Source organism: Spirosoma sordidisoli (assembly GCF_004138325.1).
Lineage (GTDB): Bacteria > Bacteroidota > Bacteroidia > Cytophagales > Spirosomataceae > Spirosoma > Spirosoma sordidisoli.
In genome coordinates, this window is sequence record NZ_SBLB01000001.1 from 1959123 (window position 1) to 2016793 (window position 57671).

Annotated in this window: 39 protein-coding genes (2 of these 39 cut by a window edge); 24 read left to right on the forward strand and 15 right to left on the reverse strand. The window is 57.5% G+C overall.

Annotated features, from left to right (window positions below; all coding sequences use genetic code 11):
• Together EQG79_RS08355 and EQG79_RS08360 are read left to right on the forward strand one after the other, a co-directional pair.
• Positions 1-403: the 3' portion of a response regulator transcription factor gene (locus tag EQG79_RS08355; protein WP_077923518.1), read on the forward strand. 275 nt of this gene lie to the left of the window's left edge; the window shows 403 of its 678 coding nt (coding positions 276-678); the start codon falls outside the window, past its left edge; its stop codon occupies positions 401-403.
• Positions 400-1773: a sensor histidine kinase gene (locus tag EQG79_RS08360; protein WP_077923517.1), complete on the forward strand. Its 1374-nt coding sequence runs from the start codon at positions 400-402 to the stop codon at positions 1771-1773. Before EQG79_RS08355 ends, EQG79_RS08360 begins: the two co-directional genes overlap by 4 nt.
• A gap of 11 nt (positions 1774-1784) precedes the next feature.
• On the opposite strand, the gene EQG79_RS08365 is transcribed toward EQG79_RS08360, so the two are convergent.
• Together EQG79_RS08365 and EQG79_RS08370 are read right to left on the reverse strand one after the other, a co-directional pair.
• A complete protein-coding gene (locus EQG79_RS08365) occupies positions 1785-2291 on the reverse strand; it encodes a heme-degrading domain-containing protein (protein WP_170315647.1) in 507 nt (168 codons plus the stop codon).
• Between the two features lie 93 nt (positions 2292-2384).
• Positions 2385-3380 (reverse strand): phytanoyl-CoA dioxygenase family protein, encoded by a 996-nt coding sequence (locus tag EQG79_RS08370; RefSeq protein ID WP_129601080.1) that lies wholly within the window; start codon positions 3378-3380, stop codon positions 2385-2387.
• 156 nt (positions 3381-3536) lie between these two features.
• Between EQG79_RS08370 and EQG79_RS08375 the strand changes: the two genes are divergently transcribed.
• Positions 3537-4391, forward strand: coding sequence for an AraC family transcriptional regulator (locus tag EQG79_RS08375; protein ID WP_077923515.1), 855 nt, complete (start codon positions 3537-3539; stop codon positions 4389-4391).
• A gap of 61 nt (positions 4392-4452) precedes the next feature.
• Here the strand turns inward: EQG79_RS08375 and EQG79_RS08380 are convergent, their stop codons facing one another.
• Positions 4453-4755 carry a hypothetical protein gene (locus tag EQG79_RS08380; protein ID WP_129601081.1) on the reverse strand — a complete coding sequence of 101 codons (303 nt, stop codon included), beginning with the start codon at positions 4753-4755 and terminating at the stop codon, positions 4453-4455.
• 462 nt (positions 4756-5217) lie between these two features.
• On the opposite strand from EQG79_RS08380, the gene EQG79_RS08385 reads away from it, so the two are divergent.
• From EQG79_RS08385 to EQG79_RS08405, 5 genes are read left to right on the forward strand one after another with little or no spacing between them, the layout of a single operon-like run.
• On the forward strand, positions 5218-5655 hold the full coding sequence (locus tag EQG79_RS08385; protein WP_077923513.1) for a response regulator transcription factor: 438 nt from the start codon (positions 5218-5220) through the stop codon (positions 5653-5655).
• 16 nt (positions 5656-5671) lie between these two features.
• A complete protein-coding gene (locus EQG79_RS31540) occupies positions 5672-6844 on the forward strand; it encodes a sugar transferase (protein ID WP_077923512.1) in 1173 nt (390 codons plus the stop codon).
• Positions 6841-7800: a glycosyltransferase family 2 protein gene (locus EQG79_RS08395; protein WP_129601082.1), complete on the forward strand. Its 960-nt coding sequence runs from the start codon at positions 6841-6843 to the stop codon at positions 7798-7800. Before EQG79_RS31540 ends, EQG79_RS08395 begins: the two co-directional genes overlap by 4 nt.
• A complete protein-coding gene (locus EQG79_RS08400; RefSeq protein ID WP_077923510.1) occupies positions 7784-8953 on the forward strand; it encodes a glycosyltransferase family 4 protein in 1170 nt (389 codons plus the stop codon). Before EQG79_RS08395 ends, EQG79_RS08400 begins: the two co-directional genes overlap by 17 nt.
• A gap of 6 nt (positions 8954-8959) precedes the next feature.
• Positions 8960-10183 (forward strand): glycosyltransferase family 2 protein, encoded by a 1224-nt coding sequence (locus EQG79_RS08405; RefSeq protein ID WP_129601083.1) that lies wholly within the window; start codon positions 8960-8962, stop codon positions 10181-10183.
• Between the two features lie 516 nt (positions 10184-10699).
• On the opposite strand, the gene EQG79_RS08410 is transcribed toward EQG79_RS08405, so the two are convergent.
• Together EQG79_RS08410 and EQG79_RS08415 are read right to left on the reverse strand one after the other, a co-directional pair.
• Positions 10700-11884, reverse strand: a complete 1185-nt coding sequence (locus EQG79_RS08410) for a glycosyltransferase (protein WP_129601084.1) — start codon at positions 11882-11884, stop codon at positions 10700-10702.
• A gap of 12 nt (positions 11885-11896) precedes the next feature.
• The gene (locus EQG79_RS08415; RefSeq protein WP_129601085.1) at positions 11897-12694 is read right to left on the reverse strand and encodes a glycosyltransferase family 2 protein; all 798 of its coding nucleotides are present in this window, start codon (positions 12692-12694) and stop codon (positions 11897-11899) included.
• A gap of 171 nt (positions 12695-12865) precedes the next feature.
• On the opposite strand from EQG79_RS08415, the gene EQG79_RS08420 reads away from it, so the two are divergent.
• Both EQG79_RS08420 and EQG79_RS08425 read left to right on the forward strand, forming a co-directional pair.
• Entirely contained in the window at positions 12866-13702 is an 837-nt protein-coding gene (locus tag EQG79_RS08420) for a glycosyltransferase family 2 protein (RefSeq protein ID WP_129601086.1), read from the forward strand.
• Positions 13703-13733: 31 nt separating this feature from the next.
• Complete coding sequence (locus EQG79_RS08425; protein WP_077923534.1) at positions 13734-14366, forward strand: acyltransferase; 633 nt, start codon at positions 13734-13736, stop codon at positions 14364-14366.
• A 416-nt stretch (positions 14367-14782) separates the two neighbouring features.
• On the opposite strand, the gene EQG79_RS08430 is transcribed toward EQG79_RS08425, so the two are convergent.
• From EQG79_RS08430 to EQG79_RS08440, 3 genes are all read right to left on the reverse strand, one after another.
• Positions 14783-15217 carry a response regulator gene (locus EQG79_RS08430; RefSeq protein WP_240699305.1) on the reverse strand — a complete coding sequence of 145 codons (435 nt, stop codon included), beginning with the start codon at positions 15215-15217 and terminating at the stop codon, positions 14783-14785.
• A gap of 612 nt (positions 15218-15829) precedes the next feature.
• Positions 15830-18940 (reverse strand): SdrD B-like domain-containing protein, encoded by a 3111-nt coding sequence (locus tag EQG79_RS08435; protein ID WP_129601088.1) that lies wholly within the window; start codon positions 18938-18940, stop codon positions 15830-15832.
• Between the two features lie 81 nt (positions 18941-19021).
• Positions 19022-23197, reverse strand: coding sequence for an SdrD B-like domain-containing protein (locus EQG79_RS08440; protein ID WP_129601089.1), 4176 nt, complete (start codon positions 23195-23197; stop codon positions 19022-19024).
• Between the two features lie 796 nt (positions 23198-23993).
• Between EQG79_RS08440 and EQG79_RS08445 the strand changes: the two genes are divergently transcribed.
• Together EQG79_RS08445 and EQG79_RS30940 are read left to right on the forward strand one after the other, a co-directional pair.
• On the forward strand, positions 23994-27017 hold the full coding sequence (locus EQG79_RS08445) for a DEAD/DEAH box helicase (protein WP_129601090.1): 3024 nt from the start codon (positions 23994-23996) through the stop codon (positions 27015-27017).
• A 90-nt stretch (positions 27018-27107) separates the two neighbouring features.
• On the forward strand, positions 27108-27284 hold the full coding sequence (locus tag EQG79_RS30940) for a hypothetical protein (RefSeq protein ID WP_165358854.1): 177 nt from the start codon (positions 27108-27110) through the stop codon (positions 27282-27284).
• 73 nt (positions 27285-27357) lie between these two features.
• On the opposite strand, the gene EQG79_RS08450 is transcribed toward EQG79_RS30940, so the two are convergent.
• Entirely contained in the window at positions 27358-27963 is a 606-nt protein-coding gene (locus tag EQG79_RS08450) for an OmpW family outer membrane protein (protein WP_129601091.1), read from the reverse strand.
• A 265-nt stretch (positions 27964-28228) separates the two neighbouring features.
• Entirely contained in the window at positions 28229-28741 is a 513-nt protein-coding gene (locus EQG79_RS08455) for a phosphoribosyltransferase family protein (RefSeq protein WP_077923499.1), read from the reverse strand.
• A 148-nt stretch (positions 28742-28889) separates the two neighbouring features.
• Here EQG79_RS08455 and EQG79_RS08460 point away from each other — a divergent pair, with 148 nt between their 5' ends.
• The 3 genes from EQG79_RS08460 to EQG79_RS08470 are packed head-to-tail and all read left to right on the forward strand — an operon-like array spanning position 28890 to position 32654.
• Positions 28890-29480, forward strand: coding sequence for a YcxB family protein (locus tag EQG79_RS08460; RefSeq protein WP_077923498.1), 591 nt, complete (start codon positions 28890-28892; stop codon positions 29478-29480).
• Positions 29481-29534: 54 nt separating this feature from the next.
• Positions 29535-31718: a S9 family peptidase gene (locus tag EQG79_RS08465; RefSeq protein ID WP_077923497.1), complete on the forward strand. Its 2184-nt coding sequence runs from the start codon at positions 29535-29537 to the stop codon at positions 31716-31718.
• A gap of 6 nt (positions 31719-31724) precedes the next feature.
• Positions 31725-32654: a carbon-nitrogen hydrolase family protein gene (locus tag EQG79_RS08470; protein WP_129601092.1), complete on the forward strand. Its 930-nt coding sequence runs from the start codon at positions 31725-31727 to the stop codon at positions 32652-32654.
• A 58-nt stretch (positions 32655-32712) separates the two neighbouring features.
• Here the strand turns inward: EQG79_RS08470 and EQG79_RS08475 are convergent, their stop codons facing one another.
• From EQG79_RS08475 to tnpA, 3 genes are all read right to left on the reverse strand, one after another.
• Positions 32713-33108 (reverse strand): Dabb family protein, encoded by a 396-nt coding sequence (locus EQG79_RS08475; RefSeq protein WP_077923495.1) that lies wholly within the window; start codon positions 33106-33108, stop codon positions 32713-32715.
• A 99-nt stretch (positions 33109-33207) separates the two neighbouring features.
• Positions 33208-34434, reverse strand: coding sequence for an NADP-dependent isocitrate dehydrogenase (locus tag EQG79_RS08480; protein ID WP_129601093.1), 1227 nt, complete (start codon positions 34432-34434; stop codon positions 33208-33210).
• A 406-nt stretch (positions 34435-34840) separates the two neighbouring features.
• Positions 34841-35275: an IS200/IS605 family transposase gene (tnpA, locus tag EQG79_RS08485; RefSeq protein ID WP_077923493.1), complete on the reverse strand. Its 435-nt coding sequence runs from the start codon at positions 35273-35275 to the stop codon at positions 34841-34843.
• 657 nt (positions 35276-35932) lie between these two features.
• Here tnpA and EQG79_RS08490 point away from each other — a divergent pair.
• Positions 35933-37621: a peptidase dimerization domain-containing protein gene (locus EQG79_RS08490; RefSeq protein ID WP_129601094.1), complete on the forward strand. Its 1689-nt coding sequence runs from the start codon at positions 35933-35935 to the stop codon at positions 37619-37621.
• 75 nt (positions 37622-37696) lie between these two features.
• Here EQG79_RS08490 and EQG79_RS08495 read toward each other — a convergent pair whose 3' ends face one another.
• Positions 37697-37957: a hypothetical protein gene (locus EQG79_RS08495; RefSeq protein ID WP_129601095.1), complete on the reverse strand. Its 261-nt coding sequence runs from the start codon at positions 37955-37957 to the stop codon at positions 37697-37699.
• Between the two features lie 287 nt (positions 37958-38244).
• On the opposite strand from EQG79_RS08495, the gene ffh reads away from it, so the two are divergent.
• The 3 genes from ffh to EQG79_RS08510 all read left to right on the forward strand — a co-directional run bounded on the left by ffh (position 38245) and on the right by EQG79_RS08510 (position 41716).
• On the forward strand, positions 38245-39564 hold the full coding sequence (ffh, locus tag EQG79_RS08500; RefSeq protein ID WP_129601096.1) for a signal recognition particle protein: 1320 nt from the start codon (positions 38245-38247) through the stop codon (positions 39562-39564).
• Positions 39565-39893: 329 nt separating this feature from the next.
• Positions 39894-41117, forward strand: coding sequence for a S8 family peptidase (locus tag EQG79_RS08505; RefSeq protein WP_129601097.1), 1224 nt, complete (start codon positions 39894-39896; stop codon positions 41115-41117).
• Positions 41118-41266: 149 nt separating this feature from the next.
• Positions 41267-41716: a hypothetical protein gene (locus EQG79_RS08510; RefSeq protein WP_077923488.1), complete on the forward strand. Its 450-nt coding sequence runs from the start codon at positions 41267-41269 to the stop codon at positions 41714-41716.
• A gap of 69 nt (positions 41717-41785) precedes the next feature.
• Here EQG79_RS08510 and EQG79_RS08515 read toward each other — a convergent pair whose 3' ends face one another.
• Positions 41786-43510, reverse strand: a complete 1725-nt coding sequence (locus EQG79_RS08515) for a S41 family peptidase (protein ID WP_077923487.1) — start codon at positions 43508-43510, stop codon at positions 41786-41788.
• Positions 43511-43852: 342 nt separating this feature from the next.
• Between EQG79_RS08515 and EQG79_RS08520 the strand changes: the two genes are divergently transcribed.
• The 5 genes from EQG79_RS08520 to EQG79_RS08540 all read left to right on the forward strand — a co-directional run.
• On the forward strand, positions 43853-45061 hold the full coding sequence (locus EQG79_RS08520) for a glycosyltransferase (protein ID WP_240699306.1): 1209 nt from the start codon (positions 43853-43855) through the stop codon (positions 45059-45061).
• 263 nt (positions 45062-45324) lie between these two features.
• Positions 45325-46125, forward strand: a complete 801-nt coding sequence (locus EQG79_RS08525) for a TolC family protein (RefSeq protein ID WP_240699307.1) — start codon at positions 45325-45327, stop codon at positions 46123-46125.
• A gap of 9 nt (positions 46126-46134) precedes the next feature.
• Positions 46135-48324 carry a GumC family protein gene (locus tag EQG79_RS08530; protein ID WP_077923485.1) on the forward strand — a complete coding sequence of 730 codons (2190 nt, stop codon included), beginning with the start codon at positions 46135-46137 and terminating at the stop codon, positions 48322-48324.
• Positions 48325-48377: 53 nt separating this feature from the next.
• A complete protein-coding gene (locus tag EQG79_RS08535; RefSeq protein WP_129601099.1) occupies positions 48378-55082 on the forward strand; it encodes a polyketide synthase in 6705 nt (2234 codons plus the stop codon).
• A 51-nt stretch (positions 55083-55133) separates the two neighbouring features.
• Positions 55134-57671, forward strand: the start of a protein-coding gene (locus tag EQG79_RS08540; RefSeq protein WP_129601100.1) for a non-ribosomal peptide synthetase. The gene runs 2712 nt beyond the window's last position; only the first 2538 of its 5250 coding nucleotides appear in the window; the start codon lies at positions 55134-55136; its stop codon lies off the right edge, out of view.

Below are 57671 nucleotides of genomic sequence, written 5' to 3' on the forward strand. Positions count from 1 at the left end.
GTCGGGGGCCGACGACTATCTGGCCAAACCGTTTGCCTTCAAAGAGCTGCTGTTCCGGCTGAAAGCGCTGGCCCGGCGGCATCCGTCGCGGGCGCCCCTCCCCAAACGGCTCGAACTGCTCGACCTGGCCGTCGATACCGAATCGCATCAGGTCTGGCGGGCGGGCAAGCGGGTTACGCTGACGGCCCGCGAGTACGCCCTGCTCGAATACCTGCTGCTCAACCAGGGCAAAGTAGTAAACCGGGTCGATCTGCTCGAAAACGTCTGGGATGTTCACTTTAACACCAACACCAACGTGGTTGACGTGTACATCAACTACCTGCGCCGGAAAATCGACCATGTAGAGCCGAAACTGCTGCATACCGTCTTCGGCGTGGGCTACATGCTGCGGGCCGAGCCATGAGCATCAAGCAGAAAATTACGGTTGGCTTCGGGCTGCTGGTGGCTGCGCTGCTGCTGCTGTTTTCGCTGTATATTTTCCAGACCTACGAGTCGTACCGGCGGTCGCAGATGCGGATGCGGCTGCAACGCCGGGCCCTGTCGGCCCAGCTGTTCCTGCAGAACCGGCAGGAGTTTCTGCGCTACAACTACCTGACTCTGCCCGAGCAGCACGAATCGCTGGTGAACGCGCAGAACCGGCGCATCTACTCCTCATCGGGGCCCGACGATTACCGGATTACGCCCGCTCGGCTGGCCGAAGCGCGGCAGCAGGAGGTTTACTTTACGTATGACAGCCCGCTCTGGGAAGACCCGAAAGAAGGCATGGCCCTATCGTTCCGGATAAATGGCGATCAGTACGTAGCCGTGGTAACCGCCTACGACCTGGCCGGGCGTCAGACCAGCAGGAACCTGCGGCTTATCCTGATTCTGGGCAATATTCTGTCGCTGGTGGTGATTGCGCTGGTCGGGTTTCTGTTTGCCCGGCGGGCCATGCGTCCGTTCGATCAGCTGATCAGCCAGCTCGACTCGGCCACGGTCAACGATTTCTCGTTTCGGCTCAGCGAAGGCAGCCCTTCCGACGAAGCGGGGTATCTGGCCGCATCGTTCAACCAGCTGCTGGCGCATCTTCAGGAACTGGCCGTCAGTCAGGAAAACTTCGTAGCCTACGCATCGCACGAGATTCGTACTCCGCTGACGGTCGTGAAAGGCATGCTGGAAACCTCGCTGGCCTACGATCAGAGTCTGCCCGCGGCCCGGCAAAGCATCGATCAGGCACTGAGCCGGCTGGAAGGAGCCATCGAACTGGCCAATGCGCTGCTTCAGCTGGCGGAGGTGGAGGGGCTCAAAGCCATGCAATTACAGGAAGATATCAACGTAGTCGATACTATTCTGGACACGGTGGCCTATGTGAGCGAAAAATACCCGTCCCTGACCATAGAAGTGCAGCTGACCGACGAGTTTACCGAACAAAGCTCAACGGTGCGGGTCATCGGAAACGCTACGCTGCTGCGTACTGCCCTGATCAACATTGCCGATAATGCCGGTAAGTATTCGTCGTTTCAGCCCGTCGATATACGGGTTCGCTACGAAACGGGCTGGATCGTTATCGACATTACCGACCGGGGTATCGGCATCCCCGAAGCGCAGCTGACCGATGTGTTTCTGCCGATGATGCGGGCCGAAAATGTAGGGCGGATTCAGGGGTTCGGCCTGGGGCTGACCCTGGCCCGAAAAATTGTTGATCTCCACCAGGGCTACCTGCTGCTGCACTCCGTACCTACCCGGGGCACTACCGTTTCGCTGCGGCTGCCGGCCCGGCCCCTCTGGCCGTAAGCGAGCCGGTGTCAGGCCAGGGCCAGCCCGGCCAGCGGCAGACCGAACCAGTTGGCCAGTACGGACACGAGCAGGTTATGGTCGTCGCGCTGGGGCAAACCCGACACGGCCAGCGTACCGACGCAACCCGTTCCGCGCAGGATCAGCGGAAAACAGCCGCCAAAAGGCGCATAGTCTCTGAGGTCGAGGCCCGAGCGTTCCTGCAGGGAGGTTTGCCGCTGTTGCAGATCGAGCCCTACGGCGTAGGAACTCCGGTGGAAACGCAGCACCACGTTGCGTTTGCGCCGAATCCAGTCGGCATTGTCGGCGGTGGTACCGGGCATGGCGTAGAAGAACAGCGGCTGACCAGCCAGCTGAATCTCGATGGCAACGGCTTTGCCGGCGGCTTCGGCGGCTTCTTTGAGCCGGGTACCGAGCTGCCAGGCGGTATCGGCCGTGAAGGTATCGAACTGGAGCTGCTGCTCCTGAACGGCAAGCCGGTCGAGGTCGGCCTGTACATCAATGGGGACAGTATCCATAGGTAGCGGAGTAACGAGTTAGGGCCGGGTCGTAAGGGAGGAGTTACCGCTTCTGACGACCCGGCCCTGACAGAACCACAGGCAGCCGCTTCTCTACTCGTCGGCCCAGCGGGTCAGGCCCAGCAGTTTTTTACCCAGCTCGCTTAGTTCGGCGGTCTGGTGGCGGGTGCGCTCCCAGCCGCGCGGGTCGCCGGGAAAGGCGTAGCCCTCGGGGGCGATGCGGTCGCGCCAGGACGTGATGCGCCACTGCCGCAGGGCTTCGTTGTCTTCTTCGGCCGGCATCATGGATATATACTGCGCAATCCGCACCTGATCGGCCGAGCGGTTGGGCCGGATGCCGTGGGGCTGGGTGCTGTTGAAGATCAGCAGATCGCCGGCGTTCATCTTTACCTTGACCAGCTTGTCTTCGAAGCCCGTTATATCGGGTTTGAACCGGTTGCGGTCGGCGGGTTGGGTCAGCTTCCAGGTGTCGTAGGTGCGATACAGCTCGGGTATGCACTGGAAACCGCCCATGTTTTCATCGTTCTGATCGGCCAGGGCCAGCACCCCCTGCACGTTCTGAGGGCGGGTTTCGGGGTCGTAGTCCCAGTGAATGAATCCTTTGAAGGTATCCTGCGGACGCAGCGGAAAATTCAGGTTGGCCCGGTCGATGGTTACCCAGAGGTGCTCGGTGCCCCAGATGTCGACAAACGCATCGTAGACGCGGGGGTACTGGCGGTTATCCCATTGGTACTGGTGGTTATAGAGCTCGACCATGCCGCTGCCGATCAGCTCTTTCATCTGCATATCGGCCCGCGGGGGCGCGTACCAGGTGCCGGGGTCGTTGGGGTCTTTTTCTTCAAACGCCCACAGAAAACGGGCCAGCCGCTCGGCCTGTTCGCGCGGCACGGCCTGTTTGACAACGATATAACCGTTTTCTTTCCAGAACTGCCAGTCGGCTTCTGATAGCACCCGCAGCGGTTTGACCGTTTCGCCGGAACGGTCGCTCAGGCTGATTTTGCTGCTGGTAGCCGTTGAGGGGTTGCCCGGAATGTCTTTGTGGGCGTTGGCGGGCGCCATGGTCGGCGTCATGGTTGGAGTTGCTTCCATACGAACTGATCGGTAAAAACAGGGTTTGGTTACGACAAAGGTAGCCCGACCGGGGCGGGAGGTGTTATGACGAAACTAGCCCTTTTTTGTACTATATTGCTCTCGGATAGCACCAGACTCTCACAAACCAGCAGATATGCACAAAATTTGCCCCGTATGAAACTAGCGCTCGAACAGATCAGCCCGGATGCCGACAGCTCGTTCCATATCCTGCTGACGCCCCACCTGAGCGACGTTTTCCTGTGGCATTACCACCCGGAGTATGAGATTGTGTTTATCGAAGGCGCCAGCGGCACCCGCCACGTAGGCAACCACATTTCGCGCTACGAAGGCAGCGACCTCGTTTTTATTGGCCCCAACGTGCCGCACCTGAACTTCGACTACGGGGTCAGGACCGAGCACCGCAAAGTGGTGGTCCAGCTGAAAGAAAACTTTCTGGGTGAGGTGTTCTGGCAGGCCCCCGAGCTGGCTGCTGTTACCCGCCTGTTCGAGCGCGCCCGGTCGGGGCTGTCGTTCTACGGGGCTACCAAGGAGGCCGTTGGGCAGCAACTGAGCCAGCTAGCCGGGCTGCCGTCGTTCGAGCGGCTGCTCAGCTTGCTTCGCATCTTTCAGCAACTGGCTACCAGCACCGAATACACTCCCTTACACGGCCAGGCGGTGGCCAGTGCCTATAACCTCAACGAGCAGCAGCGGCTGAAACGGGTGCATCAGTTCATTGTCGACGAGTATGCGCGTAAAATCGAGATTCCGGAGGTGGCTGCCCTGGCCAGCCTTACCGAATCGGCCTTCTGCCGCTACTTCAAACGGATTACCGGGCTTACGTTTACCCAGTTTCTGAACCAGTACCGGATCAATCAGGCGCAGAAGCTGCTGCTCATGGACCATACCGTATCGGAAGCCTGCTTTGCCTGCGGATTCGAGAGTCTGTCGTATTTCAACCGGATTTTCAGGCGGCTGACCGGCGAGAACCCGCTTCAGTTCAAGAAACGCCACCGCCAGGACCTGACCTGACCTTTTTTGCAATCCCGACGAAGGACCGGGCCACCGGGATACCAAAAAACGGCGGGTCGCTTTACAGTTTAAACGCCAGGCCGGGTTCGGTGGGCATGGATGCCGGGTGCAGGAGCTGGAGCAGGACGGCCCGCTCGGCGGTAGAGAGGTGTTGCTGCAGATACCCGGCCAGGTTGCCATAGGTAGCGGTTGCAAAAGCCGGATGCAGCGCCTGGTACGCTCTTACGCAGCGGATGATCCGTTTCAACTGACCCGTGTATGTCAGCTGCCGATCGATCTGCTCCGATGAATCTGGTTCGAAGATGGTCATCAGCACGCAGCGTATACTCGTAAGGGTTGCGGCCTTGTACAGTTTCCAGATCATGACTATCGTGTTTAACTAGTTGGAGAAATAAACCAGCCTATTCAGTGCATAAATCGTTCCAGAAGCGGGGGCAAGCCCGATTTTCTGGAACGATTTATGCTTGTTACAGTGCTAATTCTCAAATTTACTATTTTAACTTTAAAGTCAACTCATTGTTACTTATTAAACAATGACATGGCCGTAAGTAAACAGTTTCACCTCAATCTGGCACATGAAAAAGAAAAGACGTATCATACACCACTATCATCAGCTCAACAGCCTTTCTATCAAACGCTTATGAAAATACGATTAAAATGCACTAATCGATGAATGGTTAGTATTCGTCAATTGTTGCCCGGAAATAACTGGCCCCCATTAAAATTTGCGCTGGCCACCTGAATAATTACGTATATGGTTTTTAGTAAACTTATAATTTGCCATATTTGACACTTGTAACTTTACAGCAAGCACAAAGACAACCTCATGGAAAATAGCTACCACGTCCTTCATATAGATGATGACGTCTTCATCAGAAGGATCATCGAGCAGGCCCTTGGCGCCCAGTTTAAGATTACCTCATTTGCCAATGGCATGGAAGCGATGATGTGGCTGGAGTCGGGCAACGTTCCCGATATTATCCTGACCGACCTGCGGATGCCGATGCTCGATGGCACCGAAATGATCGATCTGATCCGCAGCAGCTCCCTGTACCGCCACGTACCCATTATCGTGCTGTCCAGCGCCGACGACAGCGCGCTGAAAGTGAAATGCATTGACCAGGGGGCCGACGACTTCATCATCAAGCCGTTCAATCCCCTGGAAATAGAGGCTAAAATCAAAGCCCTACTCCGCCGGACCAATGATCGCCGGACCTTCCGGACCGATTTCGATGCCGCACGACTGAGCCCTTTCCGACAGTAACGACCCTTTCTCTGTGATGACTTCAGACTCGCCCGTCAATACCGTTGATTTTCGCATACTGTATGTTGAAGACAACACCGAAAGAGCCTCTGATTTCGTGCAGGCGTTTGCTACGCTGGGGTCGGTGACGGTGCTGCCCGGCCGGTCAGAAGCGCTGGCAGCCCTCCAGCAGGGGCGGCCGTTCGATCTGGTCGTGGTCAATGATGAGCTGGGCGGGCTGAAATTCCTCAACAGCATCGACACGATCCGGCTCGACCAGGCGTTTGCCGTTATGCTGCTCAGCCCCAACGCCGAACCCGACACGAACGTGCAGGCCGAAGGTCAGCCCATTATCGACGTGTTTCCGCTGGATTACGATCCCACGGCGGTTCGGCAGCGGCTGACCTACCTCATCCGAAAAAAAGAATACAAAACAGCGTTTACGACCTTCGACAACGAAGAGCCGCTTCGGATGCCTCTCGGCAAACGCCTGTTCGACATGGCCGTATCGGCCGGGGTGCTGCTGCTGATCTCCCCCCTGCTGCTGGTGGTGGCGGTGCTGATCCGGCTCGACTCCAAAGGGCCGATTCTGTACAAATCCAAACGGATCGGTATGGGCTACAAACTGTTCGACATGTACAAGTTCAGAACCATGCGCACCGGGGCCGACAAGCTCATTTCGGGCATGGCGTCGCAGAACATGTACCAGTCGGCCCAGCCCGAGCCGGCTCCCGATGCGCTCTGCGAAACCTGCCAGCAGGCGGGTACGCCCTGCCAGCGGCCGTTGTTTCAGGATAACATGCAGGTCTGTGAGATTCAGGTGCAGCGGAACCGCAAAGCCAAAGCTATGTTCATGAAGTTCAAGGAAGATCCGCGCGTAACCCGCCTGGGCAAGTTCCTGCGCAATACGAGCATCGACGAGCTGCCGCAGCTGTTCAACATCCTCAAAGGCGATATGTCGTTTGTGGGCAACCGCCCCCTGCCGCCCTACGAAGCCGAAAAGCTGACCACCATCGGCTACGCCCGCCGGTTTGCGGCTCCGGCGGGGCTAACGGGCCTCTGGCAGGTCACCAAACGCGGTAAAGCCGGCGTGTCGGACCAGGAACGGATTCAGCTCGATGCGCTCTACGCCCGGACCTACTCCTTCCGGACCGATCTGATTATCCTGATCCGGACGGTAAAGGCTGTTTTCCAGAAAGAAAATGTATGAACAGCCAGCCGCTCGTTTCGCTGATCATCCTGAACTACAACCAGGTCGAGGTTACCTGCGCCCTGCTGGCGTCGGTACAGCAGCTGACGTATCCATCGCTCGAAATCATCGTTGTCGATAACCATTCGACCCAGAACCCCGAACCGGCCCTGATGGCTATGGGCCTGCCGAACCTGCAGCTCATCGTTACCAACGCCAACCTGGGTTTTGCGGGCGGCAACAACGCGGGTATCCGGCAGGCTACGGGCGATTTCCTGCTCATTCTCAACAACGATACCGAGCTGGCCCCCGACCTGATCGAGCGCCTGCTGGAACCCTTCGCCACCGACAACGCCATTGGGGTCACCTGCCCCAAGATTCGTTTTTTCGATCATCCGACCGTTATCCAGTACGCCGGCTACACGCCCCTGAACACCTATACCGGACAGGCCTGGGCCGTTGGCAGCCATCAGGTAGACCAAGGCCAGTTCGACCAGCCGGGCCCTACGCCCTTTGCCCACGGCGCGGCCATGCTGGTGAAGCGCGACGCCATCGAGCGGGCCGGCCTGCTGCCCGAGCTGTATTTTCTGTACTACGAAGAACTCGACTGGTGCATCCGGATCCGCGAGGCTGGCTATGTCATTTATTACCAGCCCTCGGCGCTGGTTTATCACAAAGAGTCGATATCCGTAGGCAAGGGGAACCCGATGAAGGTGTATTACCAGACCCGAAACCGGATTCTGTTCATGCGCCGGAACGTGGCTCCGCCCCGGCTGCTGTTTTTTTTGCTGTACTACGCCGGCCTGGCTTTACCGAAAGCCATGGTGCGCTACAGCCTGCGTGGCCAACTATCATTTTTGAAGGCGCTGCTCAACGGCGTCGGCTGGAACCTGCGCCATAGCGTAGCCCGTCCGGCACCCCTGTCAGCCGACGCCATAACCCTGTTAACACCCCCTGTGTATGCGAATCGGAATTGAAGCTCAGCGGCTCCTCAGACCTCATAAACACGGTATGGACATTGTCGCGCTGGAGCTTATCAATGCCCTCCAGCAGATCGACCATGACAACGAGTATTTCATTTTTGTGCGCCCCGACGTGGACGAAGGCTGTCTTACCCTGCGCGAGAATTTTACGCTGGTCAAGGTAACGGGCAACAACTACGTGCACTGGGAGCAGGTGGCACTCCCGAAAGCCATCCGCGATTACCGGCTCGACGTGCTGCATTGCACCGCCAACACGGCTCCGCTGATGCCCGGCGTTCCGCTGATGCTGACCCTGCACGATGTGCTGTTTCTGATGCCCGCCTTCGGCGTTAATACCGCAACGGCCTATCAGCGCTTCGGCAACCGGTACCGGGCCCTGCTGGTTCGGCGGCTGATTCGGCGCTGCCATAAAATCCTGACGGTGTCGCATTTTGCCAGCCAGCAGATCAAGGGCGAGCTGAACCTGGCCAAAACGCCGATCGAGGTACTCTACAACGGCGTCAGCGCCCGGTTTTCGGAGCCCATCACCGATCAGCAGCGCGACCGCGCCAGGGCCACGTACCATCTGCCCGAGCGGTTTATGCTTTTCCTGGGCAGTTCGGACCCGCGCAAAAACATGACAACGGTGCTGAAGGCTTTCATTCGCTACGGCCAGATCGACACCGATGTGCAGCTGGTAATCAGCGGCAAGCTCCCCGCGTTTCTGAAGCAGCTGCTCACCGCCGAGGAGTATGCGTTTGTGGAACAGCGCTGCCAGTTTATCGGCTACATCGACAACGACGACCTGCCGGCGCTCTATGGGCTGGCCGAAACGTTTCTGTTCCCGTCCATCAGCGAGGGCTTTGGCCTGCCTATTCTGGAAGCCATGGCCTGCGGCACCCCCGTTATCACGAGCCGGGTTACCTCCATGCCCGAGGTAGCCGGTGATGCTGCGCTGCTGGTCGACCCGCACCAGCCCAACCAGATGGTGGTGGCCATGCACCGCCTTCGCCACGACCCGGCCCTCCGGCAAACGCTGATCGAACGTGGCCAAAAGCAGGTGGCCCGCTTCTCGTGGCAACGCTCAGCTCAACAACTGCTGGCTACCTACCGTACTTTTGCCCCGGCCCCGCAGTCGGTCACGGCATCTACCTATTCAATGGCGTAATTAGCTATGCAGCTCTTCCTCCTGTTATGTCTGGCCGTTGTGGCCTATACCTACGTCGGTTACGGGATCGTGATCACGATCCTGGTAGCCCTACGGCGCTGGATCAAAGGTCGCCGGCCGCTCCCGGCCGATGATTCGTACAGTCCGCCGGTGACGCTGATCATTCCGGCCTACAACGAGATGGACTGCCTGCCCGCTAAACTCAGCAACTCGCGCGCGCTCGATTACCCCGCCGGGCAGCTCCGCTTTCTGTTCGTCACCGAAGGGTCGACCGATGGGTCTACGGCCTACCTCGAAGCCCTGCGCGACGCGGGCGACCCGCAGATCAGCGTCCTGGGCGGCACCGAACGGGCGGGCAAGGTAGCGGCCATGAACCAGGCCATGCAGCACGTCAGCACCCCGCTGGTCGTTTTCAGCGACGCCAATACCCAGCTCAACGCCCGCGCTATCCGTAATCTGGTGCGCCATTTCTACGACGAAAACGTGGGTGCGGTAGCGGGCGAAAAGCGCATCGAGGTGTTCGATGCCGAAGCGGCTGCGGGCGCGGGCGAAGGGCTCTACTGGAAATACGAATCATACCTGAAGCGGAAAGATGCCGAACTGCATACGGTCGTTGGCGCGGCCGGGGAGCTGTTTGCCCTCCGTACCAGGCTGTACGAACCCGTAGAGACGGATACGCTGCTCGACGACTTCATGATTTCCCTGCGCATTGCGGGGCGGGGGTATCGGGTCGAGTATGAGCCCGATGCTTACGCGCTCGAGCGGCCTTCGTTCTCGATCGTTGAGGAGAAAAAACGAAAAGTCCGGATTGCGGCCGGGGGTTTCCAGTCGATCCGGCGGCTGCTGTACCTGCTGAACGGATTCCGCTACGGCTGGTTGACGTTTCAGTACGTGTCGCACCGGGTGCTGCGCTGGGCCGTTACGCCGTTTCTGTTGCCGCTGATCTGGCTGGCCAATCTGGCGCTGGTGCTGGGCATCGAACCCCTGTCGCCCCTGGCCTATGGTTTCTGGGTGCTGCTGTTTATTGGTCAGTGTGCGTTTTACGGAGCCGCCTGGCTGGGGTACCGGCTGGAGCATCGGCAATTGCGCGTCAAAGTGCTGTTTGTTCCGTTTTATTTCACCTTCATGAACGGTTGTGCCATACTGGGCTTCCAGCGCTACTGGCGTGGCAACACCTCCGGCATCTGGGAAAAAGCCCGTCGCGCCAACGATCTTCAGTTAGCCAAGTAGAGACGCAACCCCTTGCGTCTCATTCGCGGCAGCACCCTGACTGTGCCCTACACCGTGGTCCGTGTCCTCACGGACCACCTACGCGACAGCAACAAACCATCCGGACAGAAGACGCAAAGGCCGGGCCGCCGGGCGGTTGCGTCTCTACGTGCGGTCAGGACGACAACCGCACAGGTACTGGTCGATACCATGCCATTTCCCCCTGACTGTGCCGATAGGCCAGCCAGGGGTGCAGACCGTGATCCCCGTGTATTATTCCCTGGAGCGTAGTCCGGGACGCGTAGCCCGATACGCGTCCCCGGTGCAGACACGAACCACCGGGCAGGTCCAACCCCTTGCGTCTTATTCGCCTTATCGACAGAACGGTTAGGAGACGCAAAGGCGGGGCCGCTGGTGCGGCTGCTTCACTACATCTGCCATCCCTGTCACTGGGGGCACGGTTCGCACCACTGACTGGCCTATCGGCACAGTCAGGGTGGTGACGTCAAACCGCCCGGCAGCGATGAATCCTGGTTCTTACTGGCTGACGCCTTTGGCGCTGTGGGGCGTGTGGAGGAACTGGTTCTTGGCCGTTTTCATCTTGTAGATCGACTTGATGAAGCTCGTGAAAAGAACCGGCAGCTTCAGCAGCTCGGCCGGGCCGATCTGACGAATCAGGGCGTTGGGCGTTGAGATGTAGAACGTGATCAGCAACAGAGCCAGCTGAATGCCGGTAATCAGCAGAAAGACCGGACTGTTGACCAGCGCACTGGCGATGACGGCCAGCAGCAACCCGCCCATCAACAGAATACGGGGTGGTATCAGCGTCTGAAACACCTTGTCGGCATAGTCGATGTTGCCTTCCAGCAACGACCGGATTCCAGACCGGAAATTCAGCCGCAGGTATTTGTACTGAGCCGCAATCCAGCGGGTGCGCTGCCGTTCGAAAACCGCTTCGTTGGGCACCTTTTCATCGTATACGAAGGCGTTGGCTACGTAGGTAAACGGAATTCGCTGACTCAGCAGCCGCATCTCCAGTTCTTTGTCGAACCCACCCACCGCCTGTACCTCCGGCATGATCTGCCGCAGCAGCGCGTATTCGAACGCCATACCCGAGCCAATGAGCGCGGCCGACAAGCCTACCGACCGGTGGCCCTGCCGGAAAATATGGTTGTTGATTTCTTCGCTGATGGCGTCCAGCACCGCCACGCTGCTGTCGGTATTCTTGGCCACCCGATGCCCCTGTACAATGCGCCAGCCCTGCTGAAAGGCCGTGTTGATTTGTTGCAGAAAGTCAGGCGCCATCAGGTTATCGGCGTCCAGGATAACGGCGATGTCGTACGTAGTGGGCAGCTGCTGCAACGCCACATTGAGCGCCTTGGCCTTGGTCGACTTCTCGAACGACACTTCGATGACCTGGATCGGAAGCTTTCGCAGGGTCTGGATGGTTTCGGGCTGCAGCGAATCGGCAATCACGATTACGTCGTACATCGATGCCGGGTAGGTTTGCAGCAAGCCCTGCTGCGCCGACTCCAGAATGACGCCATCTTCGCGATAGGCCGGAATCAGCACCGCAATGCGCTGGCTCGTGGCCGCGTAGGTCCGAACCATATTTTTGTTTTTCCGAAGCCGGCCCGCCAGCGCAAAAAACAGCAGGTACAGCACAACGAGACCCGTGTATAGAAACAGAGCGGCAGCCGCCCACTGAAAAATAAGTACCATAATACGAAGCAGTTAAGCCATTAATCGTTTCCACTCGCGCCGGAGCCGCATCGTAAACGCCTGCCCCAGTCCGCCCGACTCCAGCAGCCGGCGATCGCTGGTGCGGGCGCGGGCTTTGGGCGACGACACCCGGTATAAACGACCGCGTTCCATCAGGCAAAGGGCCATCCAGCCGTCTTCGCAGGGCCCGCTTTTATGATTCACTGTACCGGTATGACCGGCGTTGAGATTGAAGCCACCCACGGCCAGCGCGTCGGCCCGCCGGAAGGCGAAGTTGAACCCCAGCACGTTGGTGGGCTCGCTGGTCCGGCTGCGCATCAGCGACGCCAGCCGCGACGCCCGTTCGTAGAGGGCCAGCTGCAGGGGCGAGGTCCGGGCGCTGGGAATAAACGAGTAGGTGCCGTAGGTGCAGCTCACGGCCGGGTTCTCCAGCGGTTTGATGATGGTATTGAGCCAGGTAGGCGGATACACACTATCGGCGTCGGCGTTGGCAATGTAGATGCCCCGGGCCGCTTCGAGCCCGGCCTGCCGCGCGTAGGCCACGCCCTGCTGCTGTACGAACAGAGACCGAACCCCGTACTGGTCGAGCAGGGCCTGGGTCCGATCGGTCGAGTTGTTGTTGGCAATGATCAGCTCGACCCGGTAAGACGTTACCTGAGCCGCCATCGACTTCAGCAGTCGCTCAATCGTCTTTTCTTCATTATAGGCCGGAACAACAATAGACACCTCGGGGTCGTCGACCAGAAAGCGCTTCAGTTGCTGGCGGAGTTCGGTAATACCGGTGGATGGTTTGTGTGAGATAGCGGCCATAGGAGCACGAATTTCACACAAGTATAATGCTATAATTTATGATAATCCATATTAAGTAAACAATTGAGTTGTTAAAATTCGATTAACCTATTTTTTATTAACAAAACATATGCCTTATTTGAATGTATTTGTCATTCAGCACACTTACAGAGCCGTTCTATCCTGACTTGTATGAAGAAACGACCTACCTGTAGCCTGTTAATATCTACCTACAACTGGCCCGATGCCCTGCGGCTTTGCCTGTTGAGTGCGTTCCGGCAGAGTGTTCTTCCGAACGAGATTATTGTCTGCGATGACGGCTCCCGCGACGATACCCGGCAGCTGATCGATCAGCTCCGGCCGCTGAGTCCGGTGCCGCTGCTTCATGTCTGGCAACCCGACGAAGGGTTTCAGCTGGCCCGCATCCGCAACAAAGGACTGGCGCGGTCCAGCTATCAGTACATCCTGCAGATCGACAGCGACATCATTCTGCACCGCCATTACGTAAAAGACCAGCTGGCCAACGCGCGCCAGGGATTCTTTTTCTCGGGAAACCGGTATTACCTATCGCCCGACGAATCGACCCGGCTCCTGGCCGATCCGGCTGCGAGCGAGCATATTCCGTTCAAACTGAACAAGATGAGCTGGCGTCGGCTACGGCTTCCGGTTTTGCAGAACCCCATGCGCTGGTATTACCACTGGCCGACCGAGTACCTGTATACTACGGGCTGTAACATGGCTTTCTGGCGGCAGGACCTGGTCGACGTGAATGGCTACGACGAAAGTTTCAAGGGGTGGGGCTGGGAGGATACCGACCTGGCGCTGCGGCTGATGAACAAGAACGTTAGCCTGCAATTCATTCGGTTCGGCGCCATCCAGTTTCATATCTACCACCGCGAAGTCAGCCCCGACAAGCGGAACGAGAACTACGCCCGGGCTATGGTGTCGAAGGAGAAAAAAATCATCTACTGTCAGCAGGGGATGAGTCAGTATCTGCTGGCAGCCAACCACCAGCCGGCTATCGTTTAAGGCTGGCTACTACCGAATTTTCTGTATGGTCATGACTATTGCGCACAGGGTTGCCGACAACCCGCGTCTGAAACAACTTATTCATTATCTGCTCATTCCGAAAGGGCAAGCGCGTCCGCGGTGGTGGGTGAGCTGGTTCGTGAATCCGTTTATCCATAAGAAAGGCAAAGGAGCCCGCATCTGCCGGTCGGCCAGACTGGACGTGCTGCCGTTCCGAAAATTTGAGCTGGCCGATCATGCCACTATCGAAGACTTCTGCGTGATCAACAACGGGGTTGGCGATGTTACCATCGGGCCCAGCTCGCGGGTAGGCATCAGCAGTGTGGTCATCGGCCCCGTCCGGATCGGCACGCAGGTTATCATTGCGCAGCACGTGGTTATTTCGGGGCTGAACCACAGCTACGAATCGCTCGACAAACCCATCCGCCTGCAACCACCCACCAGCCGCTGTGTGGTGATTGAAGACGAATGCTGGATTGGGGCCAACGCGGTCATCACGGCCGGGGTGCGGATCGGTAAGCACTCGGTGGTAGCGGCTGGCAGTATCGTTACGAAAGATGTGCCCCCCTATTCGGTGGTGGGCGGGAATCCGGCGCGTTTGCTCAAAGCGTATAATCCCGAAAGCCAGTCGTGGGAAAAAGTACGCCCTCAACCGGTTAGCTGAGTTAGTATTCGGGGCTTGGAAGGCAATTCTGCGCCGGGGTTCTATGAACAGGGCGCCCCGCTGGGGCTCGAGAGCTTGTTTGGGGAAGTTATCTGCTGAATTTAGTCGGCTCGAGGGGCCGCCTTTTACACCCCCCAGCCCCCTAAAGGGGGAGCCGTCCGCGCCGAATGGGCTCCCCCTTTAGGGGGCTGGGGGTAAAAAAACGGGTCTCATCACGGCTTTAACTTCTCAACTGACTTCCCTAAACAACCCCTAAAGGGACGGCCGGCCGCTGCCGGAGCCGTCCGCGCTCCGGCAGCTTTTCCACGCCTGCTCTGACCTTTCCCAGCAGCCTTGCTAAAGTTATCAGAAAGACCTCGTCGTTCCGCGTCCACGCTGGTCATCTCAGTAACTTAGCTGTGATCACAGATATACCCTTACAACCGGTATCGGTTGGCAGGCAGGGTAACCGTCTCCAGCCAGTAGCTGCCCAATGTCTGGAAATACAGCAACCACTGATCATAATCGACCGGTTTTTTCAGGTAAGAAGAAGCGCCCAACTCGTACGTTTTGAGGATGTCAGCGCTATTATCTGATGAGCTAAACGTCACCACCGGAACCTGACCCAGCGGAAAAGGCATGTTTTTTATGTACTCCAGCAACGCCAGACCATCGATCCGGTCGGGCATGTATAAATCCATCAGGATCAGCTTCGGAATCTCCCACTCCTGATAGGTCCAGGCGTCCAGCTGCACCAGAGCCTCTTTCGGCGAGCGGGCCCAGATAACCTGCACGTTGGGAAGACTTTGCTGAACAATCTTCTGAATCAGCGTTCCCTGATCTTCGTTATCCTCAACGAGAAAGATGCGCACTGGTTTAGAAGCAGTTCGACTACTGATTGAATGTCCGGTAAGTTTCATAAAGCAGGGAGGTTAGCCTGTCAATATAACAAACTATTTATCAAATAGATTAAATAGTCTATTGGTCATTTTCAGGTGTATACGTTGATCATCAACCGTTTTTGTGACCGGACATGCGTTTATGAGCCAGCCTCTGCCTGTCAGCTGTCGCCAGAGATGAATGTTCATCAAAGGCCCGCCACGATGACCCGGTGGCTTGCTTTCGGTCAGAAACCAATACCAGAAACCACCCGTATCCCGGCAGGATGAGTCCGTTCAGGCGGTCCGGGCCTGCTTTCGGTTCATCGATCCGGCAGACGCCCTCGTTGTTCTGTCCTTTCGGATCCATGGCCGTCAACGGAAAATAGAATCAACGTTTTAACGTATAGACACTTGCGTCGGCCGACTGTCCCGACTTCCGGGTCGCCAGTGAGCAAACGGTCTGTCTGTTTTCGTCTGGTCGTGGGCTCGGCTCCGGGTGCTATCGACCACAAAAAACCCCGGCAACAGCGTCGCCGGGGTTTTCTAACTATCCTCTCAATATACTATCTTCATAGGGTTGGGCTCATGAGCCCAACGCCTGTATTATCTGACTTTTCGGATCACGACCGGTACGCATTTCGGCGCCGGGCATTCGCAGACCACCGGATCGAGCGTAACGGTAACGTCCGTTACACAGGTGCCACCCGCGCTGAACAGTCGAACGGTATAGGTTTGCCGCTGGGTCGGGTTCGCAATACCGGTGAAGCTCACCGCTCCGCTAACAACCAGCTTGTTGCTGGCCGCGCCGTAGACGGGTCCGCTCCCATATGAGCTGCCCGGTACGATGTCGGCACGCTCTACGTTCTGCAGGGTCGTGAAGTCAAACCGCGCATCGCTGTTCGGATTGGCACCGGTACAGGTAGCGGCAGTCACCGTCGGAGCCACATCGAACGTGGGGGCACTGTTGACGGTAATCGTAGTAGCAATGGTCGATGAACAGCCCGTCGAGAACGTACACGTAGCCGAGTAGGTCGTCGTTACCAGCGGCTCGATCGATAGCGATGCCGTATTGTCGCCAGTTGACCAGAGGATGCTGCCGCCTTCGCAACCGCCCACTACCAGATTGGTTGACGTACCGGCGCAGATCGTTGCCGAATCTATGGTCAGTTGCGGACTGGCGTTAACCGTTACCGTAGCGCTGGTCACGTCTGAGCAACCGGCTTGGTTCGTTACGGTTACCGAGTAAACTCCGGTGCTGGTGACCGAAATAGCCGCCGTTACCTCGTTTGTCGACCATCGGTAGGTTGCTCCCCCACTGGCAGTCAGCGTTGAACTCTGACCCGAGCAGATGGTAGCGTTGCTTACCGTAATGCTGGCGACCGGGTTGGCGTTCACCACTACCGTGCCGCTGCCCATCGCCGTACAGCCCTCGGCCGAGATGGCCGTTACGCTGTAGACCGTCGAGGAGCTGGCCGCGCTCAGGCTCGTCGCTAGGGTGGCCGTGTTGCCACTGGCGCCACCGACCTGAGTCAGACCTGGTGAGAAGACGTAGCTGGCGTAACCTGGTGTCGCCGTCAGACTGGCTGTAGCACCAGCGCAGACCGTCGTGCTGCTCAGGGTGATGACGGGGTTCGGGTTCACCGTAATGGCACCGCTGGCCGTAGCCGAACAGCCCGACGTAGAGATGGCCGTCACGGAATAGGTCGTTGTGCTACCGGCCGCGCTCAGGCTCGTCGCTAGGGTGGCCGTGTTGCCACTGGCGCCACCGATCTGGGTCAGACCCGGCGAGAAAACGTAGCTAGCGTAACCTGGCGTCGCCGTCAGGCTGGCCGTCGTGCCGGCGCAGACCGTCGTGCTGCTGAGGGTAATGACGGGGTTGCTGTTGACCACCACCGTACCACTGCCCACTGCCGTACAGCCCTCAGCCGAGATAGCCGTTACGCTGTAGACCGTCGAGGAGTTAGCCGCGCTCAGGCTCGTAGCGATTGTAGCCGTGTTGCCACCGGCGCCACCGACCTGGGTCAGACCCGGTGAGAAAACGTAGCTGGCATAGCCCGGTGTCGCCGTCAGGCTGGCTGTCGTGCCGGCGCAGACCGTCGTGCTGCTGAGGGTAATGACGGGGTTCGGATTCACCGTAATGGCACCGCTGGCCGTAGCCGAACAGCCCGACGTAGAGATGGCCGTCACGGAATAGGTCGTTGTGCTACCGGCCGCACTCAGGCTCGTAGCCAGGGTTGCCGTATTACCCGATGCACCGCCCACCTGAGTCAGACCCGGCGAGAACACGTAGCTGGCATAGCCCGGTGTTGCCGTCAGGCTGGCCGTAGCACCAGCGCAGACCGTCGTACTGCTCAGAGTAACTACCGGGTTCGGATTCACCGTAATGGTTGTCGATGTGCTGGCGGTACAAGTGCCGTAGGTGTTCGACGTACAGGTGAACGAATAAGCCGTTGTCGATGTCGGCGATACCGTTATGCTGGCCGCGCTGGACCCCGTGCTCCACAAAATTGTACCGGTACCGCAGCCGGTAGCCGTCAGGCTGGTGCTGCCGCCCACGCAGATAGCCGTAGCCGAAGCCACCGCACTCAGGTTCGGCAGGATACCATCTTCGATAACGAGCGGTACGCAACCACTGGCCGGACAGTCGACATTAGCCGTTGTGGTGAAGCTGTAACTACCCGCCTGCGTAATGGTGAAGCTGTTTCCCGAAGCTACCGGAGCCGGACTGGCATTTCGGTACCATTGTACATTGGTGTACCCGACGGGCAGGCTCGCGACGTACGACTCGCCCGGGCACATCTTGACCGGTACAGTCACCCCCGCGCGGCTTACGTTGTTGCGCGTGCTGATTTCGGCATCGGCGGTCGTGACATAAGCCGTATTATAGACAATACCTTCGGCGTTTGTTTTCACCGTCAGGTTAATGCTCGACGTAGCGCCGGCCAGCATGGTCCCCAGCGACCAGGTCAGTACCGTCTGCGACGAGGGTGTGGTGCTGACCGTAGCCGCTGGTGAGGATGAGACGTAGAGTACACCGGCGTCGAGGGTGTCTTTTACAACGACGTTGGTAGCCACGCCGTCGGGGCTGATGTTGTCGACCCGGATGGTGAAGCCAGCGTTACTACCCAGCGTTACGCTCGTTACGGTGGCCGTTTTTGTCAGGCTCAGATCCGGAGCACCAGCGGCCAGTCCAATATCGTACGAGTCGTTGGGCGAGTTGGTACCGCCGGTGGCGGCAAATACCACGATCTGGTTACCGATGACCTGCGCATCGCTGTCGCCACTGGTATCGCCCTGGTTCCGTTTCGTCAGCGAAAAGCCCGCTGGCAGATCGGTTGTAGCCACCCGAATTTCATAGGCCGTATTAGGCTTGAGTCCTCCCGTCACAACGGCGTCGTCGAAGGTGTACTGTCCATTGGCGTCGGAGGTCGTCTGACCGCGCTGGATTCCCTGCTGATAGAGCCGGAGTTTTACGTTACCGATCCCCACTTCGCCATCGTCCTGACGACCGTTTCGGTTGTAATCGTGAAAAACGCGGTTGCCGAGTGCCAGCGCTTTGGGTGCGTTTCGGGCACCCGGAGGCCGATTGCCAGGGGGTGAATCATCAGGTGCAAAAGCCCCCGCTGTCTGCGCTACCAGGATCAGTAGCCACAGCCCCGCCACCCGCACTAGTCGTTCTGTCAGCAGGGAGCTAAAACTGGATAACTGTTTCATAGAGGATTGTTTGTCAAGCTGTTTTATTTAGTTAAGTAATCGGTGTTGACGGTTAGCAGGTATTGAATACGTACAGGGTTTTTAGCGCTTTTGCAGACTTACTTTCGGACATAACAGCGGTTCGCAGGTCGAGCAGGAAGCCACAGGGTTTGTTGTTTGTGTAGTCTGGCAGGTTGGTACGTCAAGATCACGGATAACGAGGGTGTAGGTGGTCGAGCCATCCGCTTTGAACGTAGTGGGCGTGCCGACAGTCACCGACTGACCGTAGGTTGTTCCGCCGGGGTTCAGCACCGTGCCGTTCAGCAATACCTCGAACCGGTTCGACGGGCCGCGCACGCCGGGCAGCGCCCGTACACCCAGGGTATAATAATCGTCGGCGGCCGTTGAGTTGGTGTTGTTACTGGCACAGCTTCCCTGCACCAGCGTGGCTGACGTCAACGTCTGGCTAACAGTCGTTGTGGCCGAGGCCGTACAGCCGTTCGGGGCCGTAGCCGTTACGGTATAGGTGCCAATCTGGCTAACCGTAGCACTGGCGCCTGATGTACTCACCAAACCCGGTCCGGCAAACACGTAGCTCAGCCCGCCGGTCGTGCTGCTGGCGGTGAGCGTCACCGTAGCCGCCGTGCAGCTGAGCGGTCGGTTACTGGTCAGACTAAGCGACTGGGGCGCAGTCGTATTGAGGGTAACCACCGCCGTAGCCGAACTGGTACTGGCACAGCCATTGGCGGTAACGGTCAGTGTATACGTACCGGGTGTACTGGTCGTGAAACTTTGTGCCGCGGAGGTGAAGGCAAGTGGGCCGGTCCAGCTGTAGGTCGACCCGGTCAGGCTTGAGCTACCCGTTACGGTAGCCGTAGCCACGCAGGTAATCGTCCCCCCCGTAGCGGTTGGCACCGGCACTGGCCTAACCGTCACGGTACCGGTGGTCGTAGCCGTACAGCCATTGGCATTGGCCGCGGTTACCGTATAAGTCGTTGTGCCGCTTGGCGTGACCGTGAAGCTACCCGTCGCACTTGTCAGGCCACCCGGCGTCAGCGTGTAGCTGGTACCGCCCGTAGCCGTCAGGGTGGCCGTCTGGCCAGCGCAGATGCTGGTGCTGCTCAGCGTGGGCGTCGGCAACTGGTTGACCGTCACGACGCCGGTAGCTCTGGCGGTACAGCTGCTGGCGTTCGTAGCAACGACCGTGTAAGTCGTCGTGCCACTGGGTGTGACCGTAAAGCTACCGCTAGCGCTGACCGTTCCCGTATTGACCAGCGTGTAGCTGGTGCCGCCTGTAGCCGTCAGGACAGCGGAACGCCCGACGCAGATGCTGGTGCTGTTCAGTGATGGCGTCGGTAACTGATTGACCGTGACCGTACCAGAGGTCGTGGATGTGCAGCCGCTGGCGTTGGCTGCGGTTACCGTATAAGTGGTCGTACCGCTTGGCGTGACGGTGAAGCTGCCCGTCGCACTCGTCAAGCTGCCCGGCGTCAGCGTGTAGCTGGTGCCGCCTGTAGCCGTCAGGACAGCGGAACGCCCGACGCATATTGATGTCGATGAAAGGGTTACGGCGGGATTCGGGTTAATCGTTACCTGAATTAGCTGCGAGGGCCGGCACCCATCAGCCGCAGGGGCAGGATTCAGAATAGCATAGACATAATAGGTAATGGCCGTCGTACCCGTATTGGCCGGGAAGGCTACGTTCCCGATACCGGCCGTACCGCTGGCGGGCGTCGCGGTTCCGAGCGACGTCCCCCCCGAATACATGGCCGTGCCGCTCTGGGGAGCCGTGAAGTAAACGAATTGTATACCGCTGGTAACTGTAGTCGTGGTCGCCACCGTTAGCGATCGGATGGGTGTACCGGTGCAAACGGCCGTTGTACCCGACGGATTCGTTATGGTTGGACAGTCGACAAATCCGAAGTCGAGGGTGTGGTTATTTTCGCCGTAGTCGCCCGTGGTGAAGCTGACAACCGCATTGTTCCCACTTCGTACGGCGTCATTATCAATCGACGGATCGGAACCGGAACCACTGGGTGCCGGCAGGTAACCCGACCCCGAAAGAGCGGTCTGACTCAGCGGAACCCGCAGTTCATAGGCCGTGTTAGGCAGTAAGCCACCCGATACGTTGGTACTGTTGAAATAATATTCGCCATTGGCATCTGTGGTGGTCGATGCCACCTGCGTACCGTTCAGATACAGCTGCACGGTTATGGTGGCCAGGGGCGACAGGCCGTTATCCTGCGTACCGTTGGCGCCCGTTGCTACCCCGTCGTACCAGACGCGGTTGCCAATTTCGATCGGAGCCGGACTACAGGTCAGTTCCAGATCGCCCAAGCCGTTTGCTTTACCGAAGGTGGCTACGTCGCCACTGGCATAGACCTGCACGCTGGTTGACGGACTACCGGTACCCGTCGCATTTCGGAACCGCCGGATACCCCCCGCATCAATCTGGTCGGTCGGGTCAATTACGATGGACGATACATCACCGGTGCCGGGGAAGACGGCCAGGGCCCCCTCGCTCATCTCCGCATGGTACGGATCCGTAGCCGAAGGAATAGCAATGGCGTCCTGGTAATAGTATTCGCCCCCGCCAAAACCCTGTCCGTTGGTGGCACCAGCCGTAGCCGTTCCGTTACAGACCCGGCCCGCTCGCTCGATAGTCCACTGGTTGATGGCCGGATCGCATTTGCCCGCCCGCAGAATGTCGCCCGGCGCGATGGCCCGGTATAACGTAGTCGTGTTGGACGTGTTGGTACCGTAGTTATTATTTCCGTACTGATCGCCCAGGCGGTCGCGCAGGCTCAGGATCATGGAGCCATCGACGTCGAATTCAATACCCGTCAGCATCGGCTGAGGATAGCTGCAGTTGGGCAGGTCAGCGCGCGCAAACCGGTTAGGTACGCTGCCGGTAGCTGGAGGAGCGCTAATCCAGGGTAACCAGTATTCAGCCCGGTCAACTCCCGACCGGTCGTTGTTGGTGGCTCCTTTCTTATAGGTTAGCGGAAACGACAGTACCTGGGTGAAGCTGTTATTGGTCGGGTTGAACTCATACACGTACGCCTTCATGTTAGTCGTATCGCGGGTGATCAGGTTTCCCGTTGTCGAACCGGCTCCGAAGTTGATGGTTGTGGAGGTAGGCACGCCCTCGTTGGTCGTAACCCCGCCAACGTACACCCGATCCCGGTACACTTTAAGCGCAAACGGCCTGAAAACACTCCCCGTCCGCTGCGAAGGTACCGGCAGCGTGTAGCTCGTTGGCGTACCGGCGGTTGGGGTCGCGCTGGTCGGGTTGGTAATTGGGATTTTGTACAGCGACCGGTCGGCCAGGTTTACGGCATATAGTGTGGTGCCATCTTCCGAAAGCTCTATATCGCCCAGGCCAGCTTTACCCACCTGATCGTATACGGACGGGTCGTGATTACCCGTGGTTATGTTGGCCGGTAACCCCCGGTCGGTGTTGGAGGCAACGGTACCGGCACTGAGGGTCGTAAACACACTCGACACCAGCGTACCGCTCACCACCCGGGTCAGATAGATGGCGCCTGCCCCTCCGGGCCCCAGACCCGCGTGTCGTTTCACAAACGCACTGGAGTAAAGCTGGTTGGCAGCCCGCTGATACGCCAGCCCGTATACGGTACCGATCTGCTGGTTCAGCGCCAGGGCCGTTTCGGTAGGCGAGTTACCGGTACTGCTATACGGCAGCGAAACCAGCACCCCCTGCGTACCGGCGTTTCCGGTAGTAGTGAGCGAATTTCCGTTCACATAGCAGGGCACCAGATAGTTGGGATTGGCCTGGCAATAGTCGGCCGGGTGGTTGATACCCAGACTGATCGTTGCCGAGACGGGTAGCGTAGTGGTGTTGACAAACTGAACGGTGGTGCCGCTCTGCGTACCCCGTTGCCCCGGAAAATAGCCACTGGGCAGGTTGGCAAACTGAACCCGGTAGGGCCCGACCACGGAAGGCGTAATGCTGTACTGCCCCTGCGTAGCGGTTGTTGAACTGGTAACCGCCGTTCCGGCAATAGCTCCCGTAGCGGTATATACGGTCACCGTTACGCCCCCTACTCCAATCTCTCCCGTCAGCGTCGATACGGCGGTGTACTGACGGGTGCCACTTTCGTTAAAGTCCCGGTAAACAACCCCCGATATCTGCGCGTTAGCCTGACCGGCTACCAGCAGGCTGATCAGACCGATAAACAGACCGAAGCCACGCCCGGAAGCCGTCTTAAAAAATTGACTATATCGAAGGTAAGTGGCGTAGAATTTTACTTCCATACACAGTAACTCTTTGTATACATCTGTATCATATTGTATAGCTGATAAATCAGATGTAGACAGGCTTTTTTTATAGGATAAAGTACAAGTGCAGGACTCTGTCAATCAAATAAGGTGCCAGTTTTCAGAATTAATAAACTTTAATATCCTTTTAACAATATAATTGTACACGTTTATAGCCAAACAGGAACCCTGTTTCGAAATAGGCCTACTAGTATATACATCACCTATTGAGTATACTATCTTTTGACTTACTCCTTAAATTATCTGATTTATAGTTCATTACGTATATAGTGTCATATGCCGGTTTCGGGGCGCTCCGTGCCGTATACATTTTGTAGTAATCGGGCCAAACAATTTATCCGATTTCGGGTCTATACATGAATCGAATCGACCAGGTGGCCCCGCGCTCCGGAACCAGCAGCCAGTCTTGTCCAACCGGAACCTGGCCTTTTTACGGACGGGCCAGTTCATCAAATACTATACCAGATTTGGCAGGAACACATAGAATTTAGAACCTACAGACTGACTGGATTTAACCGTATGATAAGGTTCGTTTAGACCTCTTATCACAATTCGGTTGTTTTCGCGAAACGACCGTTGGAGATTAGGTATTGATTTGTATATTTGAAACCGTCGCATTATGAATTTTATGCATAATAAGCTATTATACAGCCTATTGTGCTCTCTTTTTGCGACTCAGCAAACTACCCCACCGGGTTCTACCATAGTCCGTTCACCTTCCTGCCGTCTGGCGTCGATCCAACCAATCGACTACCGATAGCTATGTCGTCGCATGAGAGTCTCGCCTACGCAACCATTCCAAATCGTTTATTCCCTGCTGGACCATGAGTTTCTGGGTTACCTCATCGAAGCCTTTGTGGTACAGCGGAATAGCAAGGGAGAGTTAACCCTGCAGAACCAGACGCTCTCGACACAAAATGTGGGCGAGTTTGCGCAGGGACTCGATGAGCGGGATTTTGAACTGGTTAAACTGATCGACAGTATTCAGCAGGACACGATCGTTAAGAAGTTTAATACCCGCAAGCTGCCCGCCGTCGATTTTTTCCTGAAGATTTACGACCCGCAGAAAGGCGACAAGCTGGTTCAGGAAGCGATATGCCAGTACCTTGAGAATCTGAAGGCCCAGATCATGGCCCTGATGCCCGGCAAGCCGTTCTATATCATGGGCAATGATGGCAATCCGGCCTGGTCGGTAATCGAGTGGATGCCCGAACCCGCCAGAGTCAACTTCCACTTCGACCGCAACGCCGAATCGACCCATTATTTCCCGATTATCCGCTACCCTACCGGCCAGGTATCCGAAACCGGCCGCCCCCTGACCGACCGTGTGGAGTTTCAGTTCAAGGATGCGCTCATGATCTGCGACGAACCGGCCTACATGATGGTCGGTAACCGGCTGTACCATTTCGGCAAAAACGTGGATGGAAAGAAGCTACGGCCGTTCTTCACGAAAAATCATATTATCATTCCCCGCAACATCGAGCAGCAGTACTACGAGCGGTTTGTTACCCAGCTCATTGCCGGCTACGACGTATATGCCAAAGGGTTCGAAATCAGATCCGAGATACTGGAGCCAAAACCCGTCCTGACCGTCTCAGAAACGGTAACCAGCGGTCGGACCATACTAGCCGATGGTTCGGTCGATACCGACGAGGAAGCCAGCCAGCGCATCACCTTCGATCTGTCGTTTCAGTACGGCGACTTCATGTTCCGGTTCGACAGTTTCGGGCCGTCGGCCAACGTCAGCCTGGAAAAACAGGGCGACGACTATATCTTCCATAAAATTCGGCGGGACCAGCGGCTGGAGCGGCAAAAGCTGAGCTTCCTGCGCGACACCGGCCTCGACCTGCGCCACGGTCGGCTGGCCCTGCCCAAGACCGAAGCCTTCAGCTGGCTGACCGAAACCAACGTGCGGCTCCAGGAAGCCGGCTTCCAGCTCCGCCAGCACGAACACGACGCCAAGCGGTATTTTCTGGGCTATTCGAGCATCGACGTATCGATCCGCGAAGGCCGCGACTGGTTCGATATCTACGCCAACGTACGCTTCGGCGAGTTCGAGATTCCGTTTCTGAAGCTGCGAACCCTTATTCTGAACAAAAAACGGGAGTTCAGCCTGCCCAACGGCGAGGTGGCGGTGATTCCGGAAGCCTGGTTTACCAAATACTCGGAGCTGTTTGGGTTTCTCGAACATCGCATCGATCAGGACACGGACCAGCTGGTTTTACAGAAACACCACCTGGCGCTGGTGCAGGAACTGGAACGCGACAACCTGGCCAGTACCGTGATGAGCCGCAAACTCGAACGCCTGCGCGACTTCGCCGAAATTGAGTCGTTTCCGCTGCCGAAGCAATTCAAAGGGGTGCTGCGCCCGTACCAGCAGGCCGGTTATGACTGGATGAATTTCCTGCGCCAGTACCGGTTTGGCGGCTGCCTGGCCGACGACATGGGCCTGGGAAAAACGGTCATGACGCTGGCCATGCTGCAGGGCCAGAAAGAGATCGCGCTGGCCGAAGCCGGCGTTTCGGCCTCGCCCGAAGAGCAGCAGGCCGCCCTGGCAGCCGCCCGGCCCAGCCTGCTGGTGATGCCCACGTCGTTGCTGTACAACTGGGAGCTGGAAGCCCGCAAATTTACTCCCGATCTCCGGGTCATGATCTATACCGGCACTTACCGCGACAAGAACACGGCCCAGTTTGACCAGTACGACCTGATTCTGACCTCCTACGGTATTGTCCGGATCGACATCGACCTGCTGAGCCACTACCAGTTTAACTACGTGATCCTGGACGAGTCGCAGGCTATCAAGAATCCGTCGTCGCACATTACCCGGGCGGTGATGCAGCTGAACACCAAACATCGGCTCATCCTGACGGGTACTCCGCTGGAAAACAGCACTATGGACCTCTGGTCGCAGATGTCGTTCATCAACCCGGGCCTGCTGGGCAGCCAGTCGTTCTTCAGAAATGAGTTTCAGGTACCCATCGAGAAACGGCACGACGAAGCGAAGACGGGGCGGCTCTACGGCCTCATCAAGCCGTTCATGCTTCGGCGCAACAAGGCCCAGGTAGCTACTGACCTGCCCGAAAAGGTAGAGAGTGTGCTGTTCTCGGACATGACCCCCGATCAGGAGAGGCAGTACGAAGAAGCCAAGTCCTACTACCGGAACCTGATTCTGGAGCGCATTGAAGAAGACGGCATGGCCCGGTCGCAAATGATCGTTTTGCAGGGCCTGACCAAGCTCCGCCAGATTGCCAACCACCCCCGCATGGTCGATGCCGACTACGAAGGCGATTCGGGCAAACTCGACGATATGCTGATGCGGCTCGAAACGGCCATCGGCGAACGACATAAGGTTCTCGTCTTCAGCCAGTTCATCAAACACCTGAGCGTTGTTCGCCAGTATCTGAAGGAAAAGAACATCAAATACGCCTACCTCGACGGATCGACTACCGACCGTCAGAGCCAGGTCGAGCTGTTTCAGACCGACGATTCGGTGAGGCTGTTCCTGATCTCGCTGAAGGCTGGGGGGCTGGGCCATAACCTGACCGCAGCCGACTACGTCTTCATCCTGGACCCCTGGTGGAACCCCGCCATAGAAGCGCAGGCGGTTGACCGGGCCCACCGGATTGGCCAGCAGAAAACGGTCTTTACGTATAAGTTTATTTCCCGGAATACCGTCGAGGAAAAAATTCTGGCGCTCCAGCGCTCCAAGCAGCAGCTGGCCGGCAGCCTCATCACGACCGAAGAAAACTTTGTGAAATCACTCACGAAAGAAGATATTATGGTGCTGCTGGAGTAAGGTTGGGGGTCAGGCAGTGGTTTTTTGGGACACTCGGTCTGTTTTAGAGTTATCTACCCGGAAATCATCATTCACCCAATCGACTCAACGATGAACACAAAAAGTATACTCGGCCTTGTTCTAACCCTGGCCGGTCTGGCTGGCCTGATCTACGGCGGCATCGACTTCACCAAAGGGGGCGTGGCGCAGGCTTCGTTCGTTTACCTGATCCTGGGCGGCATCTTTTTCTTCGCCGGCATCAGCCTGATTCGTAATACGAAAGGCTAAAAAAAGAGTCATCCACATCTCCGCAGATCGACAGTCGCGGAGATGTGGATGACTCTTTTTCGTACAAACGCTACTAGTTGCTACCCAGGTTGTAATAAACACCCAGTCCCAACAGCAGCGCTGTGCTCGTCGTGCCCTCACCGAAAATAAGGTGCAGACCGGCATCAACATTGACACCCAGCGCCGGGGTGAGGGCATACTGTACGCCCGCCTTGGGCGCAAACCCGAAATTGGTGAAGTTGTCTGAGACAGACCCGAGAGAGCCTGCATTCGTTGTCAGATCGATTTTATAAGCAGTGCGATACATACCCGCTTCCAGCCCGGCGTAAGGACGCAGCGAAGGAACCACTTCGTTAAAGAAATACTCCCCCTGCGCCGTAACCTGAAGCCTATTGACGCTAGCGGTAGCCGTGGCCGTAATTCCTCCGCTGCTGCTACTAGCCGACTCACGTTGACTAAAGTACCGCGCGTTTAGCCCAACGGCCAGATTCCGGTTCAGGAAATAACGGCCGGTAACTCCCCCCCCCCATGAGCCATTAGAGAACGAAGAGCCCGATTCAACGGGGGCGAGGTAGTTCCCGGTCAGGTTTAGCTGAATTTGGGCCTGCGCCCGGCCCGGTACCAGCCAGCAACCCAGCAACAGGACCAGCGCAGCTACTATGCGTACATACTTTTTCATAACTGTAGATAATTGATTGAGCCGCGAATCTAGGCTTTATCACATATTATCTACAGAACAGATACATTAAATTTATTCATATGTTGGCAAGGAGAACGCATGAATAGATTTAACACAGCGGATGTCTGCGGGTTTATGCTGGCTTTACTGTATACTGGTTCTTGCTAAGGCCTACACCACTGACTGGCCTGGCCCACCGTGGTCCGTATCTTTTATCAGGATTAAAACCACTGACTGGCCTACCGGCACAGTCAGGGTTATGAGGTTAGCGGAGGTAGACGCCCATTCGGGTGTCATCACTCAGGACCACATCGACGTGGTCGGTCAGGGTGGTGCTGAGCTCGTAGCCTTTGTAGTCGGCAGAGACGGGGTAGCGGGGGTAGTTGCGGTCGACCAGCACCGCTACCTGCAGCTTGCGGATCGGCACCGACAAAAAAGGCTGCAGACTGAACGCCAGCGTTCGGCCGGTATACAGCACGTCATCGACCACGATAACCACTTTATCGGTAAAGTCGGTAACCGATCCGCTGGCTTCGACGGGCGGCTGGGCGGGCTGGGTTTTGTCGAGCCGAAGCTGCAGCAGTTCGACCGAAAAAGGGGCTATGCGCTGCAACTCCTGGGCCAGGGCCTGGGCCAGCACGTAGCCTTCGCCCGAAATGCCGGCCAGCAGCAGAGCCGGCTCTTCAAAATTGGTTTCGTATATCTGGAAAGCAATCCGCCGGATTTTCTGGCGAATCTGCTCAGGAGTAAGAATCAGCGTTGGCTGGATGGTATTCATGCGCACGTAAAACCATTTACGCTGTAAAGATGGGAAAAGTCGATCACGGAACGAAATAACTGAACCTCGGAGCCTTCCCCCTTTCGTGTGCCCTATTCTCCCTTTCCACCTAACAATCCGTATCTTTGCGCTTTCTCACGAAAGTGCCATGATTGTTAAGACAAAAAAATACGCATTAGACCAAAAGACGTACATCAACATTGCCCTGCGGCAGTGGCTGAAGGAGAACTGGAAATGGGCCTTTGTACCGCTGGGACTGATCCTGCTGAACGTGGTCCTGAACATCACCGGAGCGTATCCAAATTACTGGATTTACATCGTCATTGTGCTCCTGACGATTCTGTACGTGCTGTTCTGGGCCGTACAGATTACGGGCATCGCCCAGATGGAACAGAGCAAAGCCCTGTTTCAGAAATACGTCTACGAAATCGACAGCCGCCAGATTCTGATGCGCATCAACGCCAAAGAAGGGGGCCTGCTGAAATGGAATCAGATCGACAGCGTTATCAAGGACAAAGACGCCTACATTCTCTTTCTGGACAATACCGAAGCCATGAAAAATGTGAAGGCGACCTGGATTGCCCGCGTGGTCACGAAAGGACTTTCCAAAGCCCAGTTCCTGTATCTGCCGTTCAGCATTTTCAACAGCGATAACGACCTGCGTTTTACGGATGCGCTGCTCCGGCGCAAAGGCCTGCTGCCCGATAGTCCGGCGCTTCCGGCCGAAACCACCAAATAGCGGTCTGGCCCTGGTCGTCTCACACTCATCTGACCTTATTGGCACACAACCCGTATGCTCCGATTTCTTAGTCTGCTGATTATCCTGCCAGGCCTCGTTCTGGCGCAAAAACCTGTAACCCTCGACGACATCTGGGGACGCAGCCAGGGTGTCTTCAACCAACGTTCGGTATCGGGCGTGAACTGGATGAAAACGGGCGGTTTCTACACCACCCTCGACGGCGGTCGCATCGATCGGTTCAGCATCACGACGGGTAGCGCCGTAGAGACCCTCTTCGACGAGCGCAAAAACACCGTGACCAGCACCGGCAAAGCCGTTCACGTCGACAGCTACCAGCTCTCGGCCGATGAGCGCAAACTCCTGCTGACCACCAACGAAGAGCCGATCTACCGCCGGTCCAGCAAGGCCGACTTTTACGTCTACGACCTGACCACCAAGCAGCTGAAAGCACTCAGCCAGGCCGGCAAGCAGCAGTACGCTACGTTCTCGCCCGATGGCAAACGGGTGGCTTTTGTTCGCGACAACGACCTGTTTGTGGTCGATCTTCAGTCGGGTAAAGAAACCCGGCTCACAACCGATGGCAAACGTAACGCCATTATCAACGGGGGCGCCGACTGGGTCTATGAAGAAGAGTTCAGCATGGCCCGGGCCTTCGAATGGTCGCCCGATAGCCGGCGGCTGGCCTGGATCCGGTTCGACGAAAGCCGGGTTCCGGAGTATAACATGCAGCTCTGGGGCGAACTATACCCCACCGATTACCGCTTCAAATACCCCAAAGCCGGCGAAGCCAACTCCGTTGTAACGGTCTGGATAGCCGACGTAACGACGACCAGGAAAGTACAGGCGCAGACCGGCACCAATACCGACATCTACCTGCCCCGGATTCAGTGGACCAAAGACCCGGCGCTGCTGTCGGTCCGGCGGCTCAACCGGTTGCAGAACCAACTCGACCTGCTGCACGTGAATGCAGCCAGCGGGGCGGCCACTACGGTGCTGACCGAGTCGAGCCCGACCTATGTGGACCTGGAGTTTACCGACGATCTGACGTACCTGCCCGATGGCAAATCGTTTGTCTGGAGCAGCGAACGCAGCGGCTACAAGCACCTCTACCTGTACAGCATGGCGGGTAAACTGATCCGCCCCATTACCGGCGACGGCGCGTTCGAAGCGTTCAGCATCGTAGGAATCGACGAGAAAAAACAGCTCGTTTATTACCTCTCTACCGAAGACTCGCCCCTCGAGCGCCACCTCTACCGGATCGGGCTGGATGGCCAGAACAAACAGCGGCTCACCACCCAGCCCGGTACCCACCGGGCCGACTTCAGTCCCGATTTTTCGTATTATCTACTGTATCACGCATCTGCTTCGGCCCCGACAACGGTCAGCCTCCGCAACACCCAGTCGACCACCGATCTGCGGGTGCTGGAGTCGAACGGCGCACTCAAAACCCGGCTGGCCGGCTACCGGATCAGCCCGAAGCAATTCTTCCGGACCAAAGCCGCCGACGGGTCGACCGACCTCAACGGCTGGATGATTCGCCCGGCCGACTTCGACTCGACCAAAAAATACCCGGTGCTGATGTTCGTCTATGGCGGCCCTGGCTCGCAGACGGTGAAGAACGACTGGGACGCCCGCGACTTCTTCTGGTACCAGACGCTGGCGCAGAAAGGGTACGTGATTGTATCGGTTGATGGGCGGGGTACGGGCGCGCGCGGAGCGGCTTTCCGTACGGTTACCTACGCTCAGCTGGGCAAACTCGAAACTGAAGACCAGATAGCAACGGCCCGGTACCTGAAAACCCTGCCCTACGTTGATCCGGCCCGGGTTGGCATCTGGGGCTGGAGCTACGGCGGCTACATGACAGCCCTCTGCATGACGCTGGGTGCCGACGTCTTCAAGACCGGCATTGCTGTTGCGCCCGTTACCAACTGGCGGTTCTACGACTCGATCTACACGGAGCGCTACCTCAAGCGCCCGCAGGAAAACGCCAGCGGCTACGACGATAACTCGCCCGTTACCCACGCGGCCAAGTTACGCGGCCCCTTCCTGCTCGTACACGGCACCGGCGATGACAACGTTCATTTCCAGAACTCCGTTGCGTTCGAGAACGCGCTGGTAGCGGCTAACAAGCAGTTCCAGTCGTTCTACTACCCCAACCGGAACCACGGCATCTACGGCGGTAACACCCGCCTGCACCTGTACACGATGATGACCGATTTTCTGGAGAAAAACCTCTAAGCGCCTATGCCCCTGCCAACTGTTCGGGTGGGCGTTGTACAGGCCACGCCCGCTCTGTTCGACCGCGAAGGAAGTATCGATCGGGTTATCCGCTGGATCGAGACAGCCGCGCAGGCTGGTTGTCAGCTCGTCCTGTTTCCGGAATCGTTCATTCCCTGCTACCCGCGGGGCTTAACGTTCGATGCCGTAGTGGGTCGCCGAACCGACCACGGGCGGAACGTATGGCTCGACTACTGGGAAAATGCCATCGAAGCCCCATCGGCACAGACAGACCGAATTACGGAAGCTGTTAAACAAGCAGGCATGCTCGTAGCGTTGGGGGTAACCGAGAAAGAGCCGGTTGGTGGAACGCTCCACTGCTCGCTGCTCTATTTCGGAAAAGACGGTACGCTGCTGGGGAAGCACCGGAAGCTGAAACCAACGGGGCTGGAGCGCTTCATCTGGGGCGAGAGCGACGGCAGCACGCTGGTCAGCTTCGACACCGAACTCGGTCGTCTGGGGGGCCTGATCTGCTGGGAAAACTACATGCCGCTGGCCCGGATGGCGATGTATCAGCAGGGCCTCGATATTTACCTGGCCCCCACGGCCGACGCCCGCGACTCGTGGCAGTCGACTATGCAGCACGTAGCGCTGGAGGGGCGCTGCTTCGTGCTGGCCAGCAATCAGTTTGTCCGTAAAACCGATTATCCCGAACGGTATCAGGCCGAGCTGACTAACGAGCCCGACATCATGAGCCGGGGCGGTAGTGTTATTGTTTCGCCGATGGGCGAGGTACTGGCCGGACCACTCTGGGATCAGGAAGGCTTACTGGTCGCCGACCTGGATTTCGCCGTACTGGCCAAAAGTAAACTTGATTTCGACAGCGTAGGCCACTACGCCCGGCCCGACGTATTCACCCTGACGGTCACGAATCAGCCTCCCATCCAGCCGGTATAAATGCAGCGAGGAGACGCCCTGATAGCATCTCCTCGCTGCGTTTGTCAATAGCAACCGGTTATTTCGCCTGGTTGGTGAAATCGACCACCGTCACGTCGGCCAGCCAGGGACCCACTACTGAACCGAAGGCTTTATGAGCCGGATGAGGCAGGTAAGTATCCCGGTCTTTTTCGTTATCGAACGTCAGGATAAACGCGTGCGTCAGGCCTTTATCGAGTTTTTCGGGACTGTTGTTGGTTCCCCACTGGAACCCTTTGATTTCTTTGATCTTCGACGGCAGCGCTTCAAAAGCGGCTACAATCTCGGCCACCTTTTCGGGGGTAGTTTCGGGTTTGAATTTGAAGAGCACGACGTGCTGCAGGGCTTTGGCTTTCATGGGTTTGCGGGGCGGCTCGGTACCGGCGTAGGTAGTGAGCGTCAGGACCGTTAGCAGACTGACGAGTAGGTATTTCATATAGATATAGGGTTTGCAGGTTAAAGACCGTGCCACGGCTGGGCGACGTATCGCTTTGCACCGTGGCACGGAGTATGGTATCAGCAATAGAGGACGGTATTAAGCCAGCCCCCGTTTTGCTTTCAGGTTTTCGTCCAGCGCTTCGAGGAAGTCTTCCGTATTGAGGTAGTGCTCACCCGCTACCAGTTTGGTACCAGCCGGGTAGGCCGACAACGCCAGATCTTTCGTCATCTTGCCGCTTTCTACGGTTTCAACGCAGACCGCTTCGAGTGCCGTAGCGAAATCGATCAGCTCCTGGTTGTCATCCAGCTGTCCCCGGAACGCCAGACCACGCGTCCAGGCGTAGATCGAAGCAATGGGGTTGGTGCTGGTTTTGTTGCCTTTCTGGTACTCGCGGTAGTGGCGGGTAACGGTACCGTGGGCTGCTTCCGCTTCCATCGTCTTGCCATCGGGCGTAACCAGTACCGAGGTCATCAGACCCAGCGAGCCAAAGCCCTGGGCTACCGTATCTGACTGTACGTCGCCGTCGTAGTTTTTGCAGGCCCATACGAAATTACCTTCCCACTTCAGCGCCGACGCCACCATGTCGTCGATCAGGCGGTGTTCGTAATGAACGCCTTTGGCTTTGAACTCGGCTTCGTAAATTTCCTGGAAGATGTCCTTGAAACGACCGTCGTATTTCTTCAGGATCGTATTCTTGGTCGAAAGATACAGCGGCCATCCCTTCTGCAGAGCCATGTTGAAACAGGCCTTGGCAAAACCGCGAATCGACTCATCGACGTTATACATCCCCATGGCTACCCCCGGACCTTTGAAGTTGAAAACTTCGTACTCCTGTACGGTTCCGTCTTCGCCTTCAAACTTCATGGTCAGCTTTCCTTTACCCGGCACCAGGAAATCCGTAGCGCGGTACTGATCGCCGAACGCATGTCGCCCTACGATGATCGGCGCGGTCCAGTTGGTTACCAGACGTGGCACATTGCTCATCACAATTGGCTCGCGGAATACCGTTCCATCCAGAATATTCCGGATAGTTCCGTTGGGCGATTTCCACATCTGTTTCAGGTTAAACTCTTTTACGCGGTCTTCATCGGGCGTAATGGTGGCACACTTGATACCAACACCGTATTCTTTGATTGCATTAGCGGCATCGATGGTTACCTGGTCGTTCGTCTGGTCGCGATATTCAATACCGAGGTCGTAGTATTTAATGTCAACGTCAACGTAGGGCAGAATCAGCTTGTCTTTAATGAACTTCCAGATGATGCGGGTCATTTCGTCGCCATCCAGTTCGACAACCGGATTTGCTACCTTAATTTTTTCCATGCGAGTTGTTTATAATTAATTGGGAACGAAGCAAAATTTGGGAGCAAAAGTAGTGAATAAGGGGCAAGGCGGAAAATAGAAACGAGCCTGAGGACCCTCCACACGGTTTATCGGTTTCATCGGTATGAATGCCGACGCTAGTCATGAATCGCCGATAGAACGATCCGGCCCGGGTTTACCCTTTTTTACAGGTTATGACATGATCATAATTTACCTATCCGACCAATGGATAGGCATTTATGCCGGGGCCATACGCCATATCCCGTTTCATCGGCATGAATGCCGACGCTAGTCATAAATCGTCGACAGAACGGTCCATCCCCGGCTTACCCTTTTCATGGGTTATACCATCGCCAGGCCCCCACCCCGCCGGCCAATGACTAGCTCCGGCATTCATGCCGGGGCATTAGTCATCAGTCGTAAATCGCCATTGTCGTACTAAGCTGTCATACTCCTCCGCGTAAGATCGTCCCTGATGATGGGCTTCCTGGTTACGGATATAATCCCGAGTTTTATTAAGCGTTGATTCACACACGGAAACAGCGAAGTACTCCGTCTGCCAGGCGAAGTAGGCCGGCACGTATCGCTTTTCTTTCAGCCATCGCGAGGATTCTCCTTTCAGAATATGTACAACTTCAGCAATAGACTGAGTTGATTTAAGAGATATAAGTACATGTACATGATCCGTATAGCCATTAATGAAATCGACGTAGATATCATGTTCGTGAGCATGGTCCCGTATATGCGAAAACACGACCTGACGTAAGGTAGGTGTCTGAAAGAAGGGCTCCCTATTCTTCGTGCTCCAGACAGCATGTACCCATATTCTAACATAGCTCATAATTACGGCAGATTGATCTTATAAATTAATATATATTAAATAAACGTATGGATACAAATATTCATCGGCATATCCCGTTTCGTCGGCATGAATGCCGACGCTAATCATGAATCGCCGATAGAACGATCCGGCCCGGCATAGCCATTCGTACAGGTTATACCATCGCCAGGCCCCCACCCCGATGACCAATAACTAGCTCCGGCATTCATGCTGGGGCAAACCCAATACCACGTATCGTGTCGTCGGCATGAATGCCGACGCTAATCGTGAATCGCCGACAGAACGATCCGGCCCGGCATAGCCATTCGTACAGGTTATACCATCGCCACAACCCACCTCTCCGACCAATAAATAGCCCCGGCATTTATGCCGGGGCAAACCCATTATGCATATCGTTTCATCGGCATGAATGCCGACGCTGATCATGAATCGCCGATAGAACGATCCGGCCCGGGTTTACCCTTTTCATACCGTAACCTACTCCTACGACCAATAAATAGCCCCGGTATTCATACCGGGGCAGGCATATCCAATTCCCGATGAACATTAATAGACCTGGTATCCAGGCAGGTGAATCTATAAGCCCATTAAGAATAATAATCCCTGACCATGAATCGAGCCGCCGTAAATTGTATATTGTCGGAAACAACCTTATCCATGAAACGAATCATCTACCTCATCCTCAGTGTACTGATGCCGCTACTGGCGATCGGACAGCGGAAAGCCAAGCAACCTGCCGGGACCGACCGCGACCCACTCGCCAAAATCAAAGCCGAAGCCGTAGCCGCCGTCGACGCCCGTAAAGACCAGGCTCAGCAGATCAACGACATGCTGTTCAGCTTCTCCGAACTGGGCTTCCAGGAACAGGAAACCTTTACCTACTTGACAACCCTACTCGAAAAAGAAGGCTTTACCATTCAGAAAAACATTTCAGGTATGCCGACGGCCTGGATCGCCACCTGGGGCAGTGGTAAACCCGTCATCGCGATCGGCTCCGACGTCGACTGTATTCCTAAAGCCAGCCAGAAACCCGGCGTGGCCTACAAAGACCCCATCGTTGACGGGGCTCCCGGCCACGGCGAAGGCCATAACTCCGGACAGGCCCTGAACATCGTAGCGGCTCTGGCCGTGAAACAGCTGATGGAACGCGACAAAATTCCCGGCACGCTCATGCTCTGGCCCGGCGTTGCCGAAGAACTCGTGGGGGCCAAAGCCTTTTATATCCGTGATGGCTATTTTAAGAATGTAGACGCCTGTATCTTCACCCACGTGGGCGACAACCTGACCACCTCCTACGGCGATGCCGGTAATAACGGGCTGGTGTCGGTGAAATTCAATTTTGAAGGGTCAGCCGCCCATGCAGCCGGAGCACCCTGGCGGGGAAAAAGTGCGCTCGACGCTGTAGAGCTGATGAACATCGGCTGGAACTACCGGCGCGAACACCTCGAACTAACCCAGCGGTCGCATTACGTCATCTCCGACGGGGGTGACCAGCCGAACGTTGTCCCCTCCAAAGCGGCTGTCTGGTACTACTTCCGCGAACGGAGCTACCCCAAGATCAAAAAGTTGTTCGAAGCCGGCATCAAAACCGCCGAAGGAGCCGCCCTGATGACCGACACCAAGTTCACCTACGAAATACTGGGATCGGCCTGGCCCGGCCATTTCAACAAGCCCATTGCCGAAGCCATGTACAATAACATCCGGAAAGTAGGGCTGCCCACCTGGTCACCCGAGGACCAGTTGCTGGCCCGGGCCACCCAGAAAGAACTCCAGGCCCGCAAAACCGGCGGTCTTGCCATGAAACTCGACAGCATCGGACTGCCCGCCGGCACGGCGCCTACCATGATCATGGGTGGCCAGACGTTCGTACCCCTCACCGGCGGCTCCGACGATATTGCGGATATCTCGTGGTCACTGCCCACGATCGTTCTGCGCTACCCGAGCAACATTCCCGACCTGCCCGGTCACCACTGGAGCAACGCCATCTCCATGGCCACGCCTATTGCGCACAAGGGCATCGTGGCCGGTGCCAAAGCCGAAGCCATGACCCTGCTCGATCTGCTGCTGAAACCCGAAATCATCAAAGAAGCCTGGACGTATTACACCAACGAACAAACCAAAGAGCAGAAGTACACGCCCCTGATTTCGCCGAAAGAGTTTCCCGCCGTGTACCTCAACCAGAAGATCATGGCCGACTTTAAGCCGAAACTGAAACCATACTACTACGACCCAACCCGCTACAAAACCTATCTCGAACAGCTGGGCATCAAGTACCCAACCCTGCGTGACGACCAGCGGGCCGACCTCGAAAAAACAAAAGACAACAAGGAGTCGACGGGGAAATAAACCCGCCAGCCTTCCACAAAAAAGCCCCTGACCGGGGCTTTTTTTGATGATAACGATAAATAGGCTACGGGGTAGCTATTGCTTGTTGCGGTGCGCTTTGGTTACCTCCCGGACGTTATTCATCAACCGTTTCCAGCAACGGCTGATGGTACTTTTACCTTCGTCCTGCCGCGCTTTTTTACTGTCGACGGTGGTCTCGGCTTTGGCCGTTGTGGCTGAGTTGCGCGCCAGAACGGGTGCTTTTGGCTGACGGCTCAGGCTTTTGGCGGGGTCACTCGCGTCAGCGGCAGTCGCGGCAGGCTGCTGTACAGTCGTCGCGCCCGCGGTTACGGTCATTGATGGGCAGGCGATCAAAAGGCTAACGAGCCATAGACCCGCTACTTTGTTTAGTCCGATTTCTCTCATGAAGGTAAATGCACTCGTTAATACTGGCTATCGCAGGATCGATTCATGTTCGTATGAACCACAATTACAAACATAACGACGTTTAGTATTATTTATGCAGTGAATAGGAATAAATAGTTACCCGGGTTACAGTAGCTACAAATCGGTACGGATCAGCCGACCGTACTATAGCACCCCGCCGGAAACTGTTATCTTTGTGTCACTGTTTTTAAAGGACTATGTTCGAGAATCTTCAGGATAAGCTCAATAAGGCTATTAAGACCCTCAAGGGGCAGGGCCGCATTACCGAAATTAACGTTGCCGCTACCATTAAGGAAGTGCGCCGGGCACTGACAGATGCCGACGTAAACTATAAAGTAGCGAAGGACATTACCGACCGCATCCGCGACAAAGCCATCGACCGCAAGGTGCTGATTTCGGTAGAGCCGGGTCAGCTGTTTGTCAAGATCGTGCAGGAAGAACTGACCGAACTGATGGGGGGCGAAGCCCAGAGCATCAACGTCAAGGGCGATCCGGCGGTTATTCTGATTGCGGGTCTGCAGGGTTCAGGAAAGACCACGTTTTCGGGCAAACTGGCTGCGTACCTCAAAAAACAGGGCCGTAACGTCCTGCTGGTGGCCGCTGATATTTACCGGCCAGCCGCCATCGACCAGCTTAAAGTGCTGGGCGAGCAGGTCGGCGTGGAGGTGTACAGCGAACCCGACAATAAAAATGCCGTACAGATTGCCCAGAACGCGATCAGCCAGGCACGCCGGACCGGCAAGAAAGTAGTCATCGTCGATACCGCCGGTCGTCTGGCCGTCGATGAAGCGATGATGCAGGAAATCGAAGCCGTGAAACGGGCGATAGCGCCCTCCGAGACCCTGTTCGTCGTCGACTCCATGACGGGTCAGGATGCGGTCAATACCGCCCGCACGTTTAACGAACGGCTTAACTTCGACGGGGTTGTACTGACCAAACTCGATGGCGACGCCCGTGGTGGAGCGGCCCTGTCGATCAAGACCGTTGTTAACAAACCCATTAAGTTCATCAGCACGGGCGAGAAAATGGAAGCGCTCGACGTGTTTTACCCCGATCGGATGGCAAGCCGGATTCTGGGTATGGGCGATGTGATCTCGCTGGTTGAACGGGCGCAGCAGGCGTTTGACGAAGACGAAGCCAAACGCATCAACGCCAAGATGCGGAAGAACCAGTTCGACTTCGACGATTTCCTGAGCCAGCTCCAGCAAATCAAGAAGATGGGCAACGTGAAAGATCTGCTCGGCATGATTCCCGGTATGGGCAAGATGATCAAAGACCTCGATATTGATAACGACTCGTTCAAGCCCATCGAAGCCATTATCAGTTCCATGACCCCCCTGGAGCGTCAACGCCCCGATATGATTGACGGCAGCCGCCGAAAACGCATTGCCAAAGGATCGGGAACCGACATCACGCAGGTCAATAACTTGATGAAACAGTTTGAGGAGATGCGGAAGATGATGAAAAAGATGAATACCATGCAGTCGTCAGGAAAACTCAATAAACTGATGCGCTAGTACCCTACAGTAACCCATTGGTCAGCAAGCCGAATAATCGCCAGGAGCGGTTGTTCGGCTTGTTGGCGTTAAGAGCCCGTCCGAACCTATTTTCTCCCCGGCCAGCCCGCCCCGGCCAGGCACCGCATCTTGCTTTCTGATGCCGTTTCTTTATTAAACGGTATGCCAATGAATAACAAGCTATTAGCCCAAATAACATCTATATTATGTTGAATTATGTAAAAAATGTTAATTTTTAATTTATCATATATTGATTTCGTAAATAAATAGTTTCTATATTTCTGACGAGGCCTCAACCCAAATTCAATAACCTTCATCTTAACTTACACATGGTACACGTATCTAAACGTGCCCTGCTGGGCGCATGCTTACCCTTTTTACTGGCCAGTTGCCAGCTTACCGAACCCGATGCTGCTTTATCTGACCAACAGGTACCCGACAACCTGGTTCGCTACGAACAGCCCGGCAAATCGGCACGGGCTGCCGGTGACCGACAGAAATACATCATCACGCTGAAAGAAGACGCGGATATCGCGAATCTGTTACCCCCCGAAGGCGGGGCCTACGACGGTCGACTAAACCGGATGCGGGGCCTGATCGAGCAGGTGATCGGCTCGTCAATGGGCCAGCGGGCCGAGCAGGTCTATGTGTCCAGTCTGAAAGGATTCACCGTCACCCTGTCGCAGCAGGAAGCGGCCTGGGTCGAGAAATTGCCGGTAGTGGCTTCGGTAGAGCCCGACCAGGTATTTCAGCTGAAGCTGCCGGGCGGAACCGTTTCGGCGCAGGCGCAGGAAACCCCCTGGGGTATCACCCGCGTGGGCGGATTTGTGAACTACACGGGTACGGCCGTAGCCTGGGTAATCGACACTGGTATCGATATGGACCACCCCGATCTGAATGTGAGCCAGACCCGCGGTCGTAATTTTATCAACACCAGCGCCAGCCCCGACGACGATAACGGCCACGGTTCGCACGTTGCCGGCACTATTGCGGCCAAAAACAATGGTCTGGGCGTGGTTGGCGTGGCGGCTGGCGCCACCGTTATCCCTATAAAAGTGCTGGCCGGCAACGGCAGCGGCTCTAACTCAGGCGTTATTGCGGGCGTCGATTTTGTGGCCAGTAACGGCCGGGCCGGCGACGTAGCCAACATGAGCCTGGGTGGCGGGCTGTCGACCGCCCTCGACAATGCGGTAAAAAGCGCAGCCGCCAAAGGCATCAAGTTCGCGCTGGCTGCGGGCAACGAAGCCCAGAACGCCAACAATTCGTCGCCGGGTCGGGTAAACGGTACCAATATCATTACGGTATCGGCTTTTGACGCCAACAACCGGTTTGCCAGCTTCTCGAACTACGGCAACCCACCGATCGATATTTCGGCGCCGGGTGTGAGTATCAAATCGACGTATAAGAATGGTAGTTACGCCACGCTGAGCGGTACCTCGATGGCTACTCCCCACGTAGCCGGTATTCTGCTGGCCAACGGCGGCACGCTACGCTACAACGGCACCGTAACGGGCGATCCCGACGGCACCCCAGACAAGCGCGCTTATCGGTAACAAACGATTTTGGTAGATAGAAATCTAGTCAGACACGGCCCGGCTTTTAGCTGGGTCGTGTTTTTTTTACAGGCGCTCCGGCCGGACCAGACAGTTGTTTTCGTCGTTCAGCCGCTTGTTTCTGCCGGGAAAAGTGTTGTTTTGCGGCTATGAAACACGCATTTACTGCGCTGCTCCTCAGCGTTGCCGCTTCGGCTTTTGGTCAGGCTTCCGTAGCCTATTATCCGTTCAATAACGTCGTTAGCGTTAGTACCAATGCCGATCGGGCCCTCTGGCTCGATGCGCGCGTACAGACCAACACCGTATTTGGGTCGCTCAGCACTACGTTCTGCCCGATGGTTAACGTGAGTCGCCAGCCCCAGGTAAACGTGTACACCGGTCTGGGTGTCCGGTTCAACTTCCTCAACGGTCTTGACGACCGCCAGGCGCTGGAAGGCTACTCGCTGCATGTGGGCGTACGGGTACGGGTACCGTTTGTACCGAATCTGCGGGCCGCTTTTGAGCTGGCTCCCTACGCCCGCCAGGACTTCAAAACCGGCAACCTGCAATCCATGCTGGGCCTGGCCTATCAGTTCAAGAAAAAAGTAAAAGCCGAATAACGCAGCAATCGGGTCGGTAGAACGGGCTGTTGCCTGCTCTACCGACCCGATTTCCCGTTTCTAATCGCCTTATTTGGGCTGATTGTACGTGAATGTACCGTGGGCGAGTTTGTCGGCCCGGTCAAATAACTTCAGCGCTTTCTGGTACGTATCGTCGGCCTCGCCAATGACTTTGAAGAACTCGTTGTTCTGGCCGCCTTTGTTGTTCTTCTGGTAGATGTACCGCGCCACTAAGGCTTTAATCTGCGTCCGTATGTAGGGCCTGGAGCGGTTATATTCTTTCTCATTGAACTTGATCCCTGCCGATGTGGCATCTTTCACGAACCGGCCCATCTCCTCGTCGTTGATGGAAACGGTTTTATCGAAGTCAGCAAACGGCAGTTTCTCCAGTTTCTTCCGGTTCGCGTTGGCGTACTCGACGGCAAACTCGCGGATGATGTTTTTGCCATACAGCTGCACCAGGTACGGTGTTTGCCAGCTCGAATCGCGCGGAATGAAGTAGTCCGGGGTAATGCCGCCACCACCGTACACGACCCGACCTCCGTCGGTTTTGAATTTCAGTTTGGGGTCGTTTTTGATCGAGTCGGCAATGTAGTACTCGCCCCGTTTCGAGCGGAGTTCCAGTTCTTTCTCGTAATCCCCTTCCTGACCCGGCACGTAAGGCTTCTGAATGCTCCGGCCGCTGGGGGTGTAGTAGCGCGAGATCGTGAGCCGCAACTCCGACCCGTCAGACAATTGCACCGGCATCTGCACCAGTCCTTTACCAAACGAACGCCGGCCAACGATCAGCGCCCGGTCGTGATCCTGCAACGCGCCCGCCACAATCTCCGACGCCGACGCACTGCCCTCATCGACCAGTACGATCAAAGGCCCATCCTCAAACTGGCCCGCAATCCGGGCGTAGGTCTGCCGGTCGTAGCGGTTGTCTTTACCATCGGTATAGACCAGCAGTTTATTACCGGCAATAAACTCATCGGCAATGCTGGTAGCCCGGTCCATATAGCCCCCCGGATTGTTACGCAGGTCGAGCAGCAACTGGCTCATCCCTTCGGCCCGGAGAGCCGCCAGCGCCGACTTGAATTCATCGTAGGTCGTTTCGGAAAAGCGATTTACCTTGATGTAACCGGTTTTACCGTCAACCATATACGCAGCATCGACCGAATAGGTCGGAATGCGGTCGCGGGTAATGGTGAACACCTTCGGTTTTTCATCGCCCTTGCGCAGGATGGTGAGCCGAACATCGGTACCGCGTTTGCCACGCAGAGCCTTGAACACGGCGCTGTTCTCGATTTTGCCGCCCGCCAGGGCCTGATCATCGACTTTAATAATCTTGTCACCGCTCAGAATACCGGCCGTTTCCGAAGGGCCACCCGCCAGGGGCGTCACCACGTATACCGTATCCTTGTAGATATTGAACTCGATCCCGATACCGTCGAACCCGCCTTCCAGCTGCGACCGGGCCGCAATGGCGTCCTGCGGGTTCATGTAGGCCGTATGTGGGTCGAGCTTCTGCAGCATCTTTTCTATCGAAAAATCGACCAGCTCGTCGGTATTGACCGAGTCGACATAGTTGTTCTCGATTAGCTGCAAGATTTCGCGGTATTTGGTGTACCCCCGCCCAATGGTATTCAGGCTCTTGGTACCGCCGAAAAATGTAGCTCCGATCAGCATACCACCTGCCAGCGTAATGCCCAGCAACATGGGCAACCGAACAGTTGCTTTGTCATTATGAATCGGCGAACGGGGGCTTTTCTGCCCCGCCGATTCGTTGGTCGTTTCGTGTCCTGCCTCCATTCGTTTTAACCCGCTAACTCTGATGTCGTAGTATAGGCATAACGTTGGGAGTATAGCGAAATGTTTGCCAGAAATGCCTATATGGGAAAAAATTGCTAACCGTCTGAAGCCCAAGGTCGCTTTTCGCTCTAAGAGGCCTATTTCGGGCCATGACGAGTACCTGTTATTGCTGAGCGGCCATTAAAGTAAACTAAATATTTCTAACATTTTTTAGTTGGTACTTGACGGATTTACAGAAACGAAGTCTAACTACTTGATTGACATGCTTACCAACCGTCTGGTCAATCTTAACCGCCCAGATTGGTTCTTGATGATTAATAGCCGAATTTCACATTCACTCTCATGTACTTTACTTCGATGTCGCTCGTTTACCTGGCTTATTTTGGCTTTCTGAGCTTTCTGGCGCTGACGGTCCTGTACGTTCTGCTGTTTGCCGTAGCGGGTCGTCTGGGAAAAGCCGATGACAGCGGCCCGCTCCCCCAAACGCCCCGGCTGCGCCGGATCGGGGTCCTGATTCCCGCCTATAAAGAAGACGCTGTCATTATCGATTCGGTAAAAGCCAACCTCCGCCAGCAGTATCCCGCCGAACTCTTCGATCTGATTGTCATTGCCGACTCTATGCAGCCGGCTACCCTGGCCCGGCTGGCCGATCTGCCCATCCGGGTTATGGAGGTCTCGTTCGAGGTATCGACGGTAGCCAAAGCACTTAACGCGGCCCTGGCCCGGATTCCCGACGGGCAGTACGATATCATGGTGGTGGCCGACGCCGACAATATCATGGCGCCCGACTTTCTGGTCCGGATCAACGCGGCTTTCGAGCAGGGCTGGCGAGCCGTACAGGGCCACCGGGTAGCCAAAAATACCAATACCGGCGTGGCGCTGCTCGACGCCATCAGTGAGGAAATCAACAACCATATTTTCCGGAAAGGCACCCGGTCGCTGGGCCTGTCGTCGCCGGTTATCGGGTCGGGCATGGCTTTCGACCTGCGGCTTATGAAGGCCTGCATGACTAACCTCCGCACCATGGGAGGCTATGACAAGGAACTGGAGATAAATGTTGAGCTAAACGGTTACATTATTGGATACCTGGAGCAGGCCTATATATACGATGAAAAAGTAGCCCAGCGAGCCATCTTCGAGAATCAGCGTACCCGCTGGATTGCGGCCCAGTTTCAGTTTCTGCGTATGTATTACAAGAAAGGGCTGGCCGAGCTGGCGCAGGGTCGCCCTACCCCTGCGCTGAGCATGCTCCGGCAGGTTGTACTGCCACGCGTACTCTTGCTGGGCGTGTTGGGGCTTTGCACGCTCCTGGCCCTGCTGACGTTCAACCCAGCGCTGTGGGCTGCTCCGATGGCCCTGTTGATCACCCTGTGTTTCAGCCTGTTTATCTCGATTCCAGCCTATCTGCGGCAGCGCGTTACCCTGCGTGAACTGATGCTGATTCCTATGCTGATGCTGAGTTTCGGACGGGCTGTTCTGAACATGCGGAAGGCCTTCAAACGGTTTATGCATACCCCTCATACAGGCTCGCCAGACGTTCATGTGCCCTAAAAAGTGAGCGAACACAAGTATATTATCTTTATAGAGTGACAGAATTGTAAACAGTTAGTCCAAACAATAGCCCTTACCCCAAATCAACGTGGATTGCCGGTAATAGCCTCTCAGCCAGCAACCACCGAACAATAAAATTAGACGATTCATACGCGACAAAACAGTAACTTGGATACCCGCTGATTCAGTCGTTGAGAAACTGACGCTGTCGGCGCAGCCAAAAACCTTTATTCTGAATGAACATCTGCTTTCGTAGGCAACCATTGCGTACTGTATACCGAATTAGTCTTCTTGTTGTTGCCGGACTGTTGTGGACGTTGACGGCTGGTTTCGCACAGAGCCGGGGCGGGCGGGGACTGGTATCGTTCGGGCGCTCATCGGGGCTGGCCAGTGATACCCTCTACCTCGATGTGAACCAGGACATTGCCGTTCAGCTTCTGCCCTTCGACGAGCTGGTAAAAATGGCCGTTGCCTATTCGCCGGTTATCAAATACCAGAACGAGGTATCCAGCGTCCTGAAAGCGTCTCAGGGCGTTGCGCGCACCCAGATCCTGCAGAACGTTTCGGGTTTTGGCAACTACTCGGGCGGCAATCAGGTCCTCATCGCCAGCGGTAGATCACCTGATTTAAACACCAATCCAATCGGACAGATCGCCAACGGCTATCGGGCGGGGGTCGAACTTCGGGTCTCGCTGTTCGACGTCTTCGGACGGAAACACCTCATCCGGCAGGCCGACGCTAACTACAAGGCCTCCCTGGTTCAGAAAGACATTGCCGAGCTGGAGCTCAAGCAGCAGCTGATCAGCATTTATCAGGATATGATCACGGCCCAGCAGATTCTGAAAACACGACTTATCGACGAGCAGGCTTCGCTGGCCGCGCTTCGGGTAGCCGAAGCCGAGTTGCAGAAAGGCAAAATAACCACCGGTCAGCTGGCCAGCGCCACAACGGCCTACGTACAGGCAAAAGCCACTACCGAGCAAGTCAAAGGCGATTTTCTGAAAAGTGTACACTTGTTCGAAGCCTTGATGGGAACCCCCATCCAGCGGCTGAAACGATACTAATGAGCGGGTATGAATATTAGTGTTTTTCTTCGTTTACTGAAGCAACATCTGCCTTTGTTCGTTCTGATTCCCTGTATCACGGCCGGAACCGCCTGGTACGCCACCCGGAACGAACCCAAGGTCTACAAGTCCGAAGCTACGCTCTATACGGGCCTGGCCTCGGGCTATTCGCTGTTATCTGACAAGCAGGCCGCGTATGGCGATCGCTCCGCCAGTGCTTTCGACAACCTGCTCACTACCCTCTATTCGAAGGAGACCATGCTCCAGGTCGGCATTCACCTGCTGGCCGATCACCTGCGGCTGCAACAGCCCGACAGTCTGGTACTGGGAGCCGGGGGCTTTCAGCAACTACAGCAGGCCGTGCCGCCCAGTCTGCGCTACCAGCTCCCCCTGGAAGGCGACCCGGCGCTGCTGATTACGGCCCTCGACAGCCTGTCGAAAGCGCAGATGACTAACCCCATCAAAGATCTGCTGCTGACATCCAATTCGTACTACTCGCTGCGGCATCTAACCGAAACTCTGAAAGCAACCGCCCGCAAAGCGACCAACGACATCCTGCTGATGGAGTACGAGTCTGACGATCCGGCCGTTGCCCAGCGCACCCTTCGCTACGCCATCGACATGCTGAACGAGCGGTACTCGCTCTTCAAAACCTCCGAAACCAACTCGGTCGTTGGCTACTACGAGGGTAAACTGGCCAAAGCCAAGCAAAACCTCGACGAAGCCGAAGGACGGCTGCGCGCCTTCAACATCCAGCACAAGGTGCTTGACTTCGACTCGGAGTCGAAAAACGTATCGGCCTCCAAAGAGCTGCTGAGTACCGAATACAACCAGGAGCTGATGCGCCGGGATGCGGCCAAAGCCGCCATCGACGCCCTCGACCGCCGGATGGGTCAGCAGGGAAGCGTTCGATCGGCCAACACTGACCTGAGCCTCAAGCAGAAAAAACTGGCCGACGCCGAGAACCAGCTGGCCAACGCCCGCGCCTACAACCAGCCCCGGCATATCATTACCCGGCTCCAGGCAGCCGTTACCCAGGCCAGCGAGGAGCTCAAACTGAGCGCCCAGAAGTACGATGCCGCGGCCAGCGCGCCCGATGCCCTGCCCGCCCAGAGCATGGCCAACGACCGGATGACCAAGATTCTGGAGTATGAAGAATCGAACGCCCGCCTGCGAACCTACAAGAAGCGTATGGACGAGTACCAGGCCAAACTTAGCGAGTACAGCCCGCTCGGCACCCAGCTCCGGCAGCTGCAGCGCGAACTGGCCGTAGCCGAAAAAGAATACCTCGACCTGCTGCAGAACGTCGATCAGTCCCGCATGCGCCGGCAGGATGTCAAGATTGGCGGTACGCTCGAAGTCCTCGACGCCCCCTATTTCCCGCTGCTGCCCCAAGCCGCCAAGCGCTGGCAGCTCGTGGCCATTGGCTTTGGGGTGGGCCTGTTCCTGGCGCTAGTGCTAACGGCGCTGCGCTTCTGGCTCGACAAAAAAATTCATTCGCCCGATCAGGCCGAGCAGATGGTCGGTATGCCCGTTACGGCGGTGTTCCCAACGGTGAGCAAGCCGAATGTGTACTCGAAGGTGACCTGGGCCAGTCGCAGCATGTTTGAGCGGCTGTTCAACGCCATTCACATAGAGATAACCCAGGCTACGTCATCGCCTTACCCCCCCATTATCACCCTGTTCAGTATCCGCCCGAAGCAGGGGAAATCGTGGGTCGCCAACGGACTGGCGCAGCTCTATAACGACGCCGACCAGCAGGTGGCTTACTGCTATCCCCGCCAGAAAGGCAATGAACAGCGCGAGATTCGGAATGGCATTACGTTCTTCCCTTACACCATCCGGCCCGATTTTATGAACGTGACGGATATCAGCTACCTGCTCGACGCCAGTCAGGATTTCGACGCCACCCGCTACGACCGGATTCTGCTGGAACTGCCGTCGCTGATCGACCATCAGATTCCGGTGTTCCTGCTGAAACGGAGTGCGCTGTCGCTGCTCGTCATCGACGCCAACACGGCCTGGACCCGCGCCGAAAAACAACTACTCAGCCTCTACGCCCGCGTTACCAACCAGCCCATGCTGCTGATACTGAACCGGGTGGGTGGCAACTACATGGACGTACCGGGGCGTAACGACGCCAAACTGGCTCCTATTCAGTCTGAGAACTCACTGCATACCCAGCGGAACATGACGTAGACGACGTCGCCCGGCCGCAGCCCCGCTGCCGGGTGGAAAACCTTTCTTTCTCCATGACACCAACCGGCCTTCCCGTAACCTCTTTCCCGCTGGTTCATCAACTCGTTGAACGCGTCGCTGCCGATCACCCCGACCGGCTAGCGGTGGTGCATAATGACGCCCGGCTGACCTACCGGCAACTGAACGACCGCGCCGATGCACTGGCTCAGGCCATTCTGCAACAGGACCCTACTGCCGATTACGTGGCCATCAGCACCCGGCGCTGCTTGGAGATGGTCATTGGCGTGCTGGCCATCGTAAAAGCCGGTAAAGCGTACTTGCCCCTCGACCCCGAACACCCGGAGCAGCGACTCCGCCGGATCATTACCGACTCGGGCCTGAAAACGGGCGTGTCGATCGGGGCCGATGCCGGTGTTTTTGAGACGCTGGGGCTGACGGTTGTCCGGGCCGATCTCGATCATCAGGTAGCCCCGCAGGTGGTGACGCACCGGAACGAGGTGGTCTGTGTACTGTATACCTCCGGCTCGACGGGGCAGCCGAAAGGCGTTTGTCAGCTGCATACCGGCCTGATCCGGCTAATGGACTGGCAGCGTCGGCACGGCATCGTAGGCATGGGTGTCAACACCCTGCAGTTCTGCCACCTGACGTTCGATGTATCGTCGCAGGAGCTGTTTTTGCCGCTCAGCACCGGCGGCACCGTTCACCTGATCGACAACGCCGACCGGCTCGACGCGGGCCGGTTGCTGGCGTTCGTGCGCGATCATCACATCAACCGGTCGTACCTGCCCTACGTGGCCATCCAGTACCTCTGCGAAGCGGCTATTGCCGAAAACCGCTTTCCCGACGAGCTGTGCGAAATTACCATGGGGGGCGAGCAGCTGAAGCTCACCCCGGCCATGCGAACGTTCTTCGAGGCCCTGCCCGAGTGTACGATGATGAACGTCTACGGCCCGGCCGAAGCCAGCATCTGGGTTACCGAATACCGGATGAAAGGCAACGCGTCGGCCTGGCCCACTATCCCACCCATGGGCTGGCCCATTGTTGATGCCAGCCTGTTTATTGTCGACGAAGACCTTAGCCTGCTGCCCAACGGCGAAGCGGGCGAAATCCTGATTGCGGGCAACTGCCTGGCCGCGGGCTACCTGAACCAGCCCGACCTGACCGCCGACCGGTTTATCCGGTGGCAACACCCGCAGCAGGGCGAGTACCGGGTGTACCGCACCGGCGACATGGCCCGCTACCGCCCCGACGGCACGCTGGAGTTTGCGGGTCGGCGCGACGACATGGTCAAGATTCGCGGCAACCGGGTCGAGTTAGGCGAGATCGAAGCCGCGCTCCGGCAAATTCCGCTCCTGGCCGAATCGTCGGTCATGGTGCGCGAGGGCGGCAACGGCCAGAAACAGATCGTCGCATACCTGGTCTCGGTTACGGGCCAGCCCGACGATGCGCTGATCCGGCGTGAACTGGAGCAGCGCGTAACCGACTACATGATGCCGTCGGCTTTTGTCTGGATGGACAAGCTGCCCCGCACCATCAGCGACAAGGTCGACAAGAAACTCCTCCCCGCCCCCGAACTGAAACGTCCGGAGTCGGCCGGGGCCTACCGCGCCCCCAAAACGCCCCTCGAACGCACCATCTGCTCGCTCTGGATGCGGCTGCTGGCCATCGATCAGGTGGGCGTAGACGATAACTTTTTCACCCTGGGTGGCAACTCGCTGCTGGCGCAGCAAACGGTGGCGGGACTGAAACAACAGCAACTGACGCTACCCATTACCAAGCTCTATCAGTTTCCGACCCCGGCCGGTATAGCCCGGTATCTGGGTCAGGCGACCAGCCCCGACAGCCCGACTCCTTTTGCAGAAGCGACGGATCCGGCCGACCCCTCGTCGGCGATTGCCATCATCGGCATGGCGGGCCGTTTTCCGGGGGCCAGCACCATTGAAGCGTTCTGGAACTTGCTGACCGAAGGCCGCGAAACAACCCGCTTCTTCGCGGATGAAGAGCTTGACGGGGCTGTTCCGAACTCGTTCCGGACCGATCCGCTGTACGTAAAAGCGCGGGGCGTTATCGAAGGAGCCGAGCTGTTCGATGCCGGATTTTTCGGACTGGCGCCCAACCAGGCCCGGCTCATGGACCCGCAGCAGCGCGTATTCCTCGAAATAGCCTGGGAAGCCCTCGAACAGACGGGGTACCTGCCGCAACAGTACGGCGGCCGGGTGGGTGTCTTTGCCGGCACCGGGAAGAACACCTACTTTCTCAACAACGTACTGCCCAACCACGAGCTGGTAGCGGCTGCGGGGCCGTTTCAGGTCGAGCTGCTGAACGAAAAAGATTATATCGCCACCCGAACCGCCTACACGCTGGATCTTAAAGGCCCGGCCGTCAGCGTTTTTTCGGCCTGCTCTACCTCGCTGCTAGCGGTAGCCCAGGCCGTGCAGAGCCTCCGGAGCGGCCAGTGTGAGGTAGCGCTGGCGGGTGGTGCCAGCATCACGGCCCCCATCAACAGCGGCCATCTGTACCAGGAAGGCTCCATGCTGAGTAGCGACGGGCATACCCGTCCGTTCAACGCGGGCTCTACCGGCACCGTCTTCAGCGACGGTGCCGGGGTTGTTCTGCTCAAACGGGCCGAAGCCGCCCGGCGCGACGGGGATACCATCTGGGCCATTATCGAAGGCGTCGGCGTCAACAACGATGGCGCTGGCAAAGGCAGTTTCTCGGCCCCTAACGCCGAAGGGCAGGCAGCCGCCATCCGGGCGGCCTACGCCGACGGTGGGGTCGATCCGGCAACGATCAGCTATGTAGAAGCCCACGGTACGGCCACCCCCATCGGCGATCCCATCGAGATCGAAGGGCTGACGATGGCGTTTGGCGAACAGGCCAGTCGGCAGTTCTGCGCGATCGGCTCCGTAAAAAGTAACTTCGGTCACCTGACCGCAGCCGCTGGCGTAGCGGGGCTCATCAAAACCGCCCTCTCGCTCCATCATCGGCAACTTCCCGCGTCGCTGGGTTTCGAGCAGCCGAACCCGGCCATCGACTTCGCCAACAGCCCGTTCTTCGTCAACGCCCGCCAGACCGACTGGTCGGGCGAGTCGGTCCGGCGGGCGGGTGTCAGTTCATTCGGTATTGGCGGTACTAACGTACACGTGGTGCTGAAAGAAGCCGACCGGCCCCAGCCAGCCCCGTCAACGGCTCCGGTACGGCCCGCGCAGCTGATCAGCTGGTCGGCCAGGTCGGCAGACAGCCGCGATGCCTACGCCCATAAACTGGCCGACGCCCTCGCAACCGCCGAGGCACCCGCCCTGGCCGACATCGCCTATACCCTACATACGACCCGCCCCGCCCTGGCCCACCGCCGGTTCGTGGTGGCGGACACGACGGCCGACCTGCTCGACAGCCTGACAAACCCAGCCGCGCAGGCCGCACCGCCCGTTCGGCAGGTACCCGACGACATCGTATTCATGTTCCCCGGTCAGGGCGCGCAGTACCTCAACATGGGTCGGCCGCTGTACGAGAACGAGCCGGTTTTCCGACAGGCCGTCGACGAATGCGCCGACCTGCTGACCGATCAGCTCGACCGCGACATCCGGACGGTAATGTACCCCGACCTGGCCGATGCGGATGCCGAAGCCCGGCTTAACGACACTCGTTATACCCAGCCCGCCCTGTTCATTACCGAATACGCCCTGGCCAGACTCTGGATGCATTGGGGTATCCAGCCCTCAGTCCTCTGTGGCCACAGCATCGGGGAGTTTGTGGCGGCTCACCTGGCCGGTGTTTTCTCCCTGGCCGACGTATTGCAGGTGGTCAGCTCACGGGGGCGACTCGTCAGCGAACAGCCCCGTGGCTCGATGCTCTCGGTGCGTAAAAACGCTGACCTCATCCGGGCCATGTTGCCCGAAACGCTGTCCATTGCGGCTATCAACAGCAAAAACCTGTGCGTCGTGGCTGGCCCTGACGATGCCGTGGCGGAGTTTGCCCGGCAGCTCAGCGACCAGGAGATCCCGAACAAGCGCCTGCCCACGAGCCACGCCTTTCACTCGGCCATGATGGACCCGGTCGCCGAGGCCCTCGAGAGTCAGGTAGCCCGTGTTCCGCTGAACCGGCCTCAAAAACCCATCATCTCGACCCTGACAGGCACGCTGCTGACCGACGCCCAGGCCACCGATCCGCATTACTGGGCACGTCACATGCGCGAAACGGTGCAGTTTGCCGGGGCCCTCGATACCATGCTGGCCTTCGACAACCCGCTGCTGTTCGACCTGGGGCCCGGCAAAATATCGGCAACCCTGGCGCGGCAGCAGGCAGCGGGCAAACCGGTCCCGGTACTGACCGGCCTCGAAACAACCACCGACTGGGCCGTTACCTGCCGGTCGATGCTGACAACCCTGGGGCAGTTCTGGCAACTGGGGCTGACCCCCGACTGGGCCGCCTTCTACGCTGGCCAGCCGCAGAACCGGGTCCTGCTGCCTACGTACGCGTTTACCAAACAACGATGCTGGGTAGACCCGCCCGCGCCCGTAGCTTACCTGCAGTCTGCGCCTTCACCGGCCGAGCCGCTGCCAACCCATACAACCTCAATTGAACCGACTCACTTTCCCCTATTGCCCATGCGAAACGTTGTACTGCTTAACCGAATCAATGAACTGCTGGAAGACGCATCCGGCATCGATCTGGCCGGTGTGCAACCGTCCATGAGTTTCGTGGAGATCGGGCTCGACTCGCTGTTGCTGACCCAGGTAGCCACTACCCTGCGCCGGGAGTTCAACGTACCCATTACCTTCCGTCAGCTCTCGACCGATTATCAGTCGCCCCAGGAGCTGGCGGCTTACCTCGACAAAACCCTCCCGGCCGATCAGTTTCAGCCGGCCCCCGTTCAGGCAACGCCAGCCCCGGCCCCGGCCTCTGCACCGATAGCCGCACCGGTCCCGGCACCCGTCTATGCCGCACCGCCCGTATCGGCAGGGTCGGATACCGCGCTGGGTCTGATTGCGCAGCAGCTCCAGTTGCTGGCCAAACAGGTAGCTTTGTTGCAGGGTGGTACACCGGCACCTCCGGTACCGGCCGCTGCTCCTGCCCCCCAGCCTGCCCCGGTGCTGAACGGGCATACGAACGGCACCAACGGAGCGGCTCATGCCGCACCGAACGGGAAAGCCATATCGATCCCGAACGGGCAGGCCGTTGACATCAGCCCCGAAGAAGCCGCTGAACTCAAAAAACCGTTTGGCGCCACGGCCCGCATCGACCGGCAAACCGCCAACCTGACCAACCGGCAGCAAACCTTCCTGGAACAGCTCACGGCCCGGTACACCCGCAAAACGGCGGGGAGCAAAGCCTATACCGAACAACACCGGAACCAGATGGCCGACCCGCGGGTGGTATCCGGTTTCCGGCCGCTGACCAAAGAGATTGTGTACCCGATTGTTGTTAACCGGTCGCGGGGAACGCGGCTGTGGGATGTCGACGGTAACGAGTACATCGACGTACTGAACGGCTTTGGCTCCAACTTCTTCGGCTACCAGCCCGACTACATCCGCGAGGCCCTGCATCGGCAGATCGACAATGGCTTCGAGGTGGGTCCGCAACACGAACTGGCCGGCACCGTCAGTCAGCTCATCTGCGAAATGACGGGCGCCGACCGGGCTGCGCTCTGCAGCACCGGTTCCGAAGCCGTACTGGGCGCCATGCGGATGGCCCGCACCATTACGGGCCGCTCACTGATCGTAGCCTTTACGGGCTCGTATCATGGCATCATGGACGAAGTGCTGGTGCGGGGCACGAAAAAGCTGAAGTCGTTTCCGGCCGCGGCCGGCATCATGCCCGAAGCGGTACAGAACATACTGATTCTGGAGTATGGCACCGACGAGAGCCTGCGCATCATCCGGGAGCGGGCATCGGAACTGGCCGCCGTACTGGTTGAGCCGGTGCAGAGCCGCCGTCCAGAGTTTTTACCCGTCGATTTCCTGAAGGAAGTGCGCGCCATCACGGCTTCGGCCGGTACCGCCCTGATCTTCGACGAGGTCATTACCGGCTTCCGGATGCACGTAGGCGGTATGCAGGCCGTGCTGGGTATCCGGGCCGACATTGCTACTTACGGAAAAGTGGTGGGCGCAGGCCTGCCAATCGGCGTAATTGCCGGAAAGAAAGCGTTTATGGACGCCCTCGACGGCGGCACCTGGCAATACGGCGACAACTCGGTTCCCGAAATAGGCGTCACCTACTTTGCCGGTACGTTTGTCCGGCACCCGCTGGCCCTGGCCGCGGCCCATGCGTCGCTGACCCACATTCGCGAAAACAGCCCCCGTCTGCAGGAAGGTCTCGCCCACAAAACGACCTGGCTCGCCGATCAGATGAACGCCATTTGCCAGACCCGGCAGCTGCCGTTTTTCGTGGCTCATTATGGATCGCTCTGGAAAATCAAGTTCAAAGACGAGGTTCCTTATACCGAGTTATTGTTTACCTTAATGCGGGAGAAAGGCATTCATATCTGGGACGGCTTTCCCTGTTTCATGACCGAAGCGCATACTGACGCCGACCTTGATGCGGTGCTGGCGGCCTTTAGCGACAGCGTAAATGCCCTGATCGAAGCCGGGTTTATGCGCGGTAGCCTGCCCGCGCCCGCAGCTCCCCAGGGCCAGCTGCTCACGGCAAACCAACCGCCTATTCCCGGTGCCCGGCTCGGCCGCGACCGCCAGGGAAATCCGGCCTGGTTTGTTGCCAATCCTGACCTGCCAGGTAAGTATATGCAGGTGAATAACTAAGCCCGAAATGTCCACACCTCGTCCAACACCCGAGGCAACCTGATAGTACGCATGCTGACAACTGTACCTTACGACCAACTGACCGCCGTTGATTTCGACCCGTTTGCCGGACCGGATATACTGCTCGTCACCCACACCACGGAACCCCAGCGCGAAATATGGCTGGCGTGCCAGTTTGGGGGCAACGAAGCAAACCGCTCCTACAATGAGTCGATCTCGCTCCGTTTTACGGGACAACTGAGCATACCGGCTCTGGAGCGGGCCTGGCACGCCCTTGTGCAGCGGCACGAAGCCCTGCGCTCGGCCTTCAGCGCCGACGGCGAGCAAATGATTGTTTTCCGCGAGCTGTCGGTACCGCTGGAGCTAGTCGATGGCTCGGCGCTGTCAGCCGCGGAGCAGGACCGGCTGGTGGCCGATTACCTGAAGCAGGACGTTCAGACAAATTTCGACCTGACCCACGGCCCGCTCGTTAAAGCCGGGCTGATCAAACGTACCGACGCCAGCTTTCATTTTGTCCTGACCGCCCATCACATCGTCTGCGACGGCTGGTCGACGGGTATTCTGATGCAGGACCTGGGCCGTTTATACTCGGTTTATGTGCGGCAGCAGGAGCCGGTACTGCCGCCCGTCGATGCCTTCAGCCAGTACGCGCTGGAGCAGCGGGCGTTTGTAGAGACCGCCGACTACCGACAGATCGAGCAGTTCTGGCTACAGCAGTTTGCGGGTTCGGTACCCGTACTGGACCTGCCCGTCGACGCCCCCCGCCCCGCCCGCCGTACGTTCCAGAGCGACCGGATCGACTTTAGGGTCGACGGGCCGCTGCTACAGGCCGTCAGGCAGATGGGGGCTAAAGCCGGGTGCAGCCTGGTAACGACCCTGGTGGCCACCGTTGAGGTGCTGATTCACCGGCTGACGGGTCAGACCGACATCGTGCTGGGCTTACCGGCCGCGGGCCAGTCGGCGACTGGCCACGACCGGCTGGTGGGTCATTGCGTAAACCTGCTGCCCCTCCGGAGCTTTCCGCAGCCGGAAATGACGTTCGGTGCCTACCTGCAGAAACGCAAAATCGACCTCCTCGACGCCTTCGACAACCAGCAGCTCACCTTCGGCAGTCTGCTCAAAAAACTGCCGATCCCGCGCGATTCGTCGCGGCTGCCGCTGGTGCCGATGGTCTTCAACATGGATATGGGCCTGGCCGATGGAGTCACCTTTCACGGTCTCGACTACCGCTTCGACACCAACCCACGCGCGTTCGAAAATTTCGAAATTTCGATCAATGCAACGGGCTCGGCCGACGCGCTTCAAATCGAATGGTCATATAACACCCAGCTGTTTCGGGAAGAAACGATCCGGTCGTTCCATCGGCAGTTTGTCGAGCTGTTACAGACCCTGTCGGCTTCGCCCGATACGCGCCTGGGCCAACCCGCTGCGGCTCCGGCGCCCGTAGCTGTAACCGCGCCGGTGACGAGTCCGGTCCGCGCCGACAGGCCGGGCCTTGGGCGTCGGCTGCCGTTTGCCAGCGACCGGGCGCTGCACGACTTCATTCGGGATACCGTTCGGCAGTTTCCGCACAAAACCGCCCTTCGGTTTAAGGAGCAGACGCTGACCTATACGCAACTGAACGAGCAGGCCAACCAGCTGGCCCGGGTGCTGATCGAAGCAGGCGTACAACCCGGCGACCGGGTGGGACTGGCGGTAGAGCGGTCGCTGGAGATGGTTGTCTGCCTGGTAGCCGTCATGAAAACGGGCGCGGCCTACATTCCCGTCGACCCGCGCCACCCTGCCGACCGGATCGGCTACGTACTGGCCGACGCAGGCTGTCAGGTGCTGCTGACCAACCGGGTTCATCAGGGTCGGTTTGCCGTAACCGCGCGCGAACTACTGCTCGAAGACCTCTGGCCAACCCTGCCGGGCTACGCGACCGACGACCTGCCGATCCGCGTGGCGGGCGAATCGCCGGTTTATGTGCTCTATACCTCCGGCACCACCGGCCGACCCAAGGGCGTGCAGATCAAGCACAACAGCGTGGTAAACGTCATGCTGAGCGTACAGCAGCAGCCCGGCCTGAGCCCGACCGACAAAACCGTCTCACTGGCCACCATTGCGTTCGACCTCGCCACCGTCGAAATCTACCTGCCGTTGCTGACCGGTGCCGAACTGGTCATTGTCGATACCGATACCAGCCGCAACGGACCCGCCCTGGCCGACCTGCTCCGCACCGAAGCCATTACCTTTGTTCAGGCTACCCCCGCCACCTGGCGGATGCTGCTGGAATCGGGCTGGCGCGGCACCCGCGACGTTCGGATCATCTCCTGCGCCGAAGCCCTCTCCAAAGACCTGGCGCAGCAGCTGCTTTCGTTCTGTGGCGACCTGTGGAATTTCTACGGCCCGACCGAAACCACGATCTACGCCACCGGCAAAAAGATTTTACCCGACGATGAGCTGATCACCATTGGCCAGCCCATTGCCAACACGACCATCGTCATCAACCCCGAGAACCCCGATTTGTCGGGCGAGATCTGCATTTCAGGAACAGGCGTCGGCATCGGGTATCTGAACCAGGCCACCCTGACCGCCGAGAAGTTCGTG

Bases quoted from the DNA above. Each gene is read 5' to 3' on its own strand.
- EQG79_RS08435 (WP_129601088.1), bottom strand. From the start codon at position 18,940: ATGAAACAGTTATCCAGTTTTAGCTCCCTGCTGACAGAACGACTAGTG.
- EQG79_RS08360 (WP_077923517.1), top strand. From the start codon at position 400: ATGAGCATCAAGCAGAAAATTACGGTTGGCTTCGGGCTGCTGGTGGCT.
- EQG79_RS08375 (WP_077923515.1), top strand. From the start codon at position 3,537: ATGAAACTAGCGCTCGAACAGATCAGCCCGGATGCCGACAGCTCGTTC.
- EQG79_RS08410 (WP_129601084.1), bottom strand. From the start codon at position 11,884: ATGGTACTTATTTTTCAGTGGGCGGCTGCCGCTCTGTTTCTATACACG.
- EQG79_RS08425 (WP_077923534.1), top strand. From the start codon at position 13,734: ATGACTATTGCGCACAGGGTTGCCGACAACCCGCGTCTGAAACAACTT.
- EQG79_RS08400 (WP_077923510.1), top strand. From the start codon at position 7,784: ATGCGAATCGGAATTGAAGCTCAGCGGCTCCTCAGACCTCATAAACAC.
- EQG79_RS08415 (WP_129601085.1), bottom strand. From the start codon at position 12,694: ATGGCCGCTATCTCACACAAACCATCCACCGGTATTACCGAACTCCGC.
- EQG79_RS08520 (WP_240699306.1), top strand. From the start codon at position 43,853: ATGTACTTTACTTCGATGTCGCTCGTTTACCTGGCTTATTTTGGCTTT.
- tnpA (WP_077923493.1), bottom strand. From the start codon at position 35,275: ATGAGCTATGTTAGAATATGGGTACATGCTGTCTGGAGCACGAAGAAT.
- EQG79_RS08440 (WP_129601089.1), bottom strand. From the start codon at position 23,197: ATGGAAGTAAAATTCTACGCCACTTACCTTCGATATAGTCAATTTTTT.
- EQG79_RS08405 (WP_129601083.1), top strand. From the start codon at position 8,960: ATGCAGCTCTTCCTCCTGTTATGTCTGGCCGTTGTGGCCTATACCTAC.
- EQG79_RS08450 (WP_129601091.1), bottom strand. From the start codon at position 27,963: ATGAAAAAGTATGTACGCATAGTAGCTGCGCTGGTCCTGTTGCTGGGT.
- ffh (WP_129601096.1), top strand. From the start codon at position 38,245: ATGTTCGAGAATCTTCAGGATAAGCTCAATAAGGCTATTAAGACCCTC.
- EQG79_RS08380 (WP_129601081.1), bottom strand. From the start codon at position 4,755: ATGATCTGGAAACTGTACAAGGCCGCAACCCTTACGAGTATACGCTGC.
- EQG79_RS08455 (WP_077923499.1), bottom strand. From the start codon at position 28,741: ATGAATACCATCCAGCCAACGCTGATTCTTACTCCTGAGCAGATTCGC.
- EQG79_RS08460 (WP_077923498.1), top strand. From the start codon at position 28,890: ATGATTGTTAAGACAAAAAAATACGCATTAGACCAAAAGACGTACATC.
- EQG79_RS08470 (WP_129601092.1), top strand. From the start codon at position 31,725: ATGCCCCTGCCAACTGTTCGGGTGGGCGTTGTACAGGCCACGCCCGCT.
- EQG79_RS30940 (WP_165358854.1), top strand. From the start codon at position 27,108: ATGAACACAAAAAGTATACTCGGCCTTGTTCTAACCCTGGCCGGTCTG.
- EQG79_RS08490 (WP_129601094.1), top strand. From the start codon at position 35,933: ATGAAACGAATCATCTACCTCATCCTCAGTGTACTGATGCCGCTACTG.
- EQG79_RS08515 (WP_077923487.1), bottom strand. From the start codon at position 43,510: ATGGAGGCAGGACACGAAACGACCAACGAATCGGCGGGGCAGAAAAGC.
- EQG79_RS08480 (WP_129601093.1), bottom strand. From the start codon at position 34,434: ATGGAAAAAATTAAGGTAGCAAATCCGGTTGTCGAACTGGATGGCGAC.
- EQG79_RS08365 (WP_170315647.1), bottom strand. From the start codon at position 2,291: ATGGATACTGTCCCCATTGATGTACAGGCCGACCTCGACCGGCTTGCC.
- EQG79_RS08495 (WP_129601095.1), bottom strand. From the start codon at position 37,957: ATGACCGTAACCGCGGGCGCGACGACTGTACAGCAGCCTGCCGCGACT.
- EQG79_RS08465 (WP_077923497.1), top strand. From the start codon at position 29,535: ATGCTCCGATTTCTTAGTCTGCTGATTATCCTGCCAGGCCTCGTTCTG.
- EQG79_RS08475 (WP_077923495.1), bottom strand. From the start codon at position 33,108: ATGAAATACCTACTCGTCAGTCTGCTAACGGTCCTGACGCTCACTACC.
- EQG79_RS08395 (WP_129601082.1), top strand. From the start codon at position 6,841: ATGAACAGCCAGCCGCTCGTTTCGCTGATCATCCTGAACTACAACCAG.
- EQG79_RS08530 (WP_077923485.1), top strand. From the start codon at position 46,135: ATGAATATTAGTGTTTTTCTTCGTTTACTGAAGCAACATCTGCCTTTG.
- EQG79_RS08505 (WP_129601097.1), top strand. From the start codon at position 39,894: ATGGTACACGTATCTAAACGTGCCCTGCTGGGCGCATGCTTACCCTTT.
- EQG79_RS08420 (WP_129601086.1), top strand. From the start codon at position 12,866: ATGAAGAAACGACCTACCTGTAGCCTGTTAATATCTACCTACAACTGG.
- EQG79_RS08510 (WP_077923488.1), top strand. From the start codon at position 41,267: ATGAAACACGCATTTACTGCGCTGCTCCTCAGCGTTGCCGCTTCGGCT.
- EQG79_RS31540 (WP_077923512.1), top strand. From the start codon at position 5,672: ATGACTTCAGACTCGCCCGTCAATACCGTTGATTTTCGCATACTGTAT.
- EQG79_RS08385 (WP_077923513.1), top strand. From the start codon at position 5,218: ATGGAAAATAGCTACCACGTCCTTCATATAGATGATGACGTCTTCATC.
- EQG79_RS08535 (WP_129601099.1), top strand. From the start codon at position 48,378: ATGACACCAACCGGCCTTCCCGTAACCTCTTTCCCGCTGGTTCATCAA.
- EQG79_RS08445 (WP_129601090.1), top strand. From the start codon at position 23,994: ATGAGAGTCTCGCCTACGCAACCATTCCAAATCGTTTATTCCCTGCTG.
- EQG79_RS08370 (WP_129601080.1), bottom strand. From the start codon at position 3,380: ATGGAAGCAACTCCAACCATGACGCCGACCATGGCGCCCGCCAACGCC.